A 53,769-nucleotide genomic window follows, 5' to 3' on the forward strand; every position below is an offset into this window, starting at 1 on the left:
GTGAGGGCGGCCGCACCGTCGGCGCTGGCGTCGTCGCCAGCATCATGGGCTAAGCTCTCACTGGAGATTAGAGAGAACAATGCAAGAGAAAATCCGTATCCGGCTCAAGGCTTACGATCACAAGCTGATCGACGCCTCGACTGAGAAGATCGTCGACACCGCCCGCCGCACGGGCGCCCGCATCGTCGGGCCGATTCCCCTGCCTACGGCCAAGTCGATCTACTGCGTGCTGCGTTCGCCGCACGTCGACAAGAAGTCGCGCGAGCAGTTCGAGATCCGCACCCACAAGCGCCTCATCGACATCATGGAGCCCAACCCCAAGACCGTCGATGCGCTCATGCGGCTCGATCTGCCCGCCGGCGTCGACATCGAAGTCAAGTTGTAATCGGTTACGGGGCCACGGGCTGCCGCAAGCAGCCCGTGCGGTTGGAAATCGCACGTCGGATCGGGGTCGCCTAGACCCCGATCTCGCCGTCGAAACGAACGCTGAGCCCCTGCACACAAGGAGTTAATCAACAATGTCCCTAGGTATTCTTGGGAAGAAGCTGGGCATGACCCAGATCTTCGATGCCAACGGTCAGGTCATCCCCGTGACCGTCGTCGAAGCGGGCCCCTGCTTCGTCACCCAGATCAAGACCACCGAGAAGGAAGGCTACAAGGCCATCCAGATCGGCTTCACCGATGCCAAGGCCAAGCACCTGACCAAGGGTCAGCAGGGCCACCTCAAGAAGGCCGGCGAGGGCAAGCTCCTCCGCCACCTGAAGGAGTTCCGCCTCGACGACGTGTCCAGCTTCTCGCTGGGTCAGGAGATCAAGGCCGACATCTTCACCGAGGGTCAGGTCATCGACGTGATCGGTACCTCGATCGGTAAGGGCTTCGCCGGCATGATGAAGCGGTTCCACAGCGGCCGCGGTCCCATGTCCCACGGCTCGAAGTTCCACCGTCACCCCGGCTCCATCGGCGCCGGTACCACCCCCCAGCGCGTCTACAAGGGCGTGAAGATGCCCGGCAACATGGGCAACGAGCAGGTCACCGTCCGCCACCTCAAGGTGGTCAAGGTTGACGCCGAGAAGGGTATCCTTCTCATCAAGGGCGCCATCCCCGGGGCCGAGGGCGGCCTGGTCACGGTCCGTCCCGCCGTCAAGGTCGGCCGGTAAAGGAGAAGACGATGCCTACGCTTAAGCTGATTGATTTTTCGGGCAACGCCGCTGGCGACCGCGCCCTCTCGGATGCCGTCTTCGCCATCGAGCCCAACACCCACGTCATGCACCTGCACCTCGTTCGCCAGATGGCGAACTGGCGCGCCGGTACCCACTCGACCCTGACCCGCTCCGAGGTCTCCGGCGGTGGTAAGAAGCCCTGGAAGCAGAAGGGCACCGGCCGCGCTCGCGCCGGCTCCAGCCGCAGCCCCCTGTGGCGGCACGGTGGTGTGGTCTTCGGGCCCAAGCCCTTCAACAACTACACCAAGGCTATGCCCCGCAAGATGCGCCGCCTGGCGCTCCGCTCGGCCCTCTCGGCCAAGGTCAACGACCTGATCGGTCTGACCGAGTGGAAGCTCGAGGCCCCCAGCACCAAGACCGTCGCCTCCTTCTTGACGAAGATCGGCGCCACGGGCAAGGTTCTCATCATCCTCGACGCCGTGAACGAGGTCGTCACCAAGTCGGCCCGCAACATCGCCGGCGTGACCGTGATTCTCGCGCAGAATCTTAATGTTAAAGATCTGCTAAACCATGATAAAATCGTGGTTACTCCCGCCGCCCTGCAGCGGATCGAAGAGGTTTTTGCATAAATGAGCGATTTGTACACCGTTCTCAAGCGGCCGCTGGTCACTGAGAAGAGCGCCATGCTCGGCGAGCAGAACAAGTACGTGTTCGAAGTCGAGCGCAAGGCCACCAAGATCGACATCGCCCGTGCGGCTGAGCTCCTGTTCAAGGTGAAGGTCACGGACGTCACCACCAGCGCGATCAAGTCCAAGACGAAACGCGTGGGTGCGAGGATCGGTGAGACCAAGTCTAGCAAGAAGGCTGTCATCACCCTGGCCGAAGGCTCGACCATCAACATCTACGGAACCTAGTAGGAGACGTCCATGCCTATCAAAAAGTTCAGACCCATGACCGCCGGCACGCGCGGGATGAGCGTCTCCGGCTTCGACGAGATCACCACCGATCGTCCCGAGAAGAGCCTGGTGCGCTACCTGACCCGCAAGGCGGGCCGCAACAACCAGGGTAAGATCACCACCCGCTTCCGCGGCGGCGGCCACAAGAAGGCCTACCGCGTGATCGACTTCAAGCGCAACAAGGACGGCATCCCCGCCCGCGTCGCCACCATCGAGTACGATCCCAACCGCAACGCCCGCATCGCGCTGGTCGTGTACGCGGACGGCGAGAAGCGCTACATCCTGGCGCCCCTCGGCCTGACCGTCGGTCAGACCATCATGTCGGGCCCCGAGGCGGACATCCGCACCGCCAACGCTCTGCCCCTGCGCAACATCCCCCTGGGTACCACCGTTCACAACGTGGAGCTCAAGGCGGGCAAGGGCGGCCAGATGATCCGCTCGGCCGGCGCCGGCGCCCAGATCGTGGCCAAGGAAGGCGACTACTGCACCCTGAAGCTGCCCTCGGGCGAGGTCCGCAAGGTCCACATCGAGTGCAAGGCTACCATCGGTCAGGTCGGCAACCTCGAGCACAAGAACCTCTCGATCGGTAAGGCCGGTCGCAGCCGCTGGCTCGGCTTCAAGCCCCACAACCGCGGCGTCGTGATGAACGCGAACGACCACCCGCACGGCGGCGGTGAGGGCAAGAGCCCCATCGGCGGTAAGCCGCAGACGCCTTGGGGCAAGCCTGCGATGGGCTACAAGACCCGCCGCGGCAAGCGTCCTAGCGACAAGTTGATCGTTAAGTCGCGCAAGTCTTAAGAAGGAGCACCCTACAAATGTCTAGGTCCATCAAGAAGGGGCCCTTCGTCCAGACGGCCCTGCTCGAGAAGGTCGAAGGCCAGAACGAGCGCAACGAGAAGCGCGTGATCAAGACCTGGTCCCGCTCCTCGACGATCCTGCCCAACATGATCGGTCACACGATCGCCGTCTACAACGGTCGTAAGCACGTGCCCATCTACATCACCGAGAACATGATCGGGCACAAGCTGGGCGAGTTCGCCCCTACGCGCCTCTACAAGGGCCACAGCGGCTCGGAGAAGTCCCGCTAACGCGGGACTCTCTCGAACCGTAAAAGGAAGAGATTAGAAGACATGGAAACCAAAGCCATTGCAAAATACGTGCACATGTCGCCCCGTAAGGCGCGACGCGTGCTCGATCTGATCCGCGGCAAGAACTGCGTCGAAGCGATGACCATCCTCCGCTTCACCAACCTGCGCGCCGCCCAGGTGGTCTCCAAGGTGCTCGCCTCGGCCATGGCCAACGCGGAGCACAACCACCAGGTCGACCCCCGCACCCTGGTCGTCACCAAGACCTGGGCGGACGGTGGTCCGACCATGAAGCGCTTCCAGCCGCACGCCCAGGGCCGCGCCTTCCCCATCATGAAGCGCAGCAGCCACATCCACGTGGTCGTGGGCACGAAGTAGGAAGAGGAGAACATGGGACAGAAGATTCACCCCATCGGGCTTCGGCTCAACATCACGCGTCCCTGGTCGAGCCGCTGGTTCGCCACCAAGGACTACTCGAAGAACCTGCTCGAGGACCGCAAGATCCGCCTCTTCGTCAAGAAGAAGCTCTTCAACGCCGGCATCTCCAGCATCGACATCGAGCGCAAGAGCAACCAGCTCGAAGTCAACATCAGCGCTGCCAAGCCCGGCATCATCGTCGGCCGCGGCGGCCAGGGCATCGACCAGCTGCGTCGTGACGTCTCCGGCATGACCGGCAAGAAGGTCCAGATCAACATCCAGGAGATCTCGAAGATCGACGCCGACGCTCAGCTCGTCGCCGAGAACGTCGCCGCTCAGCTCGAGAAGCGCATCGCTTTCCGCCGCGCCATGAAGCAGGCGATGATGCGCGCCATGAAGTCGGGCGCCAAGGGCATCAAGATCATGGTCGCCGGCCGTCTCGGCGGCGCCGAGATCGCCCGTACCGAGTGGGCCCGCGACGGTCGCATCCCCCTGCACACCCTGCGCGCCGACATCGACTATGGCTTCACCGAAGCCACGACCGTCTACGGCATCATCGGTGTCAAGGTTTGGATCTACCGCGGCGAGGTGCTCCCCACCCGTCCCAGCCTGACGAACAAGGAGGACTCCGCTCATGCTCATGCCTAAGCGCACCAAGTTCCGCCGCCAGCATCGCGGTCGCATGACCGGTCATGAAACGCGTGGCGTCGAGGTTCAGTTCGGCGAGTTCGGCCTTCAGGCCCTCGAGCCCGCCTGGATCAACTCCCGCCAGATCGAGGCCGCGCGTCGCGCCATGACCCGCTCGATCAAGCGCGGCGGTAAGGTCTGGATCCGGATTTTCCCGGACAAGCCCGTCACCGCCAAGCCCGCCGAGACCCGCATGGGTTCGGGTAAGGGTGCGCCCGAGTACTGGGTGGCCGTCGTCAAGCCCGGCCGCGTCATGTTCGAGATCAACGGCGTGAGCGAGGAAGTTGCGCGCGAGGCCATGCGCCTTGCGGCCCACAAGCTCCCCATCAAGACCAAGTTCATCACCAAGGCCGAGGCGGCCGAAGGAGGCACTGCCCGTGTCGAAGCAGAAGTTTAGTGAGCTCGCGGCCCTGAGCCCGGCCGAACTCCAGGCCCAGCTCAAGGCGGCGAAGGAAGAGCTGTTCAACCTGCGCTTCCAGCTGGCCATCCGTCAGCTCGAGAACACCGCCAAGATCGGCGAGACCAAGACCAAGATTGCCCAGCTGCAGACCGCTTTGCGCACGCAGGAACTGGCCGCCGGAGGTACCAAGTAATGCCCCGTAGAGAGATCACCGGGAAGGTCGTTTCCGACAAGATGGACAAGACGATCGTCGTCGCCGTCGAGTCGCGTCACCCGCACCCCCGTTACGGCAAGATCATCAAGTCGACCAACAAGTTCAAGGCCCACGACGAGGCGAACACCGCCCACACCGGCGACACCGTCCGGATCGTCGAGAGCCGTCCTCTGTCGAAGGACAAGCGTTGGTCGCTGGTCGAAGTCGTCGACCGCGCGAAGTAGGAGGGTTTAAGCGATGATTCAAGTCCAAACCCGCCTGGCTGTCGCCGACAACACCGGCGCCCGCGAAGTCATGTGCATCCGCGTCCTGGGCGGCAACCGCCGCTACGCCCACGTCGGCGACATCATCGTCGCCGTCGTCAAGGACGCCACCCCGAACATGCCGGTCAAGAAGAGCGACGTCGTCAAGGCCGTCATCGTCCGGACCAAGCATTCGGTCGTCCGCGCGGACGGCAGCCGCATCAAGTTCGACGAGAACGCGGTCGTCATCATCAACAAGGACAACAACCCTCGCGGGACCCGCGTGTTCGGGCCCATCGCTCGTGAGCTTCGTGACAAGAACTTCATGAAGATCATCTCGCTGGCGCCCGAGGTCCTGTAGGAACGAGGAGTCGACACCACATGAACCGGATCAAGAAGGGCGATACCGTCATGGTTATCGCCGGCAAGGATAAGGGGAAGAAGGGCGAGGTCACGCTCGTCACCCCCAAGGACAACACGGCGATCGTGGCGGGCGTCAACGTGATCACCCGCCACACCCGGCCCTCGATGGCCAACCCCCAGGGGGGCCGCGTCCAGAAGGAAGCGCCGATCGACATGAGCAAGCTCATGCCCGTCGACCCCACCTCTGGCAAGCCGACCCGCGTCGGGGTCACCACGCTCGCCGACGGCAAGCGCGTCCGGGTCGCCAAGACCTCGGGCGAGCAGCTCGATAAGTAAGTGAGGACCTGATTTCGATGCGCATGTACGAGAAGTACAAGACCGAGGTTGTGCCGAGCCTCCAGAAGGATTTCGGCATTGAGAACGTCATGGCGGTCCCCCGGATCGTCAAGGTCGTGATCAACATGGGCCTCGGCGAGACCATTCAGAACCCCAAGGCCCTCGAGAACGCCGTGGGCGATCTCACCAAGATCGCGGGCCAGAAGCCCGTCATCACCAAGGCGAAGAAGTCGATCGCGACGTTCAAGCTCCGTCAGGGCATGAACATCGGCACCATGGTCACCCTGCGTGGCCGCCGGATGTACGAGTTCCTCGATCGCTTCATGAACCTGGCCCTGCCCCGCATCCGCGACTTCCGCGGCATCTCGGGCAAGAGCTTCGATGGCCGCGGCAACTACTCGATCGGTATCAAGGAGCAGCTGATCTTCCCTGAGATCGAGTACGATAAGGTCGATAAGATCCGCGGGATGGACATCACCATCGTCACCACCGCGAAGACCGACGAAGAGGCGCGCGCCATGCTCAAGAAGCTCGGCATGCCCTTCCGCGAGAACTAAGGAGCGAACGATGGCCAAGACGTCCAAGTTGCAGAAGCACGCGCGCCAGCAGGAGCTGATCGCGAAGTTCGCCGCCAAGCGCGCCGAGCTCAAGGCGATCATGAAGAAGGCGGAGTCCCAGGAGTCCGTCGCCGAGGCCCGCGCCAAGCTCGAGAAGCTCCCGATCGATTCCAACCCGGTGCGGTTCCACAACCGTTGCCAGTTCACCGGGCGTCCCCACGGCTACTACCGGAAGTTCGGCCTGTGCCGCAACCAGCTCCGGCAGATGGCCCACGAGGGGAAGCTGCCCGGGGTCGTCAAGTCCAGCTGGTAAGTCCAGCCTGGATACTGTAGGCCCAGCCGGGCGAAGCGTTTCGCCCGGCTTCACGGGGAAGTCCAGAGGGATACTCCCCGTTCATTGGAGGTTTCATGCCAGTCACCGATCCCGTTGCGGACATGCTCACCCGCATCCGTAACGCCAACACCGCCTACCTGCCCACCACGGACATCCCGAGCTCCAAGCTCAAGCTTGAGATCGCGCGCGTCCTCAAGGAGGAAGGCTTCATTCACGGCTTCGAGGCCGTGACCGACGCCAACGATCACCCCCGCATCCGCGTCTCGCTGAAGTACGCCGCTGGCAAGCAGCGCGTCATCACGGGCATCAAGCGGATTTCCAAGCCCGGTCTGCGCGTGTATGCCGGCAAGAGCGAGCTCCCCCGCGTCCTGGGCGGCCTGGGCATTGCGATCGTCTCGACCCCCAAGGGCGTCATGACCGATAAGCAGGCCCGTCGCGACAACGTCGGCGGCGAAGTCCTCGCCTACGTTTGGTAAGGGGGAACTCAATGTCGCGTATCGGTAAGCGTCCGGTTTCGATTCCGGGCAACGTCAAGGTTTCGGTCGACGGTCGCAAGGTGTCGGTCGAGGGCCCCAAGGGCAAGCTCAGCTACGATCTGCTCCCCGAGGTCTCGGTCTCGGTCGAGGACGGCGCGCTGAACGTCACCCGCGTGAATGACTCGCAGGATGCCCGGGCCCGTCACGGCCTCTCGCGCACCCTGGTGGCCAACATGGTCGAAGGCGTCAGCAACGGCTTCACCAAGAGCCTCGAGATGGTCGGCGTCGGTTACCGCGCCACCCTCGAAGGCCGCGTGCTCAACCTCGCGATCGGCTACTCGCACCCCGTGAAGATCGACCCCCCCGCCGGCATCGAGATCGCCGTCGAGGGCGCCAACAAGATCCACGTCAAGGGCGCGGACAAGCAGCTGGTTGGCGATATCGCCGCCGAGATCCGCGCGGTGCGTCCGCCTGAACCCTACAAGGGCAAGGGCATCAAGTACGCCGGCGAGGTCGTCCGTCGCAAGGCCGGTAAGTCCGGCGGCAAGAAGAAGTAGAGGCACGCCGTGATCAAGAAGAAAGTACGCAAGCACGAAATCGCCCGGCGCCACGTCCGCCTGCGCGAGCGCATCAGCGGCACCGCCGAGCGCCCTCGCCTCGCGGTCTTCCGCAGCCAGCAGCACATCTACGCCCAGGTGATCGATGACGTCGCTGGCACCACCCTGGTGTCGGCTTCGACCCTCGACGCCGAGGTGAAGAGCCAGATCGCCAACGGCCGTACGGTCGAGGCGGCCACCGCCGTCGGCAAGGCCGTCGCCCAGCGCGCCAAGGCCAAGGGGATCGAGTCGGTCGTCTACGACCGTGGTGGGTTCCTGTATCACGGTCGCATCGCGGCGCTGGCTGAAGGCGCCCGCGAAGGCGGACTCTCGTTCTAACGAAGCTGTTTGGAGGCAATTGTGGATAATAAGGAAACGCGCGGCGGCCGGGGTCCCGGCCAGGGCCGCGGCACCCGCCCCCCTCGGGAGCGTGAGCGCGAAGAGTCCGAATGGCAGGAGAAGGTCGTCCAGATCCGCCGCGTGACCAAGGTCGTCAAGGGCGGTAAGAAGATGTCCTTCCGCGCGACCGTCGTGGTCGGCAACGGCAAGGGCCAGGTCGGCGTCGGCGTCGGCAAGGCCGCCGAAGTCATCGTGGCGATCCAGAAGGCCGTGGCGGATGCCAAGAAGAGCCTGCTGACCGTCACCATGGTCGAGACCAGCATCCCCCACGCGATCACCGGCATCGCGGGCAGCAGCTCCGTGCTGATCAAGCCCGCCTCGAAGGGTACCGGCGTTATCGCGGGCGGTTCGGTCCGCACCGTGCTCGAGCTCGCCGGCATCAAGGACATCCTGTCCAAGTCGCTCGGCGGCAACAGCCCCCTGAACAACGCCCGTGCCACCCTCAACGCTCTCTCGCGCCTGCACAAGGCCGAGGATGTGGCGGCGCTCCGCGGTCTGACCGTCGAGCAGCTGCTCGGCCGCTAGGAGGCATCTCATGGCTGACAACAAGATCAAGGTCCAGCTCGTCAAGAGCCCCATCGGTTACGACAAGCGCCAGAAGGCGGTCGTCAAGGCCCTGGGTCTGGGCAAGATGAACAGCACGGTCGAGCACTTCGATAGCCCGATGATCCGGGGCATGATCTTCAAGGTCACGCACCTGGTCAAGGTTACCGAGGTCTAGCGCCCGCGGCTCAAAATCGAAGGATAAGGAGTTCCAATGAACCTGTCGGATCTCAGGCCGGCTGATGGTGCCACCAAGCGCAAGAAGCGCGTTGGTCGCGGCCACGGCTCGGGCCACGGTAAGACCTCGACCCGCGGCGCCAACGGCCAGGGCCAGCGCTCGGGCGAGAGCATCAAGATCGGCTTCGAAGGCGGCCAGAAGCCCCTTTTCCGCCGCATCCCCAAGAAGCACCACTTCTCGCAGCCCCTCCGCTACATGGCGAAGTTCGCCATCGTGAACGTCGGCGACCTCGCCAAGTTCGAGGCGGGCAGCACGGTTGACGCCCAGGCCCTGGTGGCCAAGGGCCTCATCCGCGAGGAGCTCGACGGCGTGCGCGTCCTCGGCGACGGCACCCTCTCGGTGAAGCTCACGGTCAAGGCGACCTACTTCACCCCCGGTGCCAAGGAGAAGATCGAGGCCGCCGGCGGTACCGCCGAGGTGCTCGGCTAATGATCAATATGGCGCAGGCTCAGCAGGCGCTGCGTAACCTCTGGTCGGCTCCCGGCCTGAAGGAGCGTCTGCTGTTCACCCTCGCCATGATCGCCTTGCTACGCTTCGGCGTACACATCCCCATTGCCGGCGTGGACCATGCGGCCCTCGCCGGCAAATTTGGTGCCGGGAACTTGCTCGGGGGCTTCCTCGACCTGTTCTCGGGCGGGGCGCTGGCGAAGTTCTCGATCCTGGCGCTGGGCATCACCCCCTACATCAACGCCTCCATCATCATGCAGCTCATGGCCTCGGTCCTTCCGAAGCTCGAGGAGCTCCAGAAGGAAGGCGGCGAGCAGGGGCGCAAGCAGATCGCCCAGTATACCCGCTACCTCACCCTGGTCCTTGCGACCGTCCAAGCCTACGGCATCACCAGCTGGCTTTGGAAATCGGGGCTGGTCGCGGGCCATCCGGCCATGGGGCCCTTCCCCTGGACCTTCTTCATCCCGACGATGCTCGTCCTGATCACCGGGACGGTCTTCGTCATGTGGCTCGGCGAGCTGATCACTGAGCGCGGCATCGGTAACGGCGCCTCGCTGCTGATCATGGCGGGTATCCTCTCGCGCATCCCGAGCTACTGGGAGACCACCCAGCAGGGTCTCACGAGCGGCGCCTTCGCCTGGTGGCAGGTGACCCTCCTGATGCTGTCGTTCCTGGCCATCCTGGTCGCGATCGTCATCGTCCAGGAAGGGGCGCGCAAGATTCCGGTCCAGGCCGCCAAGAAGCAGGTCGGAGGCCGCGTCTACCAGCAGCGCTCCAGCTACATCCCCTTCAAGGTGAACCAGGGCGGCGTTATGCCGATCATCTTCGCCTCGAGCTTGCTGCTCTTCCCCGTCACGATCTCCCAGCTCTTGGGTGGCCAGGCGCAAGCCGCGACCGCCAAGGTCAACTGGGCCTTCAACACCGGGGCTGCCTGGCAGTGGGATAATATCCGGAACGTCCTGCAGCAGGGCCTCAACCACGCCCTGGCGGCGCTCTCGCCGTCCGGCTGGCTCTACGCCGTGCTGTACTTCGCGCTGATTTTCTTCTTCAGCTTCTTCTACGTGAGCCTGGTGCTGAACCCGGCGGATCTGGCGAAGAACCTCCAGAAGTTCGGCAACTTCATCCCCGGCGTTCGTCCCGGCAAGCCGACGGCGGACTACCTCGAAGGGGTCCTCAACCGGATCACCTTCATCGGCGCGCTCTTCCTCGGGATCGTGGCCATCGTGCCCAACTTCATCGAGAACGCGACCGGGGTGACGACGTTCCAGGGCCTGGGCGCCACGGCGCTGTTGATCATGGTCGGTGTCGCCATCGACCTGCACAACCAGCTCCAGACGCAGCTCTTGGCTCGACAGTACGAAGGTTTCATGAAATAATGGGAGGCTCACGCCAATGCGGATCGTCTTTCTAGGGGCTCCAGGGGCCGGCAAGGGTACCCAGGCGCGCCTGATCGCCGAAAAGCACCACATCCCCCAGATCTCGACCGGGGACATCCTCCGCGCCGCCGTGCGCGAGGGGACCCCCCTCGGGGTCGAGGCCAAGGGCTACATGGACCGCGGCGAGCTGGTCCCGGACGCGCTCATGGTCGATCTGATCCGCGATCGGATCGGCTGCGACGATTGCCTGAAGGGCTACATCCTCGACGGGTTCCCCCGAACCCTCGAGCAGGCCCGTGCCCTCGACGCCATGCTCGCCGAAGTGGGCAGCCCGCTCCAGGTGGCGATCGACTTCTCGGTGCCCACCGAGGAGCTGGTCCGTCGCCTCAGCGGTCGACGGGTGTGCCGCGCCTGCGGCGCGTCCTTCCACCTGGTCAGTGCGCCTCCTTCCAAGGAGGGGGTCTGCGACCACTGCGGTGGGGAGCTCTACCAGCGGCCTGACGACAACGTCGAGACCGTCTCGAAGCGCCTGGACGTCTACCACGCCCAGACCGCTCCGATCACGGCCTACTACCGCGAGAAGGGCTTGCTCTATCCGGTGGACGGGATGCGTGGCATCGACGAAATCCAAGCGGATCTGGAGCAGGTGCTCCTCAGCCGCAAGTAATCGGCCTCAAACGCCGATAGGAACTTATGATCACCATCAAGAACGACCGGGAGATCGATAGCATCAAGGCGGCAGGCAAAGTTGTCGGCAAGCTCTTGGCTTACATGCGCTCGTTGGTCGTTCCCGGCATTTCGACGCGCGAGCTGGACGCCCTGGGCGAGAAGTTCATTCTCGATCAGGGCGCGATCCCCGCGTTCAAGGGCCTTTACGGCTGCCCGTGCTCGATCCTCACCTCGGTCAACGAGGAGGTCGTCCACGGGCTGCCGAATCGTCGCAAGCTTGCTAGCGGCGACATCATCTCGATGGACATGGGTGCCATCGTGGAGGGGTATTACGGCGACGCGGCGATCACGGTGCCGGTCGGGGAGGTTACCGACCCGGCGGTATTGAACTTGCTCGCGATCACCGAGCAGGCTATGTACCGCGGCATCGAGCAGATCCAGGTCGGCAAGCGCATCGGCGACATCGGCCACGCGGTGCAGACCCTGGTCGAGGCGAACGGCCTTTCGATCGTCCGCGACTACGTGGGTCACGGGATTGGGCGCCAGCTCCACGAGCCGCCCCAGGTCCCCAACTACGGAACGCCTGCCACCGGTCCGGTCATCAAGCCCGGCATGGCCTTCGCCATCGAGCCGATGGTCAACATCGGCGGCCCGGGCGTCAAGGTCCTCGGCAACAAGTGGACCGTGGTGACCAAGGACAAGTCGTGGTCGGCCCATTTCGAACACTCGGTGCTCGCCACCCCCGAAGGGCCCTATATCCTGACCCGAGAGGAGGGCCGCTAGGTGGCCAAAGAGGATACGCTAGAATTAGAGGGCGTGATCGCCGAAGCCCTGCCCAACGCGATGTTCCGCGTCGTCTTGAGCAACGGGCACGGCGTGCTCGCTCACATTTCGGGCAAGATGCGCAAGCACTTCATCAAAATCCTTCCTGGTGATAAGGTGAAGGTGGAGCTGAGCCCCTACGATCTCACGCGCGGCCGCATCACGTACCGCATGCGCTGAGGAGATCCTTCGAGAAACTCTCTAGAACCCGCTAACCAAGCGGGTTTGAGGGCAATGGTCGCTCGAAGGTTATGGAAGGAGTAAGGTATAATGAAAGTTCGTGCATCGGTAAAGCCGATCTGCGACAAGTGCAAGGTCATCAAGCGCCATAACAAGGTGATGGTGATCTGCGAGAACCCGAAGCACAAGCAGCGCCAGGGTTAGTTTAGGAGGATCAATGGCACGTATCGCTGGTGTCGACTTGCCCCGCGAGAAGCGGATCGAGATCGCACTCACGTACATTTTCGGGATCGGTCTGAAGACCAGCCAGGACATCCTGGCCAAGACGGGCATCAACCCTGACACCCGTACCCGCGACCTCACCGAGGACGAAGTGGCGAAGCTCCGCGAGGAGATCGACCGCAACCGTCAGGTGGAAGGTGACCTGCGCCGGGTCATCTCGATGAACATCAAGCGTCTCATCGAGATCGGCTCCTACCGCGGCATCCGTCACCGTCGTGGTCTGCCCGTCCGCGGTCAGCGCACCAAGACCAATGCCCGTACCCGCCGCGGCGCCAAGAAGACCGTCGCCGGTAAGAAGAAGTAAGACAATCGCCAAAGAGCGCGCGGGCAGGCTGCCTTGCGTGCGTTGTAAACCGGGTGCCGCGGCACCTGTCGCGACAGCCGGGATGACGGCGTTATCTGTTTTGAAAGGAGTTTCCCTTGGCTAAGCCTTCTGCTAAGCCTAAGCGCCGTGAACGCAAGAACGTTCACAGCGGGGTGGTCCACATCGCGTCCACCTTCAACAACACGATCGTTTCGATCACCGACCCCAACGGGGCCGTGATCTCCTGGGGTTCCGCTGGAACCGTGGGCTTCAAGGGTGCCAAGAAGGGTACCCCCTTCGCCGCCCAGCAGGCTGCCGAGCAGGCCGCCACGCGCGCCATGGAGCATGGCATGCGCACGGTTGAGGTGTACGTGAAGGGCCCCGGCTCGGGTCGTGAGACCGCGGTTCGCGCGCTGCAGGCCGCCGGCCTGGAAGTCAGCCTGATCAAGGACGTGACTCCCATCCCGCACAACGGCTGCCGCCCCCCCAAGCGCCGTCGCGTCTAGTTGAAGGAGGAATCAGACTTTGGCTCGTCATACCGGACCGGTCTGCCGTCTCTGCCGCGCGGAAGGCATCAAGCTCTTCCTCAAGGGTGAGAAGTGCAACACCGGCAAGTGCCCCGTCGTTCGTCGCGCTTACCGTCCTGGCCAGCACGGCCAGGCCCGCCACAAGGTCTCCGAGTACGGCCTGCGTCTTCGCGAGAAGCAGAAGGCCCGTCGCTTCTATGGCCTCGGCGAGAAGCAGTTCCTCGGCTACTACGAACTGGCCACCCGCAAGGCGGGTGTCACCGGCGAACGCCTCCTCCAGCTGCTTGAAACCCGTCTGGACAACGTCATCCACCGCCTGGGCTTCGCTCCCAGCCGTCCTGCTGCCCGTCAGATGGTCGGTCACGGTCACGTCCTGGTGAACGGCCGCCGCGTCGATATCGCGAGCTTCCGCGTCAAGGTCGGTGACAAGATCCAGCTCACCGAGAAGAGCACGGAGTTCGGCAAGCGCTCCGCTGCTATCACCCCTGTCGCCAAGGTTCCCAACTGGTTGACCGTCGATACCGAGAAGCTCACCGGCTCGGTCGTCGCGATCCCGGCGCGCGAGGAAATCGACGCCCCGGTCCGCGAGAACCTGATCGTTGAGTACTACTCGCGCTAAGACCTGATCCCCTTCAACCGGGAATCCAGTCGCCCGCATGGGCGAGGTAACTAAGAGGAACGAATGGATAAGCCTAAAATCGAACTCATGGAGTCCCACAAGACTCCCGAAGGCCTAACCTACAGCAAGTTCGTCGCCGAGCCGCTCGACCGCGGCTACGGCACGACGCTCGGCAACGCGATGCGTCGCGTGCTCCTCAGCGATATCGAGGGCGCCGCGATCACCGCGATCCGCATCGAGGGCGTGCCCCATGAGTTCACCACCATCCCCGGCGTCGTCGAGGACGTGGTGGACATCATCCTCAACCTGAAGGGCGTTGTGCTCAAGATGCACGCCGGCGACACCAAGACGGCGCACATCAGCGTGCACCGCGAGGGCGTCGTCACGGCGGCGGACATCGTGACCGATTCGGACATCGAGGTCGTGAACCCCGAGTGGCCCATCGCCACCCTGGACAAGGGCGCGTCGCTCGAGATCGAGCTGCAGATCGAAAAGGGCAAGGGCTTCGTGCCCGCGGACAAGAACCGCAAGCCTCATCAGGCCGTCGGGGTCATCCCCGTCGACTCGATCTTCATGCCGATCCGCAAGGTCAACTACAGCGTCGAAGACACCCGCGTCGGCCAGATGACGGACTTCGACCGGCTCAACCTCGAGCTCTGGACCAACGGCTCGGTGGATGCCACCGAGGCGATCAGCCGCGCTGCGGATATCCTGATCCGTCAGTTCGACGCCTTCGCCGATCTGGCTCGCGAGAGCCTGCCCGGCGGCGGCAAGAAGGCTGAAGTCGGCGAGCCGGGCAAGCCCCAGCCCACCGATATGTCGATCGAGGAGCTCGAGCTCTCGGTCCGCGCTTACAACTGCTTGAAGCGCGCGAACATCTACACCGTCGGCGACCTGCTCAAGAAGTCTGAGCGCGAGCTGATGGACATCAAGAACTTCGGTAAGAAGTCCGCCGAGGAAGTCATCGAGCGCATGCGGGCCTTCGGGTTCCACATGGCTTCGGGTGAGCCTTCGGACGACCTCGCCGTTGCGAGAGAGGATTAACACATGCGTCATCGCAAGGCTAAGAACTTGCTTTCCAAGCCGGCCGACCAGCGTCGCGCGCTGCTCCGCAGCCTGACCACGGAGCTCCTCCGTCACGGCCGTATCACCACCACCGAGGCCCGCGCCAAGGCCCTGCGCGTGTCGGCTGAGCAGATGCTCACGCTCGCCAAGCGCGGCGACCTGCACGCTCGTCGTCAGGCCGAAGCCTTCATCCTCGACGGCGAAGTGACCAAGCGTCTCTTCACCGAGATCGCCCCCAAGTACAAGGAGCGCTCGGGTGGTTACACCCAGATCGTCAAGACGGAGTCCCGTCGTGGCGACAACGCGCCCCAGGCGATCATCATGCTCGTCGAGGCGTAAGCCTCAACCAGGGGTCCTGCCGTGCGCAACATCGCTCTGTCGATCGCATACGACGGGACCCACTTCGCCGGCTTCCAGCGCCAGTCCATGGACCGCACGGTCCAGGGCACGCTCGAGGAAGCACTCGTCCGCCTTACGGGCCACTCTCTCGAAGAGTTGCGCCTGGTCGGAGCGGGTAGGACGGACGCCGGCGTCCACGCAAGTGGAATGGTGGTGAACTTCCACACTGCCAAGGTCTTCCCGGACGCGACGTGGGTGAGGGCGCTGAACGCGACCTTGCCCGACGACGTGGCGGTCCTGGGAGCCCGGGAAGTCGATTTGGCTTTCCACAGCCGCTTTTCGGCGGTGGCGCGATCGTATCGCTACGAGGTGCTGGCTCGGCCGACCCCGGATCCGCTGCGCCGCTTCTCGAGCCACTGGGAGCCCCGGCCCTTGCCTGAGCTTCCTCGGATGGTCGAGGCCTTCGCCGACCTGGTGGGCACCTGTGATTTCGCGGCCTTCGGGTCCACGGGATCGACGCCTCGGGACACGGTTTGCACCGTCCTCGACGCGGCGTGCGAGGTGGAAGGGGACTTGCTCTCCTTCTCCATCACCGCCCAGAGCTTCCTGTACCACATGGTGCGGAGACTGGTCGGAGCCTCGCTGGAGGTGGCCAAGGGCAAGCTTTCGGTTGCAGAGTTCGCGAGGCTCTACCGCGAACCCAGCCAAAGCAGGGTGGTCCCGAAGACCGCCCCCGCATGCGGTTTGACCTTTGTAAGTGCGACTTATCCCCCGCCGTATGCGGGGTTATTCGGACCCTTTTAGGAGGAACGACGTGAAAACTTATTTCGCCAAGCCGGAAGAAATCAACCGGCAGTGGCACGTGATCGACGCCGAAGGCCACACGCTTGGCCGTCTGGCGACCGTCGTCGCCGACCTGCTCCGGGGGAAGGGCAAGCCCCTCTACACCCCGAACGTGGATTGCGGCGACTTCGTCATCATCATTAACGCCGAGAAGATCCAGGTCACCGGCAAGAAGAACACGGACAAGCTGTACCGCCACCACACCGGTTGGCCCGGTGGCTTCCGTTCGACCACCTTCAACAAGCTCATCAACGAGCACCCCGAGCGGGTCATCGAGCACGCCGTCCGCGGCATGCTCCAGCACAACCGTCTGGGCCGCGCCCAGTACGGCAAGCTGAAGGTCTACGCTGGCGCCGAGCATCCGCACGCCGCCCAGCAGCCCAAGGTGTTCGAGATCGCGAAGAAGGAGGCCGTCCGTGGCTAATTCCAAGACCGCTTACTGGGGCACTGGCCGTCGTAAGACCGCCATCGCCCGCGTTCGCCTGGTGCCCGGCACCGGCGTCGTGACCGTCAACGAGCGCGCGCTCGACAACTACGTCGGCTACCGCTCGGTCCTCATCCGTGAGGTCGGCCTGCCCCTCGACGCGACCAACAACGCTGGCCGCTTCGACATCCACGTCCGCGTCGCGGGCGGCGGCGTGACCTCGCAGGTCGGCGCCATCCGCCTCGGCGTTGCTCGCGCCCTGCTCAAGGTTGATCCCGAGCTGCGCAGCAGCCTCCGTGCCGAGGATCTGCTCACCCGCGATCCCCGCGCCAAGGAGCGCAAGAAGTACGGCCGCAAGAAGGCCCGTAAGCGCTTCCAGTTCTCGAAGCGCTAAGCTTCTCGAAAGCCCCTCGCTCCGGCGAGGGGCTTTTCGTTTGGGCCGAGGACGGTGGCCGGGCCCCGCCAGATCGGTTATGATCACGCTTTCGTCGTATTCTCAAGCCTTAAGGAGGAGTCTTGAACGCTCAGCGCCGCCTGTTCCGTGGCCTTCCCTTCTTCTTGCTCGCCCTGTCGCTCGGTTCTGGCATGGCCCGGGCTTCGGCTCCGGTCGTCTCGGATTCGTTCGGGTCCTACCCGCCGCCGAGCGCCGAGGAAACGGCGCGGGTCAAGGAGGCCTTCCGCGACGCGGCGTCCTGGACGGTGGGTGAGCGTTCGGGCGATCTCTTCGTGCTGCCGGCCAAGTACAACTTCGTGACCGAGGGCGGGCACCGGAAGCCGACCCTTGCGCATTACAAGGGTCAGCCCATGCAGAATGCGGGGACGGTCCACGGCAACTCGTGGGAGTACGATACCCGAATTCCCATCGTGCTGTGGGGCCCCGGCTTCGTGAAGTCCGGAGTTCGTACCGACGCGAGCGCGACCCAGCAGGACCTGGCCCCTACTTTTGCTCAGATGATGGGGACGATGCCGCCGGAGGACGCCTACGGCCGAGTTTTGACCGAGGCACTGACGCCTACCCAGCGCAAGCCCAAGGTGATCCTGACGCTGGTCTTCGACCAGGGCGGGGAGGTCTACTACCGGGCGCATCCCGGCCGTACGCCCCGGATCGACGCCATGAAGCGTGAGGGCACCTACTTCACTTCGGCGAAGGTCAGCCACGTGGACGTGGAGACCGGGATCGGCCACGCGGCGATCGGGACGGGGGCCTGGCCCTCGCGGACCGGGATCTCGAGTAACAACTTCTGGATCCGCGCCTTCGGCAGCCCCCGTTACTCCTTCGCGGGTGACGTGAACAACTCGCCGATGTTCCTGGGAAGCCCGACTCTTGGCGACGTCTGGCTGCGCGCGACCAAGAACCAGGCATTGGTGGCCGGCTACTGCTATGCCGACCGCGCGGCGATCGGGATGGCGGGCCACGGCTCGCTCTACGCGGGGAACAAGAAGCCCTGGGTCATCTTCTACGACGAGAAGGTAGGCAAGCTTACCACCAACTCGAAGTACTACGAGCTGCCGACCTACCTGGAGGGCGCGAGCCCCAAGGCGCACCTGGACGCTTTGACCGGCGGGACTGGGGTCTGGATGGATCACCCCATCGATCCTAACGCGAAGGTGCGCGTGACCCCGGCGTTCGCGGCCTTCGACGGCGACAACGTGGTGAAGCTGATCGAGAAGGAGGGCTGGGGGGCCGATGACATCACCGACCTGATGTACGTGACCCTGAAGTCCACGGACGCCGCGGGCCACAGCTATGGCCACGAGTCCGACGAGGCGGGAGCGGTGCTGGCCGAGCAGGACAAGCAGCTGGGCCGGATCATCGATGCTCTGGTCGCCAAGGTGGGCCGGGAGAACGTGGTGGTGGCCCTGACGGCGGATCACGGCAGCACGCCCTTGGCCGAGCTCTCGAAGGGCGTAGCCCTCGACGACAAGAAGCTCGTCGCCGATCTGAACCGCCAGCTCGACAAGCGGGACAACGGCGTTAACGTCTTCGAGTATGCGTCGGCGACGCAGCTCTTCATCAACGACGCGGAGCGCGTGCGTAACGGCCTGAGCTACGATCAGCTCAAGGAGGCGGTCCTCGCCTACAAGGTGGACGGCAAGCCGTTCTTCGTGGACGCCCTGACCCGACCGGAAGCGCGCGATCGCGCAACCAAGCGCGAAGTTCGCTAACACATCCCCTACCATCACGAGGCGCCCCCACGGGGGCGCCTCGTTTGCTCTGACGCTAAGCTTAACCGCATCTTAGGCCCCGAGCGGCAAGGGCGCGGCCTTCTCGTCCGACAATGAGTTAACGGCTCTTGAACGTGGAGGTGGCCATGGCAGTCAACGGCATCAATCGATCGCTGCAGCGCGAGCTCGTCTCGCCGCTCGCGCGCAAGGTCGCCCAGGCCCCTCAGCTCGAAGCGACCCAGGCTGCCCAGAAGGCGGCCGTGCGGACCGCTCAACCCGAAGCCCAGAGTTTCTCTTTCTCGGAGCTGAAGCGCGACATACTCAACGCGGGCTCCGAGGCCCTGATCCGGCTTGGCGATCTGCATCCGAGCTTGGTGAAGCTGGGCCATGCGATCTATGGCTTCCAGACCCGCGCGGTCGATGGCGATGCCCTCCAGAAGCTCGGTAAGCTCGGTGACAAGGTCCTGCGCGGGGCGCAGCCGACCGACGAGGGTTTCGCGGAGCTCGCCAAGCAAGGTTACAACACCGTCATCAACCTGCGTCCCGAGCGCAACCTCGAGAAGGACGTGGTCGAGAAGCTCGGCATGAAGGCCGTCTTCCTCCCGTTGCCGCCGCTGGATGCGCCGACCCACGCGCAGACCCTCGACTTCCTGAAGGCGGCCCTGGATCCCGCCAACGGCAAGGTCTTCTTCCATTGCTACCACGGGGTCGATCGGACCGGGACGATGGCTGCGGCCATCCGCATCGCCCGCGACGGCTGGAGCGCCGAACAAGCCATCAAGGAGCTGCATTCCTTCGGTTTCCACGACGGCGGCCAGCAGCGCAAGCTCGCCTACATCTCCGAGTTCGAGCGCTTCTGGAAGGCCCTTCCCGCCGCCCAGAAGGCCGAGGTCTTGCACGGGCAGCCCGCTGCCCCCGCTTCACGCTTGATCGGCGTCGGCTAGGGCCTCGAGAGGGCCAAAAGCAGCCGATCCTTCGTGAGTGAGAGCCGGGCCGGTGGTACAATGGAACGGCCTGTTCTCGCCCAAGAAGGAGACCGCTGTGAGCGATCAGATGCGCATCATGCTGCCCGGCCCCACCCCCTGCCCCGCTTCGAGCCTGCGGGCCATGGCCCGTCCGATGATCAACCATCGTGGCAAGGAGTTCATGGCCATGCTGGAGGGCCTGACGGCGGATCTGCGGTGGGCCTACCAGACCCAGAATGACGTCTTGATCCTCACGACCTCGGGCACCGGCGCGCTCGAAGCCGCCATCGTCAACATGCTCAGCCCCGGCGATCGCGTCCTCGCCCTGATCACCGGCGAGTTCGGCAAGCGCTTCGCCAAGATCGCGGAGACCTACGGCGCGGTCGTGGACAAGGTGGAGGCCGTCTACGGCGAGCCCATCACCCCCGAGATGGTCGCCGAGAAGGTCGGCGGTGCCGCCTACAAGGCCGTGCTCGTCACCCACAACGAGACCTCGACCTCGCTCTTGAATCCCCTCAAGGAGATCGCAGAGGTCATCCGTCGCGCGCTGCCCGACACCCTGATCCTGGTCGATGCGGTTTCGGGCCTCTTGACCGCGCCTCTGCCCGTGGACGAGTGGGACCTGGACGTGGTCCTCTCGGGCGCTCAGAAGGCCTTCATGATTCCTCCCGGTCTCGCCTTCGCCTCGGTCAGCCCCCGCGCCTGGGCGGCGCACGCCGAAGCCAAGATGCCTCGCTTCTACTTCGACTTCACCAAGGCGCGCGACTTCCTGAAGAAGGGCCAGACCCCCTGGACGCCCGCCATCTCCCTCTTCTTCGCTCTCGAAGAGGCCATGGTCCTGCTCAAGAAGGAAGGCCTCTCGGGCATCTTCGAGCGCCACGCCCTCATGGCCCGCATGATCCGTGCGGGTGCCAAGGCCCTGGGCCTGCGCCTGGTGGTCGAGAACGACCGCTACGCCTCCATGGCCGTCACGGGCATCTACCCGCCCGAGGGCATCTCGCCCAGCGCCCTGCGCAAGACCCTCCAGGATCGCTTTGGCTACGTGGTCGCCGGCGGCCAGGGTCCCCTGACCGACTCGATCATCCGCATCGGCCACTGTGGCTTCTACGATGCGGCGGACATGCTCGGCATGCTCGCGGTGCTGGAGGCGTCCCTGACGCAGCTGGGCGCCAAGATTCCTGTCGGCGCCGGCGTTGCGGCCGCCGAGGCGGAGCTCGCTGCGCGTACGGCCGTCGCGCACTAACTCATCGTTTCATCGGGCATCTCGGGGCGGTTTTCGGACCGCCCCTCTTCGTGGGAGAACCGGCATGACCATCACCTCTTCGGCGACTGAGCGCACTCACCAGACGGGCCCCTTCAGCGTGCTGGTCCTGGACCGAGTGGACACGGCGGGGCTCGCCATCCTGGGCGACGTGGCCCGGGTGGACGCGCGTGATGCGGTCGAGCCCGCGGAGCTCGTGCGGATCATCGGGGAGTACGACGCCCTGATGGTGCGTTCGGCCACCAAGGTCACCGCCGAGGTGATCGAAGCCGGTAAGCGCCTCAAGATCATCGGCCGGGCCGGGGTGGGGGTGGACAACATCGACGTGGGGGCCGCCACCCGGCACGGCGTCATCGTCGTCAACTCCCCCGAGGGCAACACGGTGGCGGCCGCCGAGCATGCGCTCGCCATGATGTTCGCGCTCGCGCGCCACGTGAGCTCTGCCGATGGGGCCATGAAGCGCGCCGAGTGGAAGCGCGAGCGCTTCACCGGCATCGAGCTCTACAACAAGACCCTGGGCGTCTTCGGCCTCGGCAAGATCGGCGCGCGGGTCGCCAAGGTCGCCAATGCCGTCGGCATGCGGGTGCTCGGCTGCGATCCCTTCCTAACCCCCGAGCGCGCCCAGGAGCTGGGTGTCGAGCCGGTGGACTTCGAGACCATGATCGCCACCAGCGACTTCATCACCCTGCACGTCCCCAAGACCCCCGAGACGGCCAAGCTCTTCAACGCCGACACCCTCGCGCGCTGCAAGCCGGGCATGCGCCTCATCAACTGCGCCCGCGGCGGGATCATCGACGAGGCGGCCCTGGCCGAGGCGATCGCACGCGGCCACGTGGCGGGTGCTGCCTTGGACGTGTTCGAGACCGAGCCCCTGGGTGAGAGCCCCCTGCGCGCCCTCGGCGAGAAGGTCGTCCTGACCCCGCACCTGGGGGCCTCGACCGAGGAGGCCCAGATCAAGGTCGCCGTGGACGTGGCCGAGCAGATCGTCTCGGTCCTCAAGGGCGACAGCGCCCGCTCGGCGGTGAACATCCCCACCATGCGCCCCGAGGTGGTCGAGCCGGTGCGGCCCTTCATGGGCCTGGCCGAGAAGCTCGGGAGCTTCGCCTCGCAGCTCCTGGACGGCCCCATCGAGCGGATCGAGATCCTCTACCACGGCGGCCTCGCCGCGAAGAACGTGGAGCCGCTCACCATCGCCGCCCTCAAGGGGGCCCTCTCGCACGCCGTCCCGGAAGGGGTCAACTACGTCAACGCGCCGGTGGTCGCCCGCGATCGCGGCGTCGAGGTCCGCGAGAGCCGCTCCAGTGAGGTCAAGGACTACGCCGACCTGATCACCGTCTCGGTGATCGGGGCGGGGACCTGGCACACGGTGGCGGGTACCGTCTTCGGCGAGGGGGACGCGCGTCTGGTGCGGATCGACGCCCACGCCTTCAACATGGCCCCCACCGGCGACATCCTGATCGCCCCGCACCTGGACCGTCCCGGGGTGATCGGCACCATCGGGACCATGCTCGGCGAGCACGGGGTCAACATCTTCGGCTTCCAGCTCGGGCGCAAGTACAAGCAGGGTCCCGCCGTCATGGCCCTCAACGTGGACGACGCGATCGCCCCCGAGCTGCTTAACCGCATCTCGGCCCTCGAAGGCTTCCACGACGTGCGGTTCGTAAGGCTCTAAAGCGCCCTCAGACCGTCTTGTGGCGCCAGTTCCCGCGCCGGAACCACCAGTAGACGAGCACCCCTTGGCTGATGTTGGCGAGCGCGAGCGCCCACCAGACTCCGGCGGAGCCCAGCCCCAGCGGCTGCGCCAGGAGGTAGGCCACAGGTAGCCCGATCGCGAACTGGGTGCCGAGGGCGATGAAGAGGGGGCTGCGGGTCGAGCCTGCCCCCTGCAGAGCGCCCGAGAGAACGGTTGCGATCGCGAGGAACGGCTCCGAGATCGCCTGAATGCGCAGGTAATCCCCGGTCTGCGCGATGACCCGAGGATCCGAGGTGAAGAGCGAGGCCAGCCCTTCGGCCCCGATGAACATGGCCAGCCCCACGACGGCCATGCTGCCGGTGGCCAGGTGGGTCATCTGCCAGCACGCGCGCTCGGCGCGCCTGGGATCGCCGGCCCCCAGGCACTGTCCCACGAAGGTGGCGGCAGCCACGTTCAAGGCGAAGACGAGCAAAAAGGAGCTCGTCTCGATCCGCGAGCCGACGGTGTAGGCCGCCGCAGAGGTCGCGGGGAAAGCCGTTCCCCCCAGGATGGCAAAGACGGCCATGCACCCCAGGGGGCGCAACAGGTTCTGGAGTGCGACCGGATACCCGACGCGCAGGACCCGGCGAACCTCGGCAGGGCTCCACGAGGGCAGGGGCGGATCGAAGGGTGAGGGCGCCTTGCGGCGCGGCAGGAGCCCCAGCCCCTTGATCTGGCTCCAGGCGACGGCCAAGCTTGCCGTCTTGCCCGCGAGGAAGGCCAGGCCCATGCCACCCAGGCCGAGGCCTGCGCTGCTTCCCAGGATGACGGCTCCCCCGATCCAGACCAGGGCTTCAACCGCGGTGTTCACCAGCCGCAGGAACATGTCTCCTCGCGCCCGGAAGACGCCGTTGATCACCATCGCGAGGTTCATGGGCAGCAGGCCGGGGAGCATCAGCCGGAGGTAGTCCACCGCCTGCTCTTGCACCTCGCCGGTGGCCCCCATCGCCGCGAAGGCCCACGGGGCAAGTATCCAGACGACCGGGATCATCACCAGGCTCAGCTGGCTGCCCAAGCGCAAAACGCGCCGGATCAGCGCGTCGTCCAGGTCCTCGGGGTTCTCGCCGTGGCTGCGCGCGAGCACCACTTGGGCCCCGATGCTCAGGGCGGTGGCCGGGGCGTTCAGCAGGAAGATCACCTGCATGGCGAGGCCCGTGGCCGCCTGGGCCTGCGGGCTGAACTGGCCCGCGATCACGGTCTCGATCAGGCTGACGACCAGGTTCAGGACCATCGTCAGCACCAGGGGCCAGGTGAGGAACCAGATGGAGGCCAGCGGGGCGGCCGCGGGCAAAGGCCGGGTGCCGGGCAGCAGCTCCGGCGAGGCGAGCTGGCCGGTGCGAAGCAAAGGGGCGGTCCCGACCAAGGGGCCGGTCCCGAGCAGCTGTGTGTCGCTCCCCAGCGAGAGGGGGCCAGAGAGGGTGGGCATGGCGATGATCCGTCCGGATGCTCTCTTACACTTCGTAATAATCATTGTTCCCTGGATCCCGCCGAGCTTGCGTATGCCGAGGTTAATTTTGCAGAAAGGCGCCGAAGGGTGGCTTGATCTTTTCGTTTCAAAGAACTATCTTGATATCGAGACAGTTTAGTTAGAGGTATTTATGCCGACCCGCTACCAAGGCCTCCCCGAGGAGGTCCGCGCCCTGAACGCCTACATCCCCCTCATGCGTGCGGCGAGCAGCGTCGAGGCGCGGGTCCAGCGGCACCTGGCCGAGGTGGGGCTCACCCTCTCCCAGTTCGGGGCCCTCGAGATCCTCTTGCACGTCGGCCCCATGTGCGCCCGCGACCTCTGCCAGAAGCTCTTGACCACCAGCGGCAACATCACCCTGGTCCTCGACAACCTCGAGAAGCGCGGCCTGGTCCGCCGGGTACGCGAGAGCGCCGATCGCCGGGTCGTCACCATCCACCTCACCCCCGAGGGCGAGGAGCTCATCCGGGCGGTCTTCCCCCGTCACGTGGCGGGTATCACCCAGGTGTTCGGCGCCCTGTCGCCCGACGAGCAGGAGCAGCTGCGCACCCTGTGCCGCAAGCTCGGCAAGCAGGGCGATTAAACCTCGCCCTTTTTTGGTTAATTATCTCGACATCGTGATTGTTTAGTTCGTCTTTTGAAAAGGAGATCCCTTCCATGCAAGCCGCCCTCGATCGCTACGCGCCCCTGGTCGCCCGGCTCTTACTGAGCTGGCTGTTCCTCTACAGCGCCTACGGCAAGCTCACCGGCTTTTCCGGCTATGCCGCCTACATGGGCTCCAAGGGGATGCCCTTCGTGTCGTTCTTCCTGGCGGCGACGATCGTGCTGCTGGTGGTGGGCGGTGTCTCGGTGCTGCTGGGCTACAAGGCCCGCATCGGCAGCCTGCCGCTCTTGCTCTTCTTGCTGCCCACCACCCTCATCTTCCACAACTTCTGGGCCTTCGACGGCGCCGAGCAGCAGACGCAGCTGATCCAGTTCATGAAGAACCTGGCCATCATGGGCGGCGTCCTGATGGTCACCGCCTTCGGGGCGGGCCCCCTCAGCCTGGATGCCCGCAACACGGCCCCTCGCGCCTAGAAAGGAGTTCCCCATGGCCACCACGACCCCTCGCGTTGAGATCCTGTACTTCACCGATCCCTTTTGCTCCTGGTGCTGGGCGCTCGAGCCCGTGCTCTACCGGATCAAGGAGACCTACCGCGACCAGGTGCGCATCCGCCCGGTGATGGGCGGGCTGGTCGAGGACATGGCCCGCTTCGTCGATGCCGCCAACGGCATCTCCAGCACCGCCGACGTGGCCCCACACTGGGAGCACGTGGCCCAGGTCACCGGCCAGCCCATCGACGGGGGCTTCATGCGCTCGAACACCGACCCGCACTGGGGCACCTGGCCCGCCTGCACGGCGGTCGCAGGGGCGGCCTTGCAGGGCGAAGCCCAGGGGGAGGCCTACCTGCGTCGCCTGCGCCGCGCGGCCCAGGCCGAGGGCCGTAACGCCTCGGACCCTGCGGTCTACCTGGGCGTGGCCCGCGAGGTCGAAGGCCTCGATGTGGCGCGCTTCGAGGCTGATCTCGAAAGCGGTGCCGCCGCCCAGGCCTTCCAGGCCGATCGCGTCCTCTGTGCTCGCTACGGCGTGCGCTCGTTCCCGACCCTGGTCTTCCACTCGCTCTCGCCCAGCGAAGGCGATCGCCCCCTCTTGGTGAACGGAGCCCGCGACTTCGAGACCCTCCGGCAGGTCCTGCTCCGCCTCGCGCCGGATCTCCAGGCGCAGGCCGTCCGGAGCGTGCCCGACGTCTTGAAGGCCTACGGCCCCATGACCACCCGCGAGCTTTCCGAGCTGCACGGCGACGCGACGAGCGCATCCCTGGAGGCGCTCCGCGCGGCCGGGAGCGTGCGATCCTTCCCCGTGAAGGGCGGCGACTTCTGGGAGCTGGGCACTGCCGCGCAGGGCGCCCTGCCTCCGGTCGAGCTCGTCGAGCTGGCCGGTGGCGACGGCTTCAGCTGCGACCTGGAAACCGGGATCTGCGGCTAGGCCCTTTTCTTCAACGCCCGAGGCCCCGAAGCGTCGCTTCGGGGCCTCGAACGTCGAAAGGGGCTTAGAGGATGATGGCGAGCGGGAGCTTGGCGCCGTCCTTGAGGGCGGCCTTCACCTTGTTCGCATCCTCCTCGGTCAGGAGCACGTCGGCACGGGTGGGGCCGTAGGCGCGCTTGGCCTTGATCTTGAGGGGATTGTCGCCGCTCTGCTCCTTGGCGCCATCGGGCAGGTGATAGTAAGCGAGCGGCAGGTCGGTGGCGATCACGCGGCCGGCGGCGTCGCGCACCCGGGCCTTGAGGGCGGGCTGGGCGCCGGTGCCGCGGGCGTCGATGACCAGCCCGCTGGGCTTGGTCTTGGGGTCGATGCTCGCGGTCGCCGTCGCGTTGCCGAAGACGACCTTGGCGAGCCCCTGCGGCCCCGCGAGGGGGACCTCCATGGTGACCTCGACCGAGCCGTCGGCCCAGTAGTGGACGTCGGTGGCGCGGGCCTCACGGATGAGGTCGTTGACCCCGAGGCGGGTCTGGTCGTCCACGGCGGTCAGGTCGCGCAGGTGGGCCTCCGAGGTGACGCGGAGGGCGTCGAGGGCATCCGATAGGCGTCGGTAGCCGTCGGCAAAGGCGATGCGCTTGGCCATCAGGCGCCGCTGGGCGAGCGCGCCCCGCTCGGGCGCCATCCCGATGCCCTTGATGCGCAGGACGAAGCGGGACCAGTCGATCGATAGGCCGTCGTCGTCCTTCTCCACCAGGATGCTGCCGCTCGCGGCAAGCGTAGCGCTCGCCGTCGCCACCTCGGTGGAGGGCGTGGCCTGGGGGGCTGCGATCGCAGCGGGGGCGATCGCGAGGCTGAGGGCGAGGGCGGCGAGCAATGCGCGCTTCATTGGATCGGGCACTCCTTAGGCCGGAAAAACGTTCCTGCAGGACAGCGAGAGACGAGTTTTTCTCTGGCAAGACCTGGCTTTGCGCCGTCTCTCGCTGCCTTACGGAACAGCTGAGGGCTCTATCGCGGGAAAGTGCCTAAGTTATACCATGATCGACCCCTCGGCGCGCAGGGCAGGTGCGAGCGCCTTCCGGCCCGCCGGATCGCCCGCTTCTTCCGTGCCCAGCTCGAAGACGGCGACCGCCTCGTGCAGACCGTTCGCCTGATCCAGCAGGGCCCCGGCCATGGTCGAGACGCGCGCGGTCGAAGCGCTCATCTCTTCGACGGCCCGAGCGATCGCCTGCATGGCCTCGAAGACGTCGTTGCCCTCCGTCTTCTGGCGAGCGGTCGCGGTGGCAACGGAGTGGATCTGGCGGGCCATGTGCTGGACGGCCTCGTCCACCTGCTGCTTGCTGCTTTCCATCTGCTCGGCGGCCGCGACGATCCGAGAGGAGGCCTGCGCCTGCTCGTGGGTGGCGGTCGCGATCGATTGCATCCGGCTCGAAACCTCGGCGACCGAGGTGCTGATCCGCTGGAGTGCCTCACCGGCCTGGCCGGCCGTTCGTGCGCCCGCGGTGATGCTCTCCACCCCCGCCTGGGTCACATGGACGGCCTTGTCCGTCTCCGTCTGGATGGCGCCGATCCGCTGCTGGATGTCGCGGGTGGCGTTCGAGGCGCGTCCGGCGAGCTTGCGGACCTCGTCGGCGACCACCGCGAAGCCCCGGCCGTGCTCGCCCGCTCTTGCCGCCTCGATGGCCGCGTTGAGCGCCAAGAGATTGGTCTGCTCGGCGATATCCTCGATCGCCTCGACGATGGTCCCGATCTCGGCCGAGGCCGAGGCCAGCTGCCGGATGGTCGCGGCGAGCTCCGTGACGATCCGGGCGGTGTCGTCGAGACCCGCGACCGCCTCGCCGACCGAGCGGGCGCCATCCTCGGCCACGACCCTCACCCGAGCGGTCGCCTGGTCCGCATCCGAGACGTTGCGGCCGACCCCCTGGATCGCCTCGGCCAGCGCCGTGATGGCGGTGTGGGTCTCGGTGATGGCGGCCCCTAGCCGTTGGACGCCGGTGCCCATCCCGCCGGCCTGGGCGCTCAGCTGCTGGACGCTCGCATCGACCCGGTCGGCGTCCAGCACGATCCGCTCCATGGAGCCTGCGACGCGCTCGACGGCTTGCGACTGGCGGTCGGTCCCGGCGACGAGGGCGCGGCTGGTGTCCGAGATGGTCGAGGCCGACTCCTGGACCGCGTGCGCCATCTGCCGAACGCGCCTGACGAGCGCTCTCAGGTTCGCGATCATCCGGGCGATGGCGTGGCCGAAGCGATCGACGTCGCTCTTGGGGGAAATGTCGCGGCTCAGGTTGCCCTCGCTCATCAGGCCCGCGATCGCCCCGACCTCGCGAAGGTAGGCGAGGGTCTTCTCGAAGGATCGCGCAAGACTGCCCATCTCGTCGTTGCGCTGGGTGATCGTCACGCTCAGGTGCTGGTCCAGGTTGCCTTGAGCCAGCTGCTCGCCGACTTGCTGTAGATCGAGGATCGGGCGCGTGAGGCGGCGGGCGATGACGAAGGCGGCGATCGCCGCCAGCAGCATGCCGATCAGGTACATCTGGAGGATAACGTCACGCAGGGACATCTGGCTCTGCTGGAAGCCCTTGGCGTTGATGTCCATGGCGATGAGGGAGCGGACGCCCTGGGCGCTCTGGACCGGAGCGTAGGCCGTCAGCCAGGTGCCGTATTCGTCGGTGTAGAGGTCGCGGCTGACGCTCGGGCGCTCCCATCCATCGAGCAGGGCGGGATCCTTGACCTCGTAGGGGGCGCCGAGCGCGCTGAAGATGGGGGAGTCCGGCTTGGCCGCATCCACCATGAACTGCCAGCGGGTGGATCGGGGGTCTCCACCGATGGGCTTCATGGTGTAGACGTCGTTGATGTTGCCGTGGCTCGCCTGCAAGCGCCGGAGCTGCTGATGGACCTTCTGGTAGGCTCCATCGTCCATGGTCCGGACGCTTTCGAGCGCATCCCCGTCCACCGCGGCGCTGATCAAGCTGATCTCTTCGCGCAGCCGCTCTCGGAACTGATTCAGGGAGAAGGCGCTCGATTGCTGGTAGAAGAGCCAGCATCCCAGCGCCAGGATGACGGCGGTGGTCAGCAGGAAGAAGGCCAGGAACTGGCCTTGCAGCCCCGGGGTCCAGCGAGCAGGACGGTACGGTGAAGCCATTTTGCCTCCGTGAAGCGTGGTGGGGCTAAGAGTCTAGCGCGCGCAAGCGATGGACGCCAGGTTGCTACCCCTTCGAATCGCGGGGGCCTCCCCCTCTCTCTCTGCCCTGGACAGAACGGTCCACCCTTGCTAGGATGCGCCTTCTCGATGAAATTTTGCTGAATGGAGGATCCATGGCCACGGTTCAAGAACGCCTCACGGCGCTCGGCATCTCTCTTCCTGCCCCCAATGCGGCGGTCGCCAACTACCTCCCGGTCGTGGAGCTGGACGGCTGGATCTACGTCTCGGGCCAGTTGCCCATGGCGAACGGCGCTTTGACCTGCACCGGCAAGGTGGGCGCCGACGTCGGCGTCGATGATGCTTACCAGGCCGCGCGCCTCTGCGCCATCAACGGCCTGGCCCTGATCAAGAGCGCGCTGGGCGGCGGGGACGATGCCCTCGAGAACGTGCGGATCGTGCGCGTCGGCGGCTTCGTGGCGAGCGCTGAGGGCTTCACGGGCCAGCCCAAGGTCATCAACGGCGCTTCGGACCTCCTGGTCGAGGTGCTGGGGGACAACGGCCGCCATGCGCGTGCCGCGGTGGGCGTGGCCGAGCTGCCCCTGGGGGCGGCCGTCGAGGTCGAGTTCGTCGCCAAGAAGCTCGGCTGATAGACCTCAACCAACCATTGATTCACCCGAGGGCGCCCAAGTGGGCGCCCTTCTCCTGTTGTGGGATGTCTCGCTCTCCTATTTAAGGGTTCGGCATCGCCTCCTATGATGGGCGCGCATCCAGGCCGGGCGCAAAGGAGGCGGGTGATGGACGGTCGAGAGGCGGCTTCGAGACTGCGGTCCCTTCGCGTGACCATGTGGCCGGAGCGGGTGGTCCCGGTCGCGGAGCTCGAAAAGGAGCTGCGCGCCACGATATCCGGCGAGGTGCGCTTCGACGCCGGCTCTCGCGCCCTCTACGCTTCCGACGCCTCGAGCTTCCGGGAAGTCCCCATCGGGGTGGTGATCCCGAAGAGCGTCGAGGACGTCCTGCAGACGCTCGCCGTCTGCCGCCGTTTCGGGGCGCCGATCCTCTCCCGGGGCGGCGGCACCAGCCTCGCGGGCCAGTGCTGCAACTTCGCCGTCGTGCTCGACTTCTCGAAGTACCTCAACCGCATCCTGGAGCTGGCTCCCGCCGAGAAGCGGGCCCGCGTCGAGCCGGGCATCATCCTTGACTCCCTGCGTGAGGCCGCAGAGGCGCACCACCTCACCTTCGGCCCCGATCCCGCCACCCACAGCCGCTGCACCCTCGGCGGGATGATCGGCAACAACGCGTGTGGCGTCCACGCCCAGATGGCCGGCAAGACCTCCGAGAACATCTTCGAGCTCGAGATTGCGACCTATGATGGCCTGCGCATGAGGGTCCGCAACCACTACGAGGATCACGAGCTCGATGCGATCATCCAGGAGGGTGGCCGGCGCGGCGAGATCTTCGGGCGCCTCAGGGCCCTGCGGGACAAGTACGCCGACCTCATCCGGGCGAAGTTCCCGCCGATTCCGCGCAACATCTCCGGCTATCCCCTCTACTACTTGTTGCCGGAGCACGGCTTCAACCTCGCCGGTGCCCTGGTCGGCACCGAGAGCACGTGCGTCACGATCCTCGAAGCCACGACGCGCCTGGTCGATAGCCCACCCGTGAAGAGCCTCGTGGTCCTCGGCTTCCCGGATATCTACACCGCCTGCGATCGCCTGCCCGATATCCTCGCGTGCGAGCCGATCGCCCTCGAGGGCATGGACGACGAGCTCATCTCGTACATGCAGAAGAAGCACCTCCACACCGAGCACCTGGACCTCCTGCCACCGGGAAGGGGCTGGCTGATCGCGCAATTCGGCGGCCAGAACCGCGAGGAGGCCGATCGGGGGGCGAAGGCCCTCTTGGACGCGTTGCGAGCAGGGCCCAATCCGCCGGAGATGCGCCTCTTCGACCTTTCGGAGAAGGAGGTCCAGCTCTGGGGAATCAGGGAATCGGCCGTCGGTGCCACGGCCATGGTGCCGGGGATGGGAGACACCTGGCCGGGCTGGGAGGATTCCGCGGTCGCCCCGGCGAAGCTCGGCGCTTACCTGCGCGATCTGCGCGCCTTGATGAACCGGTATGGCTATCACGGTGCCTACTACGGCCACTTTGGGCAGGGATGCCTGCACTGCCGGATCGACTTTGACATGGCGTCGGCGGAGGGCATCAAGCTCTACCGCGCCTTCATGGAGGAAGCCGCAGACCTGGTGGTCCGCTACGGCGGCTCCTTCTCGGGCGAGCACGGCGACGGCCAGGCCCGGGCCGAGCTCTTGCCCAAGATGTTCGGGCCGGAGCTCATGGAGGCCTTTAGGGAGTTCAAGTCCATCTGGGATCCCGAGGGCAAGATGAACCCCGGCAAGATGGTGAATCCCTACCCTCTGGACGCGCACCTGAGGCTGGGCACCGGGTACAACCCGCCGAACCCGAAGACCCACTTCAAGTTCCCCGAGGAGGGCGGCAGCTTCGCCCATGCGGCCCTGCGCTGCGTGGGGGTCGGCAAGTGCCGCCGGATCGAGGGCGGCACCATGTGCCCGAGCTTCATGGTGACCCGCGAGGAGAAACATTCGACCCGCGGCCGGGGCCATGCGCTCTTCGAGATGCTGCAGGGCGACGTCCTGAAGGGCGGCTGGCGCGACCCGCACGTGAAGGAGGCGCTCGACTTGTGCCTCTCTTGCAAGGGTTGCAAGGCCGAGTGTCCCGTGAACGTGGACATGGCCACCTACAAGGCCGAGTTCCTCTCCCACTACTACGAGGGCCGTTTGCGCCCCCGCTCGGCGTACGCGATGGGCCTCATCAACCGGTGGGCACGTCTGGCCTCTCGCCTGCCTGCGATCGCGAACTTCCTGACGCAGGCGCCGATCGTCTCCGAGCTGGCCAAGCGCTTGGCGGGTATCGCGCCGGAGCGCGACTTTCCGGCCTTCGCCCCCGAGACCTTCAGGGCCTGGTTCCGCCGGCGCGAGCGCCGAAACGAAGGCGAGGCGCGGGTCATCCTCTGGGCGGACACCTTCAACGACCACTTCCACCCGGAGGTGGCCAAGGCCGGCGTCGAGGTGCTCGAAGCGGCCGGGTTCCAGGTCGTCGTGCCCGACGAGCCCCTCTGCTGCGGCCGCCCCCTCTACGACTACGGCTTTCTCGACAAGGCCGAGGCTCAGCTGACGCAGATCCTCGAGGTCCTGAGGCCGGAGATCAGGGCCGGCATCCCGATCGTGGGCCTGGAACCGAGCTGCATGGCCGTCTTCCGCGACGAGTTGACCAACCTCTTTCCCCATGACGAAGACGCCAAGCGCCTCAAGCAGCAGGCGTTCATGCTCAGCGAGTTCCTGGACCAGAAGGCACCCGATTTCGAACTGCCCGCGCTCTCGGGGAAAGCCGTGGTGCACGGCCACTGCCACCACAAAGCCGTCCTGGACTTCAGGACGGAGCGTCGCCTCATCGATCGCCTCGGCCTCGACTGGCACGAGCCGGACACGGGCTGCTGCGGCATGGCGGGCTCGTTCGGGTTCGAAGAGGACAAGTGCGACGTCTCGATCAAGGTCGGAGAGCGCTTGCTCTTGCCTGCCGTGAGGGAGGCCGGCGACGAGGTCCTCGTCGTGACGGACGGCTTCAGCTGCCGGGAGCAGATCGCCCAGGGAACGGGCCGCCATGCCCTTCACCTGGCGGAGGTGATCCGCGACGGCCTGCGCGCCGAGGGGCGACTGGCCGAGCCCGAAGCGGAGACGATCGGCGAGGAAGCCCGCGCTCTATCCCGCATCCCCCTCATGGTCGGGGCGGGGGCGCTTGCGATCGCCGGCCTCTTGGCCTGGGGGGCCATGCAGCGCAGGCGGGGCTAGGGCGCATGCAGCTTCCCGTCGATCCGCTGCACTGGGCCTTGGCCCTGCTGCCCATCGTCCTTTTGTTCGTGCTGCTCGCGGCCTTCCGCTGGAAGGGGGTGGAGGCGGGTCCGGTCGGGATGTTCGCGGCGGCGGCGATCGCGCTCGTCGCCTTCCGGACGCCCTGGCACACCCTGGCGGTGGCGAGCGGAAAGGGGGTCTGGGATGCCCTCTTCATCCTCTACGTGATCTGGCCCTCGCTCCTCTTCTACCAGATCACCCGGCGAGCGGGTGCTTTCGATGCGCTGCGCCAGGGGCTCATGCGCTTCAGCCAAAACGAGTTCTTTCTCGTCCTGGCCTTCGGCTGGGTCTTCAACTCCTTCTTGCAGGGCGTCGCCGGCTTCGGCACCCCCATCGCCATCGTGGCCCCCTTGCTGATCGCCCTCGGAGTGGCGCCCCTGTACGCGGTGGCCATCCCGCTCATCGGGAGCGCCTGGGGCCACCTGTTCGGAACCTTGGCGGCATCCTGGTTCACCCTGCTTCGCGTGACCGGTTTGACCGACCCGGGCCCGACGGCGCTTCAGGCCGCCATCCTGCTGTGCATCCCCGTCTTCGGAGCGGGGGCGGGCATCGCCTGGATGTACGGCAGGGGGCCGGTCCTGCGCAAGAGCTGGCCCTTGCTCGCGATAGGCAGCGTCCTCATGGGGGGCGGTCAGATCCTCGTGACCCTCTGGGATCCGGCTTTGGCGGCCTTCCTCCCGTCCTTCGTGGCCTTGCTGGCGCTTTACCCCCTCTCCCGCTGGAAGCGCTTCGCAAGGCCCTTCGAGGGCTTGGGGCCGAGTCCCATCATGCGGCGGAGACAGCCTCAAGAGGGTGCCGCAGCGCCCGCGATGGGCCTCGGAATGGCCCTGTTCCCCTACCTGGTCTTGACCCTGGTGGCCGTCCTGGTGAGCGCCTATCCGCCGCTTCATGCCTTCTTCAAGGGGCTTCAGTTCGGCTTCTCGTTTCCGAGCGTCGGGACCGGCTTCGGGCTCGTCACCGCGGGAGCAGCGCCCTACTCGCCTTTTTCGCCCTTCGCGCACCCCGGCGCCTACTTGCTGGTGACGTCGGGCCTGAGCTACGCGGTCTATCGCCGCTGCGGCTATTACGCCGCAGAGCACGGGCGAGAGGGCCTGTTTCGAAGCCTCACGCGCGAGGCGGTGCCCACCTCCGTGGCCGTCATCAGCTTCCTGGTGACGAGCTGCGTGATGAGCCACTCGGGCCAGACCGAGGTGCTCGCCCTTGGGATCTCCCAGGTCGCCTCGCCTCCGGTCTACGCGTTCACGAGCGGCTGGCTTGGGGTCCTGGGGGCGTTCATGACCTCGAGCACGACAGCTTCCAACGCCCTCTTCGGGGCGCTGCAGATGCGGGTCGCGCACCTCGAGGGCCTCCCGGTCTCGACCGTGTTGGCGGCTCACTGCACCGGCAGCGCCATCGGCAACGCCATCGCGCCGGCCGACGTGGTGCTGGGGACGGCGACGGCGGGGAATGCCGGTGACGAGGGGGAGGTCCTGCGCAAGACGATTCCCTGGACGCTCGTGATGGGCTTGTTGTGCGGGGCGGGGAGCCTTCTGCTGGCGGCGCTCCGTCCTGCGCTCTAGTGCCTGTGGCTGTTTCGTTAGGAGCGTGGCATGAGGTGGCGCTTACTGGGCTTGGCCTTTGTCCTGTGCTTGCTGTCCCTGCCTGCGTTGAGTTTCGGGACGTCGCGAGGCATGGCGCTGCTATGGTGGATGGGGCTGCTCGCGCTAGGGGTTGGTGGCTTGATCCCCGTGCTGCTCCGCGCTGGGCTATTCGGCCGAGGGGAAGAGCGCTAGGCCCGTCTGCGGATCCCGCGTGCGAGCGAGCGGCACGCTCAGCACGTCCAGGAAAACCTCCAGGGTGGGCCAGACGATGGCCTGTAGCAGGTGGCCCCCGTGGGCGCTCCCGTTCGACGTGCCGATCACCGCGTGGCAATGCACCTTCAGCTGCCCCTCGAAAAGGCTGATGTTGCCGATCAAGGAGCACGCCTCGACCTGCTCGTTCCAGGTGTTCGGTTGGTAGTCCTTGCGCGCCCGGTCGAAGTACCCGAGGGTCACCGAGCTGAAGGCACCGATCGCCGTGAAGCGCGCGGCCTGGATTTGCTTTTCTGCGGCGAGTTTTAGGAGGCCGTCGAGGAACGACTCACCCGGGGCGAAGGCGATGAGCCGCGTTCTGGGATCCACTTCAGTCCAGATCAACGCGTCGCCTCCTGATTGTCGGTTACGGGGTGCGCTATGGTCGCAGGACGGGCAGGCGAACGATGAAGCGGCTGCCTCGGTCGGGAGCGCTCTCGACGGCGATCGCCCCGTCGTGGAGCTCGACCAGGCGCTTGACGATGGCCAGGCCCAGGCCGGTGCCGCCCGTGCGCTTGAGGCGCTGGTCGCGGATCTGGTAGTAGCGGTCGAAGATCCGCTCCAGGTGCTCGGGGGCCATCCCGATGCCGTGGTCGGCGACCTCGATGACCAGGTCGTTGCCTTCCTTGCCGCAGCGCAGGGCGATCTGGCCGCCCGACGGGGTGAAGCGCGAGGCGTTGTCGAGCAGGTTGCTCAAGATCTGCACCAGGCGCTCGCCATCGGCGTAGAGCGCGGGCAGGGGCAGATCGAGCTTGACCTCGAGGCGCTGGTGCTTGGCGTCGAGGACGGGCTGCATGGCCTTGAGGGTGGCCTGGATGGTCTCGACCGGGGCGACCATGGTCTTGTGGAGGACGTAGGCGTCGGCCTCGAGCTGGGAGAACACCAGCAGGTCCGAGACGACCCGCAGCATGGTCTCGCTGCCTTCGAGGATCTTGCGCACGCAGTCCCGCTGCAAGGGAGTGAGGCTCCCGATGCTCTCGTCGTCGAGGATGGAGCCGAAGCCGACGATGGTCGACAGGGGCGTCCGCAGCTCGTGGCTCACGTTGGCGATCAGGTTCACCTTGAGGCGGTCGTGATCGAGCGTCGTGCTCGGCGCCTCGTTCTGCACGAACAGGCGCTGCACCACGTCTTGGTACTGGGCATCCTCAGGGGTGATGCGAGCGCTGACGGCCGGCGCGATTTCGCCGGTGCTGCGGGTCTCTTCCACGAGTGGCCTCCGGTTTGGGCAAGGATGAGGCGGCGAATGGGCTGGTGACGGAGCTTCAGGTAACCGAGCGTTCCAAGTATAACCATGTCAGTGTCGTTATCACAAGATATAAACCTTTACGGTTTGTAACAGAGTTTTGTTGATGACATAGATCACGCCTCGCGCCGTGCCGCGCGTGGGGGCCCGTGTTAGCATGCGAAGGGCAATTTGCTGATGCCCTTTTCCCTTTCTGCCTCTTTCCGAAGGAGTTGCGCCCATGCGCGAGCCGTCTCTTCCTGTCCTCCCCGAAACCCTCGAATTTGCTCTCGAAGTCTGCGGCTTCGATCCGGAGGCCGTCGCGCGCCTCACGACCGAGGCCACGCGGCACGAAGGCGACTGGCAGGCTCCGGCGGAAGGCGAAGTGGCGTCTTACTTCCTCATGACGCCCGGGCATCTCGCGGTCTTCAAGGAGACCGTCGAGGGCGAAGTGAGCGGCTGGGGGACCTTCGAGGTCCTCGCGGGCCAAGAGGGGGCCGCGGCGCGCGCGACCATCGAGCAGCGCGAGGCCCGGGGCGATCGCTACACCTACGACGTGATCCGTACCGCCGAGGGTGTGGCGGCCGAGGTCAAGGGAAAGCGCAACCTGGTGGCGCACGACTGGATCTGGCGCTTCCCCATTCAGCCGCGCGATTGGACCGAGGAGCTGGACGAGACCACCGTCAGCTTCCAGCTCTACTTCGTCGAGGGGCCGGTGGACGTCGAGGCGGGCCGCTTCCACGGCTGCCTGCGCCTTTCGACCGTCAACGAGAACGGCTCGAGCGCCCACACCTACCATCCGCAGGCGGGACTCATCCTCAGCGAGTTCACCGACGTGGAGGGCACGCCCGGGCGGCGCGAGCTCTACGCCATGCTCCGCGTCTAGGGCCGTGGGGCGTCTCGAAGTGGTGCCGGGGGATCTCACCCGGCAGGACACGGACGCCATCGTCAACGCCGCCAACACGACCCTCATCGGCGCGGGCGGGGTGGCTGCGGCCATCCAGCGCGCGGCGGGGCCCAAGATCCTGCTGGCCCTCGCGGCCCTGGGAGGCTGCCCGACGGGCGAGGCCCGCATCACCCCGGGCTTTCGGCTACCGGCGCGCTTCGTGATCCATGCGGTCGGGCCGGTGTGGCGCGGCGGCACCCACCGAGAGGACGAGCTGCTCGCCAGCGCCTACCGCCACGCCCTGGCGCTCGCCAGCGAGAACGGTCTTCGCTCGATCGCTTTTCCTTCCATCTCGACCGGGATCTTCGGCTTTCCCCTCGAACGGGCCTCGCGCATCGCCGTAGGGGAGGTGAAGCGCTTCATGGCGGAGCATCCGGAGATCGAGCTGGTTCGCTTCGTGTGCTTCTCGGACGAGGTGCTGCACGCTTATCAGGCTGCGACCTAGCCGGAGCGGGTGTTACTCCGCCGTCTCATGGGCCAGGCGATGCTCGAAGGTGGCGATCGCCTCGCGCATGGCCTGTTCGGCCGCCTTGCGGCGCAGGGGATCGGCCGCGGCTTCCTGGAGGGCCCGATGCAGCGGTCGCACGCTCACCCGGTAGAGCCGCGCGAGGGCCTCTTGGCGATCCGGGGGGAGCACCGGCACGCGCAGGCTCCGAAGCTCTTTGAAGGAGAGGTTTGGGGTCGCCACCCCGTTGATCAGGCGTCGGATCTGGCCCTGCCCGAAGCGCGAAGCGAGATACAGCCAGGCGAAATGGGGATCGAGCCCATCAAAGCGCAGGATGTCCACGAAGCACCCCACGTTCGCCCGGATCGCCTCCTCCAGCACAGCCATGCGGCCCTTGCCCAGCGAGCCTGCTCCCGATCGCGCGAAGAGGAGATCTCCCGGCTGGGGCCTGCTCCGCGGCGGGTCGTAGGGCGAGTCGGCCGCGACGCGCTGGGCTCGGTACCACTCCAGACCTGAAAAGCCGAGCTCGGCCTGGTTGAGGATCACCACCTCACCGGGGCTCACCTCGCGCTGCCGGCCCGTGACGATGGGGCCGTACGTCATGAAGGCCAGGAAGTCCCCCAGAGGGGCGAAGGAGTAGCGCTCCTCGATGGCGTCGAGGGGCCTCGCAACGGAAGGCGACCAGAACCTCGGGTCCCAGCGCTGCCCCAAGAGTGACGGGGCCAGAGCGACCGACGCCTCGGCGCCCCTGAGCTTCGCTTCGAGGGCGTCCAGGATGCCCGGGTAAGCCGTGGCGCGCGGGGCTTCGAACAGGATGGCCGGCTCGTGGCTTTGGGCCTTCTCGATCACGACCAGGGCGGTGCGGGCCGTGGCCCCCTCGGTGCGGAAGGTGCCGGGGGGCAGCGAGACGACCACGCGGACGGTACCGTGGCGCTCCACCCAGTCACGAACGTGCTGGAGGCGCTGGTTGCTCAGGAGCCCCTCGGGCAGCACCAGGGCGACGAAGCCGCCCTCGGCGCACAGGCGCAGGCAGCGCTCGACGAAGAGGCACTCGATGGGAAAGGAATGGAGCCGCTCGGGGCGAAGGGGCGCACCCGGCTTGCGATGGATGTCGTAGTCTTCCCGCACGGCCTGGGCGAGCGCGAGCGCCTCGTCGGTCTCAGGGGTGGCGATCGCTTCGAGGCCCGCCGAGCCGTAGGGCGGGTTCCCGATCACCACATCGAAGGGCCCTTCGAGGACCGGATGGGGCAAGAGCGCGTCGGAGCGCACCAGGCGCAGGGCGGGATGCGCCTGGGAAAGGACCTCCCATTGGGGGCCGAGCGTCGGATCCACGTCCACGCCAACCAGGGTGGAGGCGTCGAGGCCACGGGCGAGGCCCTCGCGCAGGAAGACCCCCGCCCCCATGGCGGGTTCGAGCGCGCCTTGGGTCACGGTGGGGCGGCGCGAGGCGCCTTTCGACTGCAGCAACGCAACGGCCTCCCACGCGAAACCCGCGAGGGAGGCAGGGGTGAAGAATTGCCCGAGCTGCTGCTTGGCCTTGATCGATTTGCCGCTTGGGCCTACTTGGTCGAGGCCGGGGGCAGGATCGCGAGGGCCTGGCGAAGCGGGTACAGGCAGCTTTCGAACTCCTTGAGCGTGGCCTCGGTGCCCGGCAGGCGGCGCATTTCGCCGATGACGTGCTCGATGGCCCCGATGGTCAGCGCAAGCTGGCGATCATTGAGGGCGACCGACTTGGTGCGCGGATCCGGCTGGCGCTCGACGGTGCGATCCATGGCGCGATCCACGGTGCGATCCACAGGGCGTTCTTGCTGGGGCTCGGGTGCGCGCTCGGCGGAGCCGCCGCGGGCCGCCGAGCGACCGGATCCCCAGCCACCCCGGATCTCGGCCATGTCGAAGATCGAGCGTCCTGAACGCCCTTGGGGAGTTCCCTGGTTCGATGGTTCCATCAGTGCCTCCTGGGGGATATGGCCCCAAGCCTCAAACTAGCAACCGATCTCGCTGCCTGTCGGTGGTTCTGATCACAGTCGGCATGGAGGCGCTGGCCTCGGCGTGGCGCCGGTTCGCAGCAAGAAGGCGCGATCTCCAGTAACGACGCGCGCTCGGGGGGAATGCCCCCTTTAGCCCGTCGAGAATGCCGAGGGCCTCGCGCGGGAAGTAAGGGGCCATCAGCCCCAGGCAACTGGCGAGCAGGCTCCAGTGGCCGAAGCGCTCGGCCCACCAGATGCTCTCGTCCCACTCCACCAGCGCCGCCGTCTCGTGCCCACGCTCGCTCAGGCAGAGGGCCAAGAGGGGGCGCTCGCCAAGCAGATAGGGGCGTCCCGTGAGGCGTACGCGGCAATGCACCTCCAGCAGTTCGAGCCGACGCGCGGTTTTGTACACGGCAAAAGTCGAAGCGAGGGTCTGAAGCGTGCTCATCTGGCGTCTCCTCTCTCGAAATCGCGGTATAATGGGGCGAGTGCCCGCTCAAGAGCTTAGAACCCAGGGCCGAAGCGAAAGATCAGGGTCAGAACAAGGAGGCCGCCGTGGCGATCGAAACCCAAGTCCCGATGAGTCAAGAGGAGCGCGCGCGTCAGGCGCTTCGGACGCTGCTCGAGATCATCGGCGAGGATCCCGACCGCGAGGGTCTCAAGGACACTCCCGACCGGGTCCTGCGCAGCTGGACCGAGATCTTCGCCGGCTACCATCAGGACCCCGCCGAGATCCTCTCGACGACCTTCGAAGAGGTCGAAGGGTACCAGGAGTTCGTCCTGCTCAAGGACATCCCCTTCGACTCGACCTGCGAGCACCACATGCTGCCCTTCGACGGGCGCGCCCATATCGCCTACCTGCCTTCTGACCGGGTGGTGGGCCTCTCCAAGCTGGCGCGTCTGGTGGATTGCTTCGCGCGTCGCCTCCAGATCCAGGAGCGCATGACCCAGCACATCGCCCAGGCCCTGATGACCCACCTGGGCGCCCGGGGCGTCGCGGTGCTGGTCGAGGGGGTCCACGGCTGCATGACCTGCCGTGGCGTCCGCAAGGAAGGCTCGACCATGGTCACCACCGCCTTCGAAGGGGAGTTCGCCCGGAGCGATCGCCGCGCCGAATTCCTGATGCTGACCACCCGCTAGGCGGGCTACCTCACCGATCGAGCGAGATGAGCGGCCAATCGGCATACTGCCGGTTGGCGTACGCCATCGCCTCCTTGAGGGTATTGAAGTCCCGCTGGGAGCGCGGAAGCTCCTGCTCCACCACCTGATACCAGTCCGGCGTCTCGGCGATGTAGACCTGCAGGCGATCCTTGCGCTTGACCGAGAGGCTCCAGTTGTCGGCGCTGAAGTCGCGCTCGGCGCTCGCCTTGCCCTGCGCGATCAGGCGCGACTGGGGCGTGCTGCGCGCGAGAGTGGTGCTCTCGGTCGGCGTGGCGCACGAGGAGCCGGCGATGGCTACCAGCACGAAGGCGAGGGCGCTGAGGCGGGCTGATGTCATGGCGCGACCTCCTGAAGCGAAGAGGGGGGCGTGCGGTGGGTGTTTTTGATTCAATAACGATTTGTCGTAATTAATTTAGCATGCCTGGCCGTGCTTGAAAAGTCCGGGTAGGATGTGGGGAGCCCTGCTTGCTTTTGAAGGAGTCGCTTTCGTGTCACGCACCCTCATTGCCGCCTCCCTCGTCCTCGCCGCCCTGGTGAGCGCCCCCGGCGCCACCCTCGCGGCGAACCCCACCCCGATCCCTGCTGCCTGGCGCTACCAGGCGACGGGTGAGCCGGTGAAGGCCGCGCACGGCCTGGTCTCCAGCGTCTCGGCGATCGCAAGCCGGGTGGGCGTGGACGTCATGAAAAAGGGCGGCAACGCCTTCGACGCGGCGGTCGCGGTGGCCCTGGCCATGGCCGTGACCTGGCCCGAGGCGGGCAACATCGGCGGCGGCGGCTTCATGGTCGCCCGCGACGCCAAGGGCAAGACCTACGCCCTCGACTACCGCGAGACGGCTCCGGCCAAGGCCACCCGCGACATGTACCTGGACGCCCAGGGCAACCTGACCGACCTCAGCCTCACCCATCGCCTGGGCGCCGGCACCCCCGGCACGGTGCGCGGCCTCTACGAGGCCCACCGCAAGCTCGGTCACCTGCCCTGGAAGCAGCTCGTCCAGCCCGCGATCGATCTGGCCGAGAAGGGCTTCATCGTCGATCAGGGCCTTGCCACCTCGCTTGACAAGTACCAGGCGGATCTGCGGCGCGACCCCGAGGCGACGCGCATCTTCCTCAAGAACGGCAAGCCCCTCAAGGTGGGCGATCGCCTCGTGCAGAAGGACCTGGCCGGGACCCTGCGCCTCATCGCCGACAAGGGCCCCGATGGCTTCTACGCCGGGCCGGTGGCCAAGGCGATCGCGAAGGACATGGCCGCGAACGGCGGCATCATGACCGAGGCGGACCTCACGGCTTACCAGGCCAAGTGGCGCGAGCCCATCGCCTTCACCTACAAGGGCAAGCGCGTGATCAGCATGCCGCCGCCCAGCTCCGGCGGGATCCTGCTCGCCGAGATCCTCCAGATGCTCGAAGGCGACGACCTCAAGGCCCTGGGCTACCACACCGCGCCCATGATGCACCTGGTCACCGAAGTGGAGCGCCGCGCCTACGCGGACCGCAACGCGTACCTGGGCGATCCCGACTTCGTGCAGAACCCCATCGCGCAGCTCATGGATCCCGCCTACCTCAAGGCCCGCCGCGCCACCATCGACCCCGAGCGCTCCACTCCCGAGTACTCCAAGATGCCCGGCCTCGGTGAGCGTCTGGAGACCACCCACTTCGTCGTCGCCGATGCCAAGGGCAACGTGGTGAGCAACACCTACACCCTCAACGGCGCCTACGGCAACGCCATCGTCGCCAAGGGCACCGGAGTCCTCTACAACAACGAGATGGACGACTTCGCCGCCAAGCCGGGCACCCCCAACCTCTACGGCTTGGTGCAGGGCGAGCGCAACGCGGTGGCGCCGAACAAGCGCATGCTCAGCTCCATGTCGCCCACCCTCGTCCTGGACGAGCAGGACCGCTTCCTCATGGCGGTGGGCTCGCCCGGCGGTTCGACCATCCCCACCACCACCCTCCAGGTCATGCTCAACGTCCTGGACTACGGCATGAACGCCCGTCAGGCGGTGGTCGCGCCCCGCTTCCACCATCAGGGCCTGCCCGACCAGATCGACGTGGAGCCCAACGGCTTCGACCCCAAGGTCCTCTCGGAGCTGATGGCCATGGGTCACACCATCAAGGTGCGGTATCTGGGCGATGCCCAGGCCATCGTGCGCAAGCCGGACGGCACCCTCGAGGGCTGGGCGGATCCCCGAAAGGGCGGTCTGGCGGTCGGATACTAGCCCGCCACCCCCGAGAACCACGCCAACACTGGGGTTTCGTCTTCTCATCTGATAAGATGGGAAGCATGTACAAGCTGACGAAACGCCTCAAATTCGAAGCCGCGCACCGCATTCCGGGTCACCCCGGCAAGTGCGATCGCCTGCACGGCCACACCTACTTCGTGGACGTCGAGGTCAAGGGCACCGACCTCGACGCCCTGGGCATCCTGATCGACTTCAACGCTCTCAAGGCGCTGGAGAAGCTCCTGCCCGACCACACCTACCTCAACGACGAATTGCCCGGCATCCAGACCACCGCCGAGGGCCTCTCGCGCCACTTCTACGAGCGCTTCAAGGCCCAGATCCCCGAGGTCTGCGCCGTGACCGTCCACGAAGGGCCCAACTCCTGGTGCCGCTTCGAGGAGGCCTAAAGGCATGACCGTGGCGACCTCGACCTACCAGGTCTGCGAGATCTTCACCAGCATCCAGGGCGAGGGCACCCGCATCGGCGTGCCCAGCACCTTCGTGCGCTTTTTGCGCTGCAACCTCAAGTGCGCCTGGTGCGACACGACCTACTCCTGGAAGGAAGGCGAGATGGTCGAGGGGACCGAGATGTCCCCCGAGCGGATCCTCGAAGAGGTCCACGCCAACGACGTGGTCTTCACCGGTGGCGAGCCCATGATGCAGGAGCTCGCGCCCGTGCTCGCCGTGGTCGGCGATCGCCACGTCACCATCGAGACCAACGGCACCATCTTCAAGCCCTACGACCGGGTGGACCTCTGGAGCATCAGCCCCAAGCTCGGCTCCAGCGGTCACAAGCCCAATAAGCGCGTCATCGGCGAGTTCCTGACCCACTACGCTCACAAGCTCCAGCTCAAGTTCGTGGTGAACGGCGGCGAGGACCTGGCGGTGGTCAAGGCGCTGCTCTCCGAGTTCCCCGCGATCGCCGAGCGCAAGGTTCCGGTGATCATCCAGCCCGTCGGCAACTCCGAGCAGGGTGCGGGCGACTACCTCGAAGGCATGCGCGCCATGGTCGAGGATCACCTGCTCGCCGATCCCTTCTGGGCGGCCTACCAGTGGCGCGCCCTGCCCCAGTTCCATCGCCTCCTGTGGGGCGACAAGCGAGGAATCTAGAATCATGTCGAAGAAAGCCGTCGTCCTCCTCTCGGGAGGCCTGGACAGCACCACCTGCGCCTACCTGGCCAAGTCCCAGGGCTACGAGGTCTATGCCCTCTCCTTCGACTACGGCCAGCGCCTGGTGCGTGAGCTGGACTCGGCTCGGGCCGTGGCCAAGGCCGTGGGGGCCGCCGAGCACATCGTCATGAAGTTCGACCTCACCCGCTGGGGCGGCTCGGCTCTGACCCAGGCGGATCTCGACGTGCCCACCGGCCGCGACGTGGCCGAGATGGAAGAGACCATCCCCGTCACCTACGTGCCGGGCCGCAACATCCTGTTCTTGAGCTTCGCGGCTTCCTACGCCGAGGCCAAGGGCGCCGAGGCCATCTTCATCGGGGTCAACGCCCTCGATTACTCGGGCTACCCCGACTGCCGCCCCGAGTTCATCCAGGCCTACCAGGAGGCCGTTCGCCTCGGCACCAAGGCGGGCGTCGAGGGGCAGCCGATCCGGATCGAGACCCCCCTCTTGCACTGGACCAAGGCCGAGATCATCCAGCACGGTCTGGCGGTCGGCACCGACTACGGTCTGACCTGGTCGTGCTACCAGGGTGGCGAGGCGCCCTGCGGCACGTGCGATTCGTGCCTCTTGCGGGCCAAGGGCTTCGCCGAGGCGGGGGTGACGGACGCAGCGCTCGCCTTGAGCTGATGCATCGGACGTGAAACAGGGGCGGTCATTCGACCGCCCCTGTTCATTTTTGGGTGGGTTGAGCCTTAGGGCAGGTCGACGAGCTGGGTGCGCTCGTCGGCGGCGAAGCGGAGCTTGGAGAGCTCGGCCAGGATGTAGTTGTCCTCGATCGAATCAGGGATGATGGCGAACTTCAGGTTGGCGTACAGCTGCTTGATCGCGGCGCGGTCCTTCACCGTCTTGCCGTTGATCTGCACTCGCGCCACCTGGGTCAGCTGCGACTGGTTCCAGGTCTGCACCTGGAAGGTCGTCGTGCCGCTGGCGTCCTTGCCCGTGTAGAAGTAGGTCCGAAGCACGCTGGGGAACTGCGAAACGGGAGGCGCCACCTTGATCTCACCCTGCTGGACGGAGGTGATGGTCAGCGGGCGAGGCTGAACGCCTTCCAGGCCCGTGCGCTTGAACTTCACCAGGTCGCGCTTCTGGTCGAGGAGCCCGGCCGTCGCCTCGACGATGGCCTTGTCCGCCGCGTTCGTGACGCGAGCGCTGCGCAGGGCCTTCACGATCTGGTTCAGCTGCGCGACGTCCGAGACGTCCTCGAAGTTGGCCTGGAGGTACAGGTTCTCGCTGAAGTGGGGCTCCTGGAAGCTGGGGCCGGGCTTCCACTTGGGGTTGGGGCCGGCCTTGCTGTAGGTCCCGTGCAGCTCGAAGCCCCGATTGCCCTGCTTGCCGCGGAACACGAAGGCGTTCCCTTCGCCGGGACCCTTCGTGGTGTAATCCGAAAGGCCCTTGATCACGGTGAGCTCGAGCGCGCCCTGTGCGCTGCTGGCCTGCATGGCCTGCTGCGTGGTGCCCAGCGAGCCGGGGACCGTGCCGCAGCCGGCGAGAGCGGCGGTCAATACGAGGGCGGCGATCGCGAACTTCTTCATCTCTCTCAGGTCCTTTCTTAAACTAAAACTTAACTGTTGTTAGGTATATCGCAAACTACCTGGAAAGCTGAAGCGAATGAATATTGATACTTCATCAACCAAAGATTGATAAAGCCCCCGCGAACCAATCGGTTCGCGGGGGCTTTGGTGAGAAGCCGGCTTGTAGAGGTCGGCCTGCCTAGGACGTCAGGTGCTGGAGGATCTTCTCGAGGAGCATCTGCTTGGTCGCAAGCTCGGCGGGCGTGTAGGTGTGATCGTCCACCCCGTCCGGGCGGATGGGGACGTGCAGGTCCGACTCGATCATCTCCACCTTGTGGACGCCGCCCTTGAGGCCCTCGTCGATCAAGGGAGCGCTCACGGGGTCGACCGTCTGGTCGCCCTTGGGCTGGAGGATCAGGACGTCGGTGCTGGAGGCGAGCACGATCCGCTTGCGCAGGCGGTCCTTGACGATCTCGGTCAGGTCGATGAGTGAGGCGATGGTCGAGACCGGCCGGTTGCGGTACCAGTGGCCGAGGCCGGTGCCGCTCACCTTCTGGGCGGCGCTGACACCAAGCCAGCTGAGAGGCACCAGGTAGCCTGCGCGCTTGTCCTTGAACTCGGCGATGGGCGAGAGCATCACGATGCGCGGGGGCTGGGGCGAGAAGGCGTCACGGCTGAGGGCCTCGAGCACCAGGGTGCCGCCGGTCGAGACGGTGAGGAAGGTGATCTTCTGGTAGCCCTTGGCCTTGAGGGCCTTGTACTCGTCGAGGATGGGCGCCTGCCAGTCCTTCCAGGTGGCTTGCTCGAACTTGGAGAGGCTGGTGCCGTGGCCGCCGAGCAGCACCTTGGAGACCAGGAGGCCCTGGCCGCGCAGGTAGGTGGCGGCGTCCTGCATCTCGAAGGGGGTCGCCGTGAAGCCGTGGACCGCGATGACCACCGGGGTCGCCTTCTGCTGCGCGGTGGGGGCGGGGACCGTGACGCTTACGAGATCCGCCTTGATGCTCGCATCGGAGACGAGCCCGCTGTCGAGATCGCCGTTGCGGATCTCGTAGGGGGTGGGGCAGCCGGTGAGGGCCAGGAGGGTGGCGGGGGCGACGAGGGCAAGGGCGAGGCGGCGCATGGCTCGTGTCTCCTAGAGGGCGAAGCCTGCCTGCAGCAGGACGCGGGGCAGGGCGGCTGCGTTCGACGAGAACATCGGCTGGTTGTTGGAAGGGGGAAGGGGCAAGGGGGTGAGGCCGATGCCCAGGTTGGTGACCATGCGGCCCACCACCATCTGGTAGCCGACCCCCACCATGCCCATGGCGAACCAGTCGCCGGGGGTCTGGTCGCTGATCGAGGCCATGCGAAGTGCCGTGATCCCCGCCTCGGCGAAGAAGCCACCCGTCTGATCGCTCAGGAAGTAGCGGGCAGTACCCGTCACGTCGTGGGCGAGCACCAGGGTACCGGCTGCGAGCGAGTAGCCCAGCCGGCCGCGGCGGCCTTCGACTCCCAGGTGTAGCCACTCGGGGTTGGCAAGGCCGAGCACCAGGTGGGTGGACTGGACGGGCTCGGGTGCGGGGATCGCGGGGGGCATGGGGGCGATGGGCATCGGAGGGACCTCGTCACAAGGCGGGCAACCTCCTCATGCTACCCGTGCGACCGGGCCCTCGTCCAGCCGACTAGTCTTCTTTAAGAGGCGAGAGGGGCAGGGTGAACCAGAAGGTGCTGCCCTCTCCCGGGATGCTGTCGACCCCGATGTGGCCGCCGTGGGCCTCGACGATGGTCTTGCTGATGTTCAGCCCGAGGCCCGTCCCGCCCTTCTTGATGCCGCCTTCGAGCTGGCTGAAGCGGGCGAAGAGCTTGGGCAGCTCCTCGGGGGCGATGCCCTCGCCCGTGTCCACCACCTCGCAGTACAGGCTCTCGTCGCGCGCCTGGGCGCGGACTCGGACGCTCTGGCCCTCGGGCGTGAACTTGATGGCGTTGCTCAGCAGGTTGATGAGCACCTGCTCGATGCGCTGCGGGTCCATGGGCGCGCGCAGGGGCGCCTTGGGCAGCTCCAGCTCCAGGCCGAGCCGGGCGGCTTCGAGCTGCGGGTGGAGGCACTCGATGCTCTCGCGGATCATGAGGCTCAGGTCCGCCTCTTCGGATTTGAGCCGGAAGGTGCCGGCATCGATGCGGGCGAAGTCCAAAAGATCGTTCACCAGCGCTTCGAGGCGCCGGGCGCTCTGCTCGATCTGCTGGACGTAGGCCTCTTGGGTCTCGCTCAGGGAGCCGCCCAGACCATCCGCCAGGAATTCGGCGTAGCCCATGATCGAGGTCAGGGGCACGCGCAGGTCGTGGGAGACGGCGTTGACGAAGTTGTTCTTGAGATCGCCGAGGCGCCGGGCGGCTTCGAGCTCGCTGCTCGCCTTCTGCTCCTTGACGAGCAGGCGCTCGCGCTCGGCCTGGGCGCGCTTGCGCTCGGTCACGTCGCGCCCGACCACCAGCATCCCCTTGCGGCTGCCGTCCGGGTGAAACAGGGGGACCTTGATCGTCTCGAGGATCCGATCCGGGCTGTCGGGCTGGAGGATGGTCTCCTCGGCCAGCCGGAGCTCTCGTGCGTGCCAGGCCTCCTCGTCGGTGAGGTAACAGCCTTCGAGGGCCTCCTGGAAGAACGGGTTCTGCACGCCGAGCTCCAGGTCGGTCTTGCCCTGGTAGGTGCCGGGATCCAGCCGGAAGAGGTGGAGGCCCTGCGCGTTAGCCAGCACCCAGCGCCCGCGGCCGTCCTTGAGGAAGACCATGTCGGGCAGGGCCTCGATCAGGGTATCCAGGGGGATGTCGTGGGCCTGGAGATCCGCGCGCTGCTGCAGGCGCTGGGCGTTGCGGCCAAGCACGTACACCCGCCCCTCTTCCAGGTCGGGCCAGGCGCTCCATTCGATACGGTGGTAGTGGCCGTCCTTGGCGCGCATGCGGTGTGTCACGCCGGTGACGGCCTCGCCCGCGCGGAGCCGGTCGCGGATCGCGAGCGTCGCGGCGCGCTCGTCGGGGTGGACCAGCGAGAGGAGCATGACCCGTGCGAGATCCTCGGAGGTGTAGCCGAGGAGCTGGGTGAAGGCCGGATTGACTTGCTCGGGTACGCCGTCGAGCCTCATCAGGCAGATCGGTTCGGGGGAAAGCGCGAACATGCGATCCGTCCAACCCTGCGCGCCCCGGTCTTCCTCAGTCTTTGTCTGCTTCATGGCCGCTCCATCTTCGCTGAAGGCGCGTGACGAGACTTTATTAAGAAATATCATCGTCTCACGTTCCGCGCCGAAACTCAAGCTCGGCGCCTCGCTTCGTAGGCATGGTTGCCCTTCGCTCGGATCCTCGGCATAATGGGGACGTCGTACCCCCCACCCAGAGGCATTCCATGAATCAATCTCAACGGGAACGGCTCGCCCTGGTGCTGAGCCGCGCGATGCAGGCGGCCCTCACCGAGAGCCCCGAGCGCGTTCGCGAAGTCCTCGAGGAAACCCTGCGCGAGCTGGGCGGCGCCCCTTCGACGGCCCCCGCTCGCCAGCCCGGGCGGCGTGCCCCCCTCGCTCCGACGCGCGAGCCGATGCCCAGCTACGTCCCTCCCCTCAACGAAGCCGAGAACCGCAAGCAGCTGGTGGGCTTCCTCGATGTGATGGTCATGGCCAGCGGGATCGTCGGTCGCCGCACGGCCGATCGCCTGCTTCGCAAGATCTTCGGCGATCGCGTCCACAGCGCCGAGCGCTGGATGCTGGATCAAAACCTGGTCCAGCCCACCGAGGACGAGGCGCTCCAGCTCACCGAGGAAGGCCTGCGCTACCTCGAAAAGAATCGCGATAGCAAGTTCAAGAGCTACGTCGGTTTCGAGCCCGAGCCTTCGCGCCGCGGCGCCTAGTCGCCCCACTCCCAAGAACATCCGAGGCCCCCTCCACCCGGAGGGGGCCTCGGTGTCTTTTTGGAAAGAAGATTAAGCTTAGGTCAGGTGAAGTTAAATCTTGATTAAAGTCGGCGGATCGGTTATAAGAAATTCTTAACGGAATCGTCCGGCCTTCCAAAGGAGAATGAATCGGATGCTGCAAGCTCGCAAGCTCTTGATCCCGGCCCTCTCGCTCGTGATGGCGATCGCCATCAGCGCGTGCGGCATGTCCCCCCAGGGCTCGCCCACCGCGCTCTACCAGAGCAATTCGGGAGCGATCGACACCAGCGCCCAGGATTTCACCGATGAAGAGGCCCTGAAGGCCTCCGAGCTCAACCAGAGCGGCGATCTCGACAGCAAGGAGTTCGGCGAGTTCGAGACGGCCCTCGGCCGGACGGCGACCACCCTGTCGACCGCCGAGCGCCAGACCGCGGGCCTCTTCGATTCCCCCGCGGGCGGCTACTTCTCGGTCAAGCGCGCCACCAAGATCGGCTACGTGCGCTCCATCGAGGACGGCAAGTACATGCTGACCCTCAAGAAGGAAACGACCCAGATCTCGGTCACCGGCAGCGACGGCAAGCGCGATCGCCGCATTGAAGGCTACCTCAACCGCAAGGTCGTGCTGCGCGGCATCGTCATGGCCAACGGCCAGCTGATGGTCGAGCACATCATCACCATCCCGACCTTCAAGTCGGTCACGGACCTCTTCTTCAAGGGCCGCCTCGCGGGCACCGTCTACATCGCGAGCAACAAGCAGGGCCTCGTCGGCGCCCTGGTCGTCGCCAAGGCGGGCAGCACCGGCTACCTGTACCGGACCCAGACCGACCGGACGGGCAACTTCCAGTTCTCGGGTCTCGAGCCCGACACCTACTCGCTGACGGTGGGCCTCGGCGGCTTCAAGGGCGCCTCGCAGACCGGGCTCGGCGTGCTCAAGGGCAAGAAGACCAGCCTGATGATCCCCATGACCCCGGCCAACTAACTCACGGCTCGATTGGCGCCGCCTCCCGCGTGGAGGCGGCGCTTTTTTTATGCAAGCCGGAGGGTGAGGCGGAAGGTCGTCCCTTCCGGCCCGGTGGCTTCGAGGGCGATCGCGCCCTGCATGGCCGTCATGTACTCGCGGCAGATGGAGAGGCCGACCCCGGTCGAGGTGGGGTCCTGCGGGTTGGGGGGCTGGCGCTCGAAGAGGGCGTCGCGCCTCGCCTCGCAGATGCCGGGGCCGGTGTCTCGCACCCGGATCTCCGCATGGTCGTCCGTCAGGTGGGCGCTGACTTCTAGGCTGCCGCCGGTGGGCAGGACCTTGAGGGCGTTTGAGAACAGGTTGTCGAAGACGATCTCGAGCCGGGCCCGGTCTGCGAGGACCTCGACGTGGCTCGGCACCTCGATGAGGAGCCGGCCCTCGCGCTTCTTGAGCGGGTAGCGCAAATCGTCCAGGCAGCGCCCGATCAGCGCTGCGAGGGGCACGGCGCGCACGTCGAGCTGGTAGCGGTCGAGGGCGATCCCGTTGCGGTCGAAGTTCTGCATGACGTTGCGCTCGAAGCGCGTCAGCGAGGTGATGAGCTTGTCGAGCCGCTTGGCGACCCGGGTGCGGTCGTCGATGGCGTCGATCGCGTCCTTGAGCATGCCCTGGCCGACGAGGAGCGGCGTCTTGAGCTGGTGGGAGACCACCGCGTTGAGGCGCTGCTGCAGCTCGCTCTCTTCCTGGGCCTTGAGGGCCGCGAGGCGCTGGTCGATCCGAGCGCGGCCGAGCCACTGGTTCTCGAGCCCCAAGGCGAAGAGGGCGCACGCCTGCGCCAGGGTCTGGCGCTCCGCCTCCGAGAGGCGGACCCCCGCCTTGCGGCGGCCCAGCACCAGGAGGCCGACGGTCTGGCGGTGCCCCTTGAGAGGGAGGCCCGACACGAAGCCGTCAACGAGCGCAAGGCCGTTCTCCATGGCCTCCAGGGGCAGCTCGCGTCGCGCGCCGCGATCGCCGGGGCCCGCCCCTGCGACCCAGCTGAGCACCTGTGCCTGGGGCTCGCGCCGGTAGAGGCCGGCCTGCTCGAAGCCCAGGTGGTCGACCAGGGCCTGGAGCAGGGTCGTCTCCTCGCCGGGAAGGCCGTCGAGGGTAGCGAGCACGGCCTGGAGGCTGCGATGGTTGCGAAAGCGGGGGATTCTCCACATGACGGTCTTGTACCCAGGCCCGCGCCTGTCGTAGGCTAGGGGCCATGTGGCCTCGCTTCCTGCCGACTCCCTGGTCGCGCCCTTCCCGCCTGAACGACGGCGGGCTGGATCGCCTGCGAACCGAGCTTGCGGCCCAGAGCAGCGCCGCCCAGGTGGCCCTCGTGATCGCCGTGCACCTGTCGCGCCTCTCGGGGGCTTCGGGGGTTGCGGTGCGGGTCCACGAGGGGCCCGAGCACAAGGCCATCCACGTCCACCACGGCGAGGTGCGCACCCCCGCGCGCCAGAAGCACCCGCTCGTTGCGGCGGGCAAGTCCTTCGGCGAGATTACCTTCCACGGGCCGGGGCTCTTGCGGCGCGATCGCTGGAGCCGCGCGCTCGCCTACGGGGCGGTCGCGATCCAGAACGCCCTGTTGGCCGAGCAGGCGCTCGACGCCGAGCTGGAGAGTGCCCAGGCCAGGGCCCAGCGGGATCTCCAGTACCGCCTCACCTGGATGGCCTCCACCCAGATCTGCCGCCTGCTGGATGAGGCCCAGGGCCGGCTGCGCACGGCCCGCTCGCAGGTCGAGGTCGCCCCATCCCCGGCGCTCGCCGAGGAGCTCTCGGCGATCGCTTCGAGCCTGATGCAGCTCGAAGCCTTCGTGCATGCCAACCTCAACAGCGTCAGGGGGAGCGAGGCCCCCTGACCTGCCTCCTCTTGTTCGTTTCCCGCTTCCTCGGGTAGCATAGGGGCAGGAGGAAGCCATGAAGAAGACCGTTCTAATCGTTGAAGACCATCCGGACGCCCTCGAATTCTTTGAAGAGGTCCTCCAGGAGCATGGCTATCAGGTCCTGACCGCCGAGAACGGCCGCAAGGGCCTCGACCTCGCCCAGGCCAACAAGCTCGACGCCCTGCTGCTGGACGTGAACCTTCCCCAGCTGACGGGCCGCGAGATCTACGAGGCCCTTCGCAAGCAGGCCAAGTACAAGAGCCTGCCCATCATCTTCATCACCGCGGACCAGGGGGACGACGTCTCGGATCTCGTCGCCAAGCCGCACACCCACTACATGAAGAAGGCGATCGACGTCAACCGCCTCGTCGACCTTCTGGGCGACGTTCTCGGCGCCTAGCCCGACTTTCAACTCAGAGGCCTGCGAGGATCGTCCTCGCAGGCCTCTTTCCCGTTGCGCCTTCGCACGCTTGGGGAAGAATGGAGAGCGGGGCATTTTCAGGACGTGAGGGGAATCAGCGTGCAAGGGCAGACGAGGGCTTGGGGCAACGAGGTGGTCTATCACCTCTTCGTGGACCGCTTCCGCAACGGCAACCCGGCCCTGAACGTGCGGCCCGCGAGCTTCCACTTCCACGGCCAGCCCGTCGCCGTTTCGCAGAACAAGCGCGAGCTCACGGGCGATCGCACCCACCAGCACACCTTCTACAACGGCGACCTCCAGGGCATCCGCGACGCCCTGCCCTACCTGCAAGAGCTGGGCGTGACCGTGGTCCTGCTCACCCCTATCTTCGCAAGCCGCTCGACCCACCGCTACGATACCGACGACTACCTGCGCCTGGATCCGCACGTGGGCACCGACGAGGACTTCAGGGCCCTGGTGGACGACCTCCATTCGCGCGGGATGAAGCTCGCCCTCGACGGGGTCTTCGGCCATACCAGCTTCGAGCACCCCTGGTACCGGGACCCGGCCCTGCGCAAGA

The 53,769-nt window shown here is 66.2% G+C and carries 70 protein-coding genes (1 of these 70 only partly in view); 56 read left to right on the forward strand and 14 right to left on the reverse strand.

Features of this window, described 5'->3' with window-relative positions; all coding sequences use genetic code 11:
* The first annotated feature begins 79 nt into the window (after positions 1–79).
* From rpsJ to J7643_13060, 38 genes are all read left to right on the forward strand, one after another.
* On the forward strand, positions 80–385 hold the full coding sequence (gene rpsJ, locus J7643_12875; protein MBO9541474.1) for a 30S ribosomal protein S10: 306 nt from the start codon (positions 80–82) through the stop codon (positions 383–385).
* Positions 386–518: 133 nt separating this feature from the next.
* A complete protein-coding gene (gene rplC, locus J7643_12880; protein ID MBO9541475.1) occupies positions 519–1,157 on the forward strand; it encodes a 50S ribosomal protein L3 in 639 nt (212 codons plus the stop codon).
* Positions 1,158–1,168: 11 nt separating this feature from the next.
* Positions 1,169–1,789, forward strand: coding sequence for a 50S ribosomal protein L4 (rplD, locus tag J7643_12885; GenBank protein MBO9541476.1), 621 nt, complete (start codon positions 1,169–1,171; stop codon positions 1,787–1,789).
* Positions 1,790–2,074 carry a 50S ribosomal protein L23 gene (gene rplW, locus J7643_12890; protein ID MBO9541477.1) on the forward strand — a complete coding sequence of 95 codons (285 nt, stop codon included), beginning with the start codon at positions 1,790–1,792 and terminating at the stop codon, positions 2,072–2,074.
* A gap of 12 nt (positions 2,075–2,086) precedes the next feature.
* A complete protein-coding gene (gene rplB / locus J7643_12895) occupies positions 2,087–2,914 on the forward strand; it encodes a 50S ribosomal protein L2 (GenBank protein MBO9541478.1) in 828 nt (275 codons plus the stop codon).
* A gap of 17 nt (positions 2,915–2,931) precedes the next feature.
* On the forward strand, positions 2,932–3,204 hold the full coding sequence (gene rpsS / locus J7643_12900; protein MBO9541479.1) for a 30S ribosomal protein S19: 273 nt from the start codon (positions 2,932–2,934) through the stop codon (positions 3,202–3,204).
* Between the two features lie 42 nt (positions 3,205–3,246).
* Positions 3,247–3,579: a 50S ribosomal protein L22 gene (rplV, locus tag J7643_12905; GenBank protein ID MBO9541480.1), complete on the forward strand. Its 333-nt coding sequence runs from the start codon at positions 3,247–3,249 to the stop codon at positions 3,577–3,579.
* Positions 3,580–3,591: 12 nt separating this feature from the next.
* Entirely contained in the window at positions 3,592–4,266 is a 675-nt protein-coding gene (rpsC, locus tag J7643_12910) for a 30S ribosomal protein S3 (protein ID MBO9541481.1), read from the forward strand.
* Positions 4,253–4,702: a 50S ribosomal protein L16 gene (gene rplP, locus J7643_12915; GenBank protein ID MBO9541482.1), complete on the forward strand. Its 450-nt coding sequence runs from the start codon at positions 4,253–4,255 to the stop codon at positions 4,700–4,702. The genes rpsC and rplP overlap by 14 nt, the downstream gene beginning before the upstream one ends.
* A complete protein-coding gene (rpmC, locus tag J7643_12920; protein ID MBO9541483.1) occupies positions 4,683–4,898 on the forward strand; it encodes a 50S ribosomal protein L29 in 216 nt (71 codons plus the stop codon). The genes rplP and rpmC overlap by 20 nt, the downstream gene beginning before the upstream one ends.
* The gene (gene rpsQ / locus J7643_12925; GenBank protein ID MBO9541484.1) at positions 4,898–5,143 is read left to right on the forward strand and encodes a 30S ribosomal protein S17; all 246 of its coding nucleotides are present in this window, start codon (positions 4,898–4,900) and stop codon (positions 5,141–5,143) included. Before rpmC ends, rpsQ begins: the two co-directional genes overlap by 1 nt.
* Positions 5,144–5,156: 13 nt before the next feature.
* Entirely contained in the window at positions 5,157–5,522 is a 366-nt protein-coding gene (rplN, locus tag J7643_12930) for a 50S ribosomal protein L14 (GenBank protein MBO9541485.1), read from the forward strand.
* A 20-nt stretch (positions 5,523–5,542) separates the two neighbouring features.
* Entirely contained in the window at positions 5,543–5,860 is a 318-nt protein-coding gene (gene rplX, locus J7643_12935; GenBank protein ID MBO9541486.1) for a 50S ribosomal protein L24, read from the forward strand.
* 17 nt (positions 5,861–5,877) lie between these two features.
* On the forward strand, positions 5,878–6,417 hold the full coding sequence (rplE, locus tag J7643_12940; GenBank protein MBO9541487.1) for a 50S ribosomal protein L5: 540 nt from the start codon (positions 5,878–5,880) through the stop codon (positions 6,415–6,417).
* Between the two features lie 10 nt (positions 6,418–6,427).
* Positions 6,428–6,730 carry a 30S ribosomal protein S14 gene (rpsN, locus tag J7643_12945; protein ID MBO9541488.1) on the forward strand — a complete coding sequence of 101 codons (303 nt, stop codon included), beginning with the start codon at positions 6,428–6,430 and terminating at the stop codon, positions 6,728–6,730.
* A gap of 95 nt (positions 6,731–6,825) precedes the next feature.
* Positions 6,826–7,227, forward strand: a complete 402-nt coding sequence (gene rpsH / locus J7643_12950; protein MBO9541489.1) for a 30S ribosomal protein S8 — start codon at positions 6,826–6,828, stop codon at positions 7,225–7,227.
* Positions 7,228–7,238: 11 nt separating this feature from the next.
* Positions 7,239–7,784 (forward strand): 50S ribosomal protein L6, encoded by a 546-nt coding sequence (gene rplF / locus J7643_12955; protein MBO9541490.1) that lies wholly within the window; start codon positions 7,239–7,241, stop codon positions 7,782–7,784.
* 9 nt (positions 7,785–7,793) lie between these two features.
* The gene (rplR, locus tag J7643_12960; protein ID MBO9541491.1) at positions 7,794–8,162 is read left to right on the forward strand and encodes a 50S ribosomal protein L18; all 369 of its coding nucleotides are present in this window, start codon (positions 7,794–7,796) and stop codon (positions 8,160–8,162) included.
* 21 nt (positions 8,163–8,183) lie between these two features.
* A complete protein-coding gene (gene rpsE / locus J7643_12965) occupies positions 8,184–8,747 on the forward strand; it encodes a 30S ribosomal protein S5 (protein ID MBO9541492.1) in 564 nt (187 codons plus the stop codon).
* Positions 8,748–8,757: 10 nt separating this feature from the next.
* Positions 8,758–8,943 (forward strand): 50S ribosomal protein L30, encoded by a 186-nt coding sequence (gene rpmD / locus J7643_12970; protein MBO9541493.1) that lies wholly within the window; start codon positions 8,758–8,760, stop codon positions 8,941–8,943.
* A 36-nt stretch (positions 8,944–8,979) separates the two neighbouring features.
* The gene (gene rplO / locus J7643_12975) at positions 8,980–9,432 is read left to right on the forward strand and encodes a 50S ribosomal protein L15 (protein ID MBO9541494.1); all 453 of its coding nucleotides are present in this window, start codon (positions 8,980–8,982) and stop codon (positions 9,430–9,432) included.
* A complete protein-coding gene (secY, locus tag J7643_12980) occupies positions 9,432–10,826 on the forward strand; it encodes a preprotein translocase subunit SecY (protein MBO9541495.1) in 1,395 nt (464 codons plus the stop codon). The genes rplO and secY overlap by 1 nt, the downstream gene beginning before the upstream one ends.
* A 16-nt stretch (positions 10,827–10,842) precedes the next feature.
* The gene (locus J7643_12985) at positions 10,843–11,493 is read left to right on the forward strand and encodes an adenylate kinase (GenBank protein MBO9541496.1); all 651 of its coding nucleotides are present in this window, start codon (positions 10,843–10,845) and stop codon (positions 11,491–11,493) included.
* Positions 11,494–11,519: 26 nt separating this feature from the next.
* A complete protein-coding gene (map, locus tag J7643_12990) occupies positions 11,520–12,278 on the forward strand; it encodes a type I methionyl aminopeptidase (protein MBO9541497.1) in 759 nt (252 codons plus the stop codon).
* Positions 12,279–12,497: a translation initiation factor IF-1 gene (gene infA / locus J7643_12995; GenBank protein MBO9541498.1), complete on the forward strand. Its 219-nt coding sequence runs from the start codon at positions 12,279–12,281 to the stop codon at positions 12,495–12,497.
* Between the two features lie 90 nt (positions 12,498–12,587).
* On the forward strand, positions 12,588–12,701 hold the full coding sequence (rpmJ, locus tag J7643_13000) for a 50S ribosomal protein L36 (GenBank protein MBO9541499.1): 114 nt from the start codon (positions 12,588–12,590) through the stop codon (positions 12,699–12,701).
* 13 nt (positions 12,702–12,714) lie between these two features.
* Positions 12,715–13,083: a 30S ribosomal protein S13 gene (gene rpsM, locus J7643_13005; protein MBO9541500.1), complete on the forward strand. Its 369-nt coding sequence runs from the start codon at positions 12,715–12,717 to the stop codon at positions 13,081–13,083.
* 116 nt (positions 13,084–13,199) lie between these two features.
* On the forward strand, positions 13,200–13,589 hold the full coding sequence (gene rpsK, locus J7643_13010; GenBank protein MBO9541501.1) for a 30S ribosomal protein S11: 390 nt from the start codon (positions 13,200–13,202) through the stop codon (positions 13,587–13,589).
* Positions 13,590–13,608: 19 nt separating this feature from the next.
* Entirely contained in the window at positions 13,609–14,229 is a 621-nt protein-coding gene (gene rpsD / locus J7643_13015; GenBank protein ID MBO9541502.1) for a 30S ribosomal protein S4, read from the forward strand.
* Positions 14,230–14,292: 63 nt separating this feature from the next.
* Positions 14,293–15,273 carry a DNA-directed RNA polymerase subunit alpha gene (locus tag J7643_13020; GenBank protein ID MBO9541503.1) on the forward strand — a complete coding sequence of 327 codons (981 nt, stop codon included), beginning with the start codon at positions 14,293–14,295 and terminating at the stop codon, positions 15,271–15,273.
* A gap of 3 nt (positions 15,274–15,276) precedes the next feature.
* On the forward strand, positions 15,277–15,633 hold the full coding sequence (gene rplQ / locus J7643_13025; protein ID MBO9541504.1) for a 50S ribosomal protein L17: 357 nt from the start codon (positions 15,277–15,279) through the stop codon (positions 15,631–15,633).
* A 21-nt stretch (positions 15,634–15,654) separates the two neighbouring features.
* The gene (gene truA / locus J7643_13030) at positions 15,655–16,437 is read left to right on the forward strand and encodes a tRNA pseudouridine(38-40) synthase TruA (GenBank protein ID MBO9541505.1); all 783 of its coding nucleotides are present in this window, start codon (positions 15,655–15,657) and stop codon (positions 16,435–16,437) included.
* 10 nt (positions 16,438–16,447) lie between these two features.
* On the forward strand, positions 16,448–16,900 hold the full coding sequence (gene rplM, locus J7643_13035) for a 50S ribosomal protein L13 (GenBank protein MBO9541506.1): 453 nt from the start codon (positions 16,448–16,450) through the stop codon (positions 16,898–16,900).
* Positions 16,893–17,294: a 30S ribosomal protein S9 gene (gene rpsI / locus J7643_13040; protein MBO9541507.1), complete on the forward strand. Its 402-nt coding sequence runs from the start codon at positions 16,893–16,895 to the stop codon at positions 17,292–17,294. Before rplM ends, rpsI begins: the two co-directional genes overlap by 8 nt.
* A gap of 122 nt (positions 17,295–17,416) precedes the next feature.
* On the forward strand, positions 17,417–19,066 hold the full coding sequence (locus J7643_13045) for an alkaline phosphatase family protein (protein ID MBO9541508.1): 1,650 nt from the start codon (positions 17,417–17,419) through the stop codon (positions 19,064–19,066).
* 146 nt (positions 19,067–19,212) lie between these two features.
* Positions 19,213–20,010 carry a dual specificity protein phosphatase family protein gene (locus J7643_13050; GenBank protein MBO9541509.1) on the forward strand — a complete coding sequence of 266 codons (798 nt, stop codon included), beginning with the start codon at positions 19,213–19,215 and terminating at the stop codon, positions 20,008–20,010.
* 97 nt (positions 20,011–20,107) lie between these two features.
* On the forward strand, positions 20,108–21,274 hold the full coding sequence (locus J7643_13055) for an alanine--glyoxylate aminotransferase family protein (protein ID MBO9541510.1): 1,167 nt from the start codon (positions 20,108–20,110) through the stop codon (positions 21,272–21,274).
* 64 nt (positions 21,275–21,338) lie between these two features.
* Positions 21,339–22,964, forward strand: coding sequence for a phosphoglycerate dehydrogenase (locus J7643_13060; GenBank protein ID MBO9541511.1), 1,626 nt, complete (start codon positions 21,339–21,341; stop codon positions 22,962–22,964).
* A 7-nt stretch (positions 22,965–22,971) separates the two neighbouring features.
* On the opposite strand, the gene J7643_13065 is transcribed toward J7643_13060, so the two are convergent.
* Positions 22,972–24,450: an MATE family efflux transporter gene (locus J7643_13065; protein MBO9541512.1), complete on the reverse strand. Its 1,479-nt coding sequence runs from the start codon at positions 24,448–24,450 to the stop codon at positions 22,972–22,974.
* 172 nt (positions 24,451–24,622) lie between these two features.
* Here J7643_13065 and J7643_13070 point away from each other — a divergent pair, with 172 nt between their 5' ends.
* The 3 genes from J7643_13070 to J7643_13080 all read left to right on the forward strand — a co-directional run bounded on the left by J7643_13070 (position 24,623) and on the right by J7643_13080 (position 26,515).
* Complete coding sequence (locus J7643_13070; GenBank protein ID MBO9541513.1) at positions 24,623–25,072, forward strand: MarR family transcriptional regulator; 450 nt, start codon at positions 24,623–24,625, stop codon at positions 25,070–25,072.
* 74 nt (positions 25,073–25,146) lie between these two features.
* Complete coding sequence (locus J7643_13075) at positions 25,147–25,566, forward strand: DoxX family protein (protein ID MBO9541514.1); 420 nt, start codon at positions 25,147–25,149, stop codon at positions 25,564–25,566.
* A 13-nt stretch (positions 25,567–25,579) separates the two neighbouring features.
* Entirely contained in the window at positions 25,580–26,515 is a 936-nt protein-coding gene (locus J7643_13080) for a DsbA family protein (protein MBO9541515.1), read from the forward strand.
* Positions 26,516–26,579: 64 nt separating this feature from the next.
* Here J7643_13080 and J7643_13085 read toward each other — a convergent pair whose 3' ends face one another.
* Together J7643_13085 and J7643_13090 are read right to left on the reverse strand one after the other, a co-directional pair.
* Positions 26,580–27,395, reverse strand: a complete 816-nt coding sequence (locus J7643_13085; protein MBO9541516.1) for a hypothetical protein — start codon at positions 27,393–27,395, stop codon at positions 26,580–26,582.
* A gap of 141 nt (positions 27,396–27,536) precedes the next feature.
* Complete coding sequence (locus tag J7643_13090; protein MBO9541517.1) at positions 27,537–28,877, reverse strand: hypothetical protein; 1,341 nt, start codon at positions 28,875–28,877, stop codon at positions 27,537–27,539.
* A gap of 941 nt (positions 28,878–29,818) precedes the next feature.
* On the opposite strand from J7643_13090, the gene J7643_13095 reads away from it, so the two are divergent.
* The 3 genes from J7643_13095 (at position 29,819) to J7643_13105 (ending at position 35,130) form a co-directional block, all read left to right on the forward strand.
* Positions 29,819–30,292 (forward strand): RidA family protein, encoded by a 474-nt coding sequence (locus J7643_13095; protein MBO9541518.1) that lies wholly within the window; start codon positions 29,819–29,821, stop codon positions 30,290–30,292.
* A 195-nt stretch (positions 30,293–30,487) separates the two neighbouring features.
* Positions 30,488–33,511 (forward strand): FAD-binding protein, encoded by a 3,024-nt coding sequence (locus tag J7643_13100; protein MBO9541519.1) that lies wholly within the window; start codon positions 30,488–30,490, stop codon positions 33,509–33,511.
* Between the two features lie 5 nt (positions 33,512–33,516).
* Positions 33,517–35,130, forward strand: a complete 1,614-nt coding sequence (locus tag J7643_13105) for an L-lactate permease (GenBank protein ID MBO9541520.1) — start codon at positions 33,517–33,519, stop codon at positions 35,128–35,130.
* A 186-nt stretch (positions 35,131–35,316) separates the two neighbouring features.
* Here J7643_13105 and J7643_13110 read toward each other — a convergent pair whose 3' ends face one another.
* Positions 35,317–35,745 carry a DUF296 domain-containing protein gene (locus J7643_13110; protein MBO9541521.1) on the reverse strand — a complete coding sequence of 143 codons (429 nt, stop codon included), beginning with the start codon at positions 35,743–35,745 and terminating at the stop codon, positions 35,317–35,319.
* 34 nt (positions 35,746–35,779) lie between these two features.
* On the reverse strand, positions 35,780–36,607 hold the full coding sequence (locus tag J7643_13115; protein ID MBO9541522.1) for a hypothetical protein: 828 nt from the start codon (positions 36,605–36,607) through the stop codon (positions 35,780–35,782).
* Between the two features lie 256 nt (positions 36,608–36,863).
* Between J7643_13115 and J7643_13120 the strand changes: the two genes are divergently transcribed.
* Together J7643_13120 and J7643_13125 are read left to right on the forward strand one after the other, a co-directional pair.
* Positions 36,864–37,508, forward strand: coding sequence for a hypothetical protein (locus J7643_13120; GenBank protein MBO9541523.1), 645 nt, complete (start codon positions 36,864–36,866; stop codon positions 37,506–37,508).
* 4 nt (positions 37,509–37,512) lie between these two features.
* Positions 37,513–38,013: an O-acetyl-ADP-ribose deacetylase gene (locus J7643_13125; GenBank protein MBO9541524.1), complete on the forward strand. Its 501-nt coding sequence runs from the start codon at positions 37,513–37,515 to the stop codon at positions 38,011–38,013.
* 12 nt (positions 38,014–38,025) lie between these two features.
* Here J7643_13125 and J7643_13130 read toward each other — a convergent pair whose 3' ends face one another.
* The 3 genes from J7643_13130 to J7643_13140 are packed head-to-tail and all read right to left on the reverse strand — an operon-like array spanning position 38,026 to position 40,428.
* Positions 38,026–39,630 carry an N-6 DNA methylase gene (locus J7643_13130; protein MBO9541525.1) on the reverse strand — a complete coding sequence of 535 codons (1,605 nt, stop codon included), beginning with the start codon at positions 39,628–39,630 and terminating at the stop codon, positions 38,026–38,028.
* Positions 39,573–39,959 carry a hypothetical protein gene (locus tag J7643_13135; GenBank protein ID MBO9541526.1) on the reverse strand — a complete coding sequence of 129 codons (387 nt, stop codon included), beginning with the start codon at positions 39,957–39,959 and terminating at the stop codon, positions 39,573–39,575. The genes J7643_13130 and J7643_13135 overlap by 58 nt, the downstream gene beginning before the upstream one ends.
* A 31-nt stretch (positions 39,960–39,990) precedes the next feature.
* Positions 39,991–40,428 carry a hypothetical protein gene (locus tag J7643_13140; protein MBO9541527.1) on the reverse strand — a complete coding sequence of 146 codons (438 nt, stop codon included), beginning with the start codon at positions 40,426–40,428 and terminating at the stop codon, positions 39,991–39,993.
* A 131-nt stretch (positions 40,429–40,559) separates the two neighbouring features.
* Between J7643_13140 and folE the strand changes: the two genes are divergently transcribed.
* Entirely contained in the window at positions 40,560–41,120 is a 561-nt protein-coding gene (folE, locus tag J7643_13145) for a GTP cyclohydrolase I FolE (GenBank protein MBO9541528.1), read from the forward strand.
* Between the two features lie 10 nt (positions 41,121–41,130).
* On the opposite strand, the gene J7643_13150 is transcribed toward folE, so the two are convergent.
* Complete coding sequence (locus J7643_13150; protein ID MBO9541529.1) at positions 41,131–41,478, reverse strand: hypothetical protein; 348 nt, start codon at positions 41,476–41,478, stop codon at positions 41,131–41,133.
* Between the two features lie 112 nt (positions 41,479–41,590).
* Here J7643_13150 and ggt point away from each other — a divergent pair, with 112 nt between their 5' ends.
* The 4 genes from ggt (at position 41,591) to queC (ending at position 45,155) form a co-directional block, all read left to right on the forward strand.
* Positions 41,591–43,354 (forward strand): gamma-glutamyltransferase, encoded by a 1,764-nt coding sequence (gene ggt, locus J7643_13155; protein MBO9541530.1) that lies wholly within the window; start codon positions 41,591–41,593, stop codon positions 43,352–43,354.
* Positions 43,355–43,419: 65 nt separating this feature from the next.
* A complete protein-coding gene (locus tag J7643_13160; protein MBO9541531.1) occupies positions 43,420–43,764 on the forward strand; it encodes a 6-carboxytetrahydropterin synthase in 345 nt (114 codons plus the stop codon).
* A gap of 4 nt (positions 43,765–43,768) precedes the next feature.
* Complete coding sequence (locus tag J7643_13165) at positions 43,769–44,467, forward strand: 7-carboxy-7-deazaguanine synthase QueE (protein ID MBO9541532.1); 699 nt, start codon at positions 43,769–43,771, stop codon at positions 44,465–44,467.
* Positions 44,468–44,471: 4 nt separating this feature from the next.
* Positions 44,472–45,155, forward strand: a complete 684-nt coding sequence (queC, locus tag J7643_13170; GenBank protein MBO9541533.1) for a 7-cyano-7-deazaguanine synthase QueC — start codon at positions 44,472–44,474, stop codon at positions 45,153–45,155.
* 65 nt (positions 45,156–45,220) lie between these two features.
* Here queC and J7643_13175 read toward each other — a convergent pair whose 3' ends face one another.
* From J7643_13175 to J7643_13190, 4 genes are all read right to left on the reverse strand, one after another.
* Positions 45,221–46,060, reverse strand: a complete 840-nt coding sequence (locus tag J7643_13175) for a hypothetical protein (protein ID MBO9541534.1) — start codon at positions 46,058–46,060, stop codon at positions 45,221–45,223.
* A 178-nt stretch (positions 46,061–46,238) separates the two neighbouring features.
* Entirely contained in the window at positions 46,239–47,159 is a 921-nt protein-coding gene (locus J7643_13180; GenBank protein ID MBO9541535.1) for a hypothetical protein, read from the reverse strand.
* Between the two features lie 12 nt (positions 47,160–47,171).
* Positions 47,172–47,627, reverse strand: a complete 456-nt coding sequence (locus J7643_13185) for a hypothetical protein (GenBank protein MBO9541536.1) — start codon at positions 47,625–47,627, stop codon at positions 47,172–47,174.
* 70 nt (positions 47,628–47,697) lie between these two features.
* A complete protein-coding gene (locus tag J7643_13190; GenBank protein ID MBO9541537.1) occupies positions 47,698–49,236 on the reverse strand; it encodes a PAS domain S-box protein in 1,539 nt (512 codons plus the stop codon).
* Between the two features lie 170 nt (positions 49,237–49,406).
* Here J7643_13190 and J7643_13195 point away from each other — a divergent pair, with 170 nt between their 5' ends.
* Together J7643_13195 and J7643_13200 are read left to right on the forward strand one after the other, a co-directional pair.
* Positions 49,407–49,904 (forward strand): hypothetical protein, encoded by a 498-nt coding sequence (locus J7643_13195; protein ID MBO9541538.1) that lies wholly within the window; start codon positions 49,407–49,409, stop codon positions 49,902–49,904.
* Between the two features lie 175 nt (positions 49,905–50,079).
* Positions 50,080–50,904: a carboxypeptidase regulatory-like domain-containing protein gene (locus J7643_13200; GenBank protein ID MBO9541539.1), complete on the forward strand. Its 825-nt coding sequence runs from the start codon at positions 50,080–50,082 to the stop codon at positions 50,902–50,904.
* A 47-nt stretch (positions 50,905–50,951) separates the two neighbouring features.
* Here the strand turns inward: J7643_13200 and J7643_13205 are convergent, their stop codons facing one another.
* Complete coding sequence (locus J7643_13205; protein ID MBO9541540.1) at positions 50,952–52,082, reverse strand: HAMP domain-containing histidine kinase; 1,131 nt, start codon at positions 52,080–52,082, stop codon at positions 50,952–50,954.
* A 44-nt stretch (positions 52,083–52,126) separates the two neighbouring features.
* On the opposite strand from J7643_13205, the gene J7643_13210 reads away from it, so the two are divergent.
* From J7643_13210 to J7643_13220, 3 genes are all read left to right on the forward strand, one after another.
* A complete protein-coding gene (locus tag J7643_13210) occupies positions 52,127–52,765 on the forward strand; it encodes a hypothetical protein (protein MBO9541541.1) in 639 nt (212 codons plus the stop codon).
* 58 nt (positions 52,766–52,823) lie between these two features.
* On the forward strand, positions 52,824–53,189 hold the full coding sequence (locus J7643_13215) for a response regulator (protein MBO9541542.1): 366 nt from the start codon (positions 52,824–52,826) through the stop codon (positions 53,187–53,189).
* 120 nt (positions 53,190–53,309) lie between these two features.
* Positions 53,310–53,769, forward strand: the start of a protein-coding gene (locus J7643_13220; GenBank protein ID MBO9541543.1) for a glycoside hydrolase family 13 protein. 854 nt of this gene lie beyond the right edge of the window; only the first 460 of its 1,314 coding nucleotides appear in the window; its start codon is at positions 53,310–53,312; the stop codon falls past the right edge of the window.

Source organism: bacterium (assembly GCA_017744355.1).
In the GTDB taxonomy this organism is placed as follows: Bacteria; Cyanobacteriota; Sericytochromatia; order S15B-MN24; family UBA4093; genus JAGIBK01.

Bases quoted from the DNA above. Each gene is read 5' to 3' on its own strand.
- rpsJ (MBO9541474.1), top strand. From the start codon at position 80: ATGCAAGAGAAAATCCGTATCCGGCTCAAGGCTTACGATCACAAGCTG.
- rplC (MBO9541475.1), top strand. From the start codon at position 519: ATGTCCCTAGGTATTCTTGGGAAGAAGCTGGGCATGACCCAGATCTTC.
- rplD (MBO9541476.1), top strand. From the start codon at position 1,169: ATGCCTACGCTTAAGCTGATTGATTTTTCGGGCAACGCCGCTGGCGAC.
- rplW (MBO9541477.1), top strand. From the start codon at position 1,790: ATGAGCGATTTGTACACCGTTCTCAAGCGGCCGCTGGTCACTGAGAAG.
- rplB (MBO9541478.1), top strand. From the start codon at position 2,087: ATGCCTATCAAAAAGTTCAGACCCATGACCGCCGGCACGCGCGGGATG.
- rpsS (MBO9541479.1), top strand. From the start codon at position 2,932: ATGTCTAGGTCCATCAAGAAGGGGCCCTTCGTCCAGACGGCCCTGCTC.
- rplV (MBO9541480.1), top strand. From the start codon at position 3,247: ATGGAAACCAAAGCCATTGCAAAATACGTGCACATGTCGCCCCGTAAG.
- rpsC (MBO9541481.1), top strand. From the start codon at position 3,592: ATGGGACAGAAGATTCACCCCATCGGGCTTCGGCTCAACATCACGCGT.
- rplP (MBO9541482.1), top strand. From the start codon at position 4,253: ATGCTCATGCCTAAGCGCACCAAGTTCCGCCGCCAGCATCGCGGTCGC.
- rpsQ (MBO9541484.1), top strand. From the start codon at position 4,898: ATGCCCCGTAGAGAGATCACCGGGAAGGTCGTTTCCGACAAGATGGAC.
- rplN (MBO9541485.1), top strand. From the start codon at position 5,157: ATGATTCAAGTCCAAACCCGCCTGGCTGTCGCCGACAACACCGGCGCC.
- rplX (MBO9541486.1), top strand. From the start codon at position 5,543: ATGAACCGGATCAAGAAGGGCGATACCGTCATGGTTATCGCCGGCAAG.
- rplE (MBO9541487.1), top strand. From the start codon at position 5,878: ATGCGCATGTACGAGAAGTACAAGACCGAGGTTGTGCCGAGCCTCCAG.
- rpsN (MBO9541488.1), top strand. From the start codon at position 6,428: ATGGCCAAGACGTCCAAGTTGCAGAAGCACGCGCGCCAGCAGGAGCTG.
- rpsH (MBO9541489.1), top strand. From the start codon at position 6,826: ATGCCAGTCACCGATCCCGTTGCGGACATGCTCACCCGCATCCGTAAC.
- rplF (MBO9541490.1), top strand. From the start codon at position 7,239: ATGTCGCGTATCGGTAAGCGTCCGGTTTCGATTCCGGGCAACGTCAAG.
- rpmD (MBO9541493.1), top strand. From the start codon at position 8,758: ATGGCTGACAACAAGATCAAGGTCCAGCTCGTCAAGAGCCCCATCGGT.
- rplO (MBO9541494.1), top strand. From the start codon at position 8,980: ATGAACCTGTCGGATCTCAGGCCGGCTGATGGTGCCACCAAGCGCAAG.
- secY (MBO9541495.1), top strand. From the start codon at position 9,432: ATGATCAATATGGCGCAGGCTCAGCAGGCGCTGCGTAACCTCTGGTCG.
- J7643_12985 (MBO9541496.1), top strand. From the start codon at position 10,843: ATGCGGATCGTCTTTCTAGGGGCTCCAGGGGCCGGCAAGGGTACCCAG.
- map (MBO9541497.1), top strand. From the start codon at position 11,520: ATGATCACCATCAAGAACGACCGGGAGATCGATAGCATCAAGGCGGCA.
- rpmJ (MBO9541499.1), top strand. From the start codon at position 12,588: ATGAAAGTTCGTGCATCGGTAAAGCCGATCTGCGACAAGTGCAAGGTC.
- rpsM (MBO9541500.1), top strand. From the start codon at position 12,715: ATGGCACGTATCGCTGGTGTCGACTTGCCCCGCGAGAAGCGGATCGAG.
- J7643_13020 (MBO9541503.1), top strand. From the start codon at position 14,293: ATGGATAAGCCTAAAATCGAACTCATGGAGTCCCACAAGACTCCCGAA.
- rplQ (MBO9541504.1), top strand. From the start codon at position 15,277: ATGCGTCATCGCAAGGCTAAGAACTTGCTTTCCAAGCCGGCCGACCAG.
- J7643_13050 (MBO9541509.1), top strand. From the start codon at position 19,213: ATGGCAGTCAACGGCATCAATCGATCGCTGCAGCGCGAGCTCGTCTCG.
- J7643_13060 (MBO9541511.1), top strand. From the start codon at position 21,339: ATGACCATCACCTCTTCGGCGACTGAGCGCACTCACCAGACGGGCCCC.
- J7643_13065 (MBO9541512.1), bottom strand. From the start codon at position 24,450: ATGCCCACCCTCTCTGGCCCCCTCTCGCTGGGGAGCGACACACAGCTG.
- J7643_13070 (MBO9541513.1), top strand. From the start codon at position 24,623: ATGCCGACCCGCTACCAAGGCCTCCCCGAGGAGGTCCGCGCCCTGAAC.
- J7643_13075 (MBO9541514.1), top strand. From the start codon at position 25,147: ATGCAAGCCGCCCTCGATCGCTACGCGCCCCTGGTCGCCCGGCTCTTA.
- J7643_13080 (MBO9541515.1), top strand. From the start codon at position 25,580: ATGGCCACCACGACCCCTCGCGTTGAGATCCTGTACTTCACCGATCCC.
- J7643_13085 (MBO9541516.1), bottom strand. From the start codon at position 27,395: ATGAAGCGCGCATTGCTCGCCGCCCTCGCCCTCAGCCTCGCGATCGCC.
- J7643_13090 (MBO9541517.1), bottom strand. From the start codon at position 28,877: ATGGGCAGTCTTGCGCGATCCTTCGAGAAGACCCTCGCCTACCTTCGC.
- J7643_13095 (MBO9541518.1), top strand. From the start codon at position 29,819: ATGGCCACGGTTCAAGAACGCCTCACGGCGCTCGGCATCTCTCTTCCT.
- J7643_13100 (MBO9541519.1), top strand. From the start codon at position 30,488: ATGTGGCCGGAGCGGGTGGTCCCGGTCGCGGAGCTCGAAAAGGAGCTG.
- J7643_13105 (MBO9541520.1), top strand. From the start codon at position 33,517: ATGCAGCTTCCCGTCGATCCGCTGCACTGGGCCTTGGCCCTGCTGCCC.
- J7643_13120 (MBO9541523.1), top strand. From the start codon at position 36,864: ATGCGCGAGCCGTCTCTTCCTGTCCTCCCCGAAACCCTCGAATTTGCT.
- J7643_13135 (MBO9541526.1), bottom strand. From the start codon at position 39,959: ATGGAACCATCGAACCAGGGAACTCCCCAAGGGCGTTCAGGACGCTCG.
- J7643_13140 (MBO9541527.1), bottom strand. From the start codon at position 40,428: ATGAGCACGCTTCAGACCCTCGCTTCGACTTTTGCCGTGTACAAAACC.
- folE (MBO9541528.1), top strand. From the start codon at position 40,560: ATGAGTCAAGAGGAGCGCGCGCGTCAGGCGCTTCGGACGCTGCTCGAG.
- J7643_13150 (MBO9541529.1), bottom strand. From the start codon at position 41,478: ATGACATCAGCCCGCCTCAGCGCCCTCGCCTTCGTGCTGGTAGCCATC.
- ggt (MBO9541530.1), top strand. From the start codon at position 41,591: ATGTGGGGAGCCCTGCTTGCTTTTGAAGGAGTCGCTTTCGTGTCACGC.
- J7643_13160 (MBO9541531.1), top strand. From the start codon at position 43,420: ATGTACAAGCTGACGAAACGCCTCAAATTCGAAGCCGCGCACCGCATT.
- J7643_13165 (MBO9541532.1), top strand. From the start codon at position 43,769: ATGACCGTGGCGACCTCGACCTACCAGGTCTGCGAGATCTTCACCAGC.
- queC (MBO9541533.1), top strand. From the start codon at position 44,472: ATGTCGAAGAAAGCCGTCGTCCTCCTCTCGGGAGGCCTGGACAGCACC.
- J7643_13175 (MBO9541534.1), bottom strand. From the start codon at position 46,060: ATGAAGAAGTTCGCGATCGCCGCCCTCGTATTGACCGCCGCTCTCGCC.
- J7643_13180 (MBO9541535.1), bottom strand. From the start codon at position 47,159: ATGCGCCGCCTCGCCCTTGCCCTCGTCGCCCCCGCCACCCTCCTGGCC.
- J7643_13185 (MBO9541536.1), bottom strand. From the start codon at position 47,627: ATGCCCATCGCCCCCATGCCCCCCGCGATCCCCGCACCCGAGCCCGTC.
- J7643_13190 (MBO9541537.1), bottom strand. From the start codon at position 49,236: ATGAAGCAGACAAAGACTGAGGAAGACCGGGGCGCGCAGGGTTGGACG.
- J7643_13195 (MBO9541538.1), top strand. From the start codon at position 49,407: ATGAATCAATCTCAACGGGAACGGCTCGCCCTGGTGCTGAGCCGCGCG.
- J7643_13200 (MBO9541539.1), top strand. From the start codon at position 50,080: ATGCTGCAAGCTCGCAAGCTCTTGATCCCGGCCCTCTCGCTCGTGATG.
- J7643_13205 (MBO9541540.1), bottom strand. From the start codon at position 52,082: ATGTGGAGAATCCCCCGCTTTCGCAACCATCGCAGCCTCCAGGCCGTG.
- J7643_13210 (MBO9541541.1), top strand. From the start codon at position 52,127: ATGTGGCCTCGCTTCCTGCCGACTCCCTGGTCGCGCCCTTCCCGCCTG.
- J7643_13215 (MBO9541542.1), top strand. From the start codon at position 52,824: ATGAAGAAGACCGTTCTAATCGTTGAAGACCATCCGGACGCCCTCGAA.